Raw genomic sequence first — 55,130 nt, forward strand, 5'->3', positions numbered from 1 at the left:
GACCACCCGCACGGCGGCGCCCGGTCGCTACACCTACCAGCGCACCGGCACAGCGTCAGGATTTGGCGGCGACCGCTCCCTCGACGGCGAAGGCACCCTCACCGTCGACCCGGCGAACGGCAACGAGCAGCACAGCGTCACCGATTTCGTCGGCGACACAATCGAGCAGACGTTGCGCCATCGGCCGGGCGGTATCGACCTTCTTCACCTCCGGCAGACGACGAGCGGCGTGACCTTCGAGTTCCGCCCGTCGCCGCCTGCGCTCTTCGCACCCGACCCGGCGAATGTCGGGGCTACATGGTCGTGGCGCATGACATCGACCGACGGCGGGCTCACCATCGACGGCTCGTTCAAGGTGGTGCGCAACGAGACGGTCGCAGTCGGCAGCGAGGCCGTGCCCACCACGGTGGTCGAAGGCGACCTCCGTTTCAGCGGCACCTTCACCGGCACGTCGAAACAGACACTGTGGGGTTCCGACCGCTACCGCCTCGTGGTCCGCACTGAAGAGGCGACCGACCTTGGCTTCGCCAAGCGCCAGTCGCGGAGTGTCCTCGTTTCGACCAAGCCCGCCTAGTTTGCGCGCTTTGCGCCTCGGGAAAAGATCGCTCATCGCAATTTCCGTTTGATTGCAAGGGCTTTTGGCCCAGCAGTCACTGAGATGAAGGAGCGGTCCTGTGAGCATTAGGCCTGGCGCGTCGCGCCTGGGGGGCGTCGCAGCACTGACCATGGGGTTGGCGCTCGGACTCACCGGAGCAGTGCCAGGCGCGCTGGCCGGCCCTGACAAGGAGCCGGACCGCACGCCCAACGACCACCCGTCCGGCAAGGACAGGTCGGAGGAGAAGGGCGGCAAGACGCAAGGCAAGTCGACGTCGGACCCCGACGGCATGAGCAACGGCGGTCCCGACAAGCCCGGCGGCAGCGGCGGCTTCGATGCCGACAAGGACGGCAACAACGGCTGCGGCAACGACGACGATTTCGAAGACGACAACAACGGCAACTGCGGCGGCCGCCGGGTGCGTGGCACCGCCGCTGCCGGTGGCGCCAAGGCCGGCTCCACCGCCGTGAAGAACGTGTCGCTCACCCGCCTCAACGCCCAAGGCAGCGTGCGAGCCCTCGATTCCGTGACCGAGGTCATGGGCAGGCAGTTCGTGCGAGCCCAGGGCACCACGGCTGCCGTCGGCACCGCCGGTGCCGAGACCGCGGTGCTCGGCACCAGCACCGTGCGAGGCACGACGAGCAGTGGCCTGGCCGCCACCGGCATCCCGGCCCTCAGCCTGGTGGCTTTGGGGATGCTGCTGATCAACACCGGCGGCGTGCTCGCCGTCCGGGGTCGTCGTTCCGACGCCCTGAGCGGAGACGTGCGAGTGGGAGCGACGACGGACGCGCCCGCTCGTTCGAGTCCACACCCGAGTACATAGCTCACCGAACCGGTGAGCTATGTACTCGGGGTGCGACGTATCCTCGCTTCATGGGTAGCGACATGAAGCCGCGCAGCCGCGACGTCACCGACGGGTTCGAACGAGCGCCCGCTCGGGCCATGCTCCGGGCCATCGGGATGGGCGACGACGACTGGGGCAAGGCGCAGGTGGGCGTGGCGTCGTCGTGGAACGAAGTGACGCCCTGCAACATGCCGCTCGACCGCTTGGCCAAGAAGGCCAAGGAAGGCGTGATTGCTGCGGGTGCCTTCCCCATCGAGTTCGTGACGATCGCCGTGAGCGACGGCATCTCCATGGGCCACGAGGGCATGCGGGCTTCACTGGTCAGCCGTGAGGTCATCGCCGACTCCGTCGAGACCGTCATGCACGCCGAGCGCTTCGACGCCTTGGTCACCTTCGCCGGTTGCGACAAGTCGTTGCCCGGCATGCTCATGGCCGCCGCCCGGCTCAACCTCCCGTCGGTGTTCCTCTACGGCGGCTCCATCCTCCCCGGCCGCATCCCCGACGACCCCCAGGACCGCGCCCTCGACATCGTCAGCGTCTTCGAGGCAGTGGGCGCTCGGGCCACCGGTGCCCTGAGCGAGGAAGAGCTGTCGCTCATCGAGCGCCATGCCTGCCCCACCATCGGCAGCTGCGCAGGCATGTTCACGGCCAACACCATGGCGGCGGTCAGCGAAGCGCTCGGCATGGCGCTGCCCGGCAGCGCCTCGCCGGCGGCCGTCGACGAGCGCCGCGACGAGTTCGCCTATCGCAGCGGCGAGACCGTCGTGCGCCTGTTGGAGTTGGGCATCCGCCCCCGGCAGATCCTCACCAAGGAAGCGTTCGAGAACGCCATCGCCGTGGTCATGGCGTTGGGCGGTTCCACCAACGCCGTGCTCCACCTCTTGGCCATCGCCAACGAGGCGCAGGTCGACCTCACCCTCGACGACTTCAACCGGGTGGGCGCCCGCACCCCGCACATCGCCGACACCAAGCCGCACGGCAAGTACCACATGGTCGACATCGACCGCATCGGCGGCGTGCCCGTGGTGCTCAAGGCCCTGCTCGACGCGGGCCTGCTGCACGGCGACGTGCTCACCGTCACCGGCAAGACCATGGCCGAGAACTTGGCCGAGCTCGACCCGCCTGCCCCCGACGGCTCAGTCGTGCGCGGCCTCGACAACCCCATCCACGCCGACGGCGGCATCGCCATCCTCACCGGTTCGCTGGCCCCCAAGGGCTCGGTGGTGAAGGTGGCGGGCATCGACCACGAGCGCTTCGAGGGAACCGCCCGCGTGTTCGACGGCGAAGACGGCGCCATGGAGGCCATCCTGGCCGGCGCCATCGAGCCGGGAACCGTGGTGGTCATCCGCTACGAAGGCCCCAAGGGCGGGCCTGGCATGCGCGAGATGCTGGCCGTCACCGGTGCCATGAAGGGCGCGGGCCGCGGCGGCGACTGCGCGCTGCTCACCGATGGGCGCTTCTCCGGCGGCACCCACGGGTTCTGCATCGGCCACGTCGCCCCCGAGGCCGTCGACGGCGGCCCCATCGCCTTCGTGGCCGACGGCGACCGCATCGTCATCGACGTCACCAACCGGTCGATCGACCTGTTGGTCGACGAGGCCGAGCTGGCCCGGCGGCGCACGCAGTGGAAGCTGCCCGAGCCGCGGTACACCTCCGGCGTGCTGGCCAAGTTCGCCCGACTGGTCACCGGCGCCGAGCGCGGCGCGGTGACGGAGGCATGACGACAGTGCGCCGAGTGGGCGACGCCGTCGTCGCCAAGGGAGTGGTCGAAGAAGCCTTCCTGGTGGGCGACGTGCCCGGCCTGCTGTGGACGCCTGAGGGCAGCGAAGGCCCGCGGCCGCTGGTGCTCATGGGCCACGGCGCCACCCTCGACAAGCGGGTCGGGTACTTGGCGAGCCTGGCCCGCCGGCTGGTGCGCCACCACGGCATCTCGGCGGCGGCCATCGACCTGCCGGGCCACGGCGAGCGCATGGTCGGCGGCATGCCCGACGTGGTGAGCATGTGGACAAAGTCCGAAGTCACCGAGCAGGCGGTGGGCGAGTGGCAGGCGGTGCTCTCGGCCCTCGACGCCGAAGGGCTGGGACAAGCGGGGCTCGGCTACTGGGGCCTGTCGATGGGCACGCTGTTGGGCCTGCCGTTTGTGGCGGCCGAGCCGCGTATCCAAGTAGCGGTGCTCGGCCTGGCCGGCGTCGTCGGCCCGCCCGCGGCGCGACTCACCGCCGATGCGCCGCGCATCACGTGCCCGGTGCTGTTCCTCCAGCAGTGGGAAGACGAACTGTTCCCGCGGGAATCGGTGCTCGCCTTGTTCGACCTACTCGGCTCGCTCGACAAGCGCTTGCACGTGCACCCCGGCCTGCACAGCGCGGTGCCGCTGGAGGAGATCGACGCCTCGGAGTCGTTCCTCGCCCTTCACCTGCTGGCGACGGCGGCTGTCGCCCGGTAGGCAGCGGCGAACTCGGCGGCCGCCGCCTCGTGGCCCGCGGCGCTGGGGTGGAAGCCGTCGGGGCCGACGTAGCTCGCTTCCTTGCCTTCGGCCCGCGCCCGGAGCGACGCGCTGTGCAAGTCGACGAGCACCGCGCGTTCGGCATCGACCACCCGCTTGATCACGACGTTGTAGCGGTCGACGGTGGTGTTGACCAGCGACGCCGGCAGGCGGAAGCGGGCGAGTGCGGGCAACTTGTCGAGCGCCGGCGTGTTGGCCACGAGCACGGTCGCCTCGCCGTTGCGGCGCAGCCGGCGCACGAGGTCGCGCAGCTGTTGCTCGTAGGTCTCCACGGCGACGAAGCCGGCGATGTCGTTGACGTTGAGCCACACGGTGACCAGCGTCGGCTGCGCATCGACGGCCGGGCCGGCTTGTTGTTGCAACGCAGTGGCCACCTTGGCGCCGGACACGCCCACGCTGGTGAAGCGAGTGTCGTCGGGCAGTGTGCGCAGGAAGAGACGGGGCCACGCCTGTTCCTCGGGCTCGGCCAGGCCGTGGCCCACCGTCTCGCTGGCGCCGACGGCCACGTAGACGATCGGCTCGCGCTCGGGCGCGGTGACGTCGGGCGGGCCGTCGTCGGTACAGGCCGGAAGCAGGACAAGCGTCATGGCGATCAGGAGGGCGCGCCGCACCCCGTCATCTTGCGTCGCGCAGCAGTTCTGTAACCGTCACGACCTCGAAACCCTTCCCCTGCAGGCCCCGAAGGAGGGCGGGGAGTGCTTCGACGGTGCGCTCCCGGTCGGGGATGCCACCGTCGTGGGCCAACACGATGGAGCCCGGCTTCACCCGGGCCAAGGTGGCGGCCACCGCCGTGTCGTTGTCGTCGTGGCGGGCCAGGTACTTCTCCAGGCAGACGTCCCACCCGACGGTGAGGTGCCCCGTGGAGCGCACGGCGTCGGCGGCCTCGCGGTCGAACATGCCGCGAGGCGGGCGGAACAGCGGCACTTCGCTCACGCCCGCGGCACGAATGGCATCCGACGCCCGCTCGACCTCGTCCACCACCTGGTCGTAGTCGAGGGGTGGGAGGTCGGGGTGGCTAAAGGTGTGGTTGGCCACCTCGTGGCCTTCTTCCACCATGCGGCGCACCAGGTCGGGACGGCCGAGGGCGGCGTCGCCTTCCACGAAGAAGGTGGCCTTGGCCCCGGTGGCGCGCAGCAGGTCGAGCACGCGGGGCGTGTCCTCGGGGCCGGGACCGTCGTCGAACGACAGCGCCACCACGGGGCGAGTGGTGCGCACCGAACGGATGAAGTCGGGGCGCGTGCGGCTCCAACGGACCTTGTGGGGGTCGACGGTGGTGCGGGCGGCGTCGGCCGGAGGCGGCGTGTCGGCGGCGACGAAGGAGACGACGACGACTGCCGCGGCGAGCAGCGCTCGCGTCCGCCTCCTCGTCGTCGTCTGCATGCCCGCCCCCGGGGTGTGTGCCGATGTGTGCCTCTCATCGGCGCGTGCGTGCGTCCCCGAGAGCGTTGTGCGAGGAAATCCTGTCGCCCGCGCATCGGCCTTGCCAACTTCGCCCGACGATGCGAGGATGGACGGCGATGTCCTGCCGCCGCACCCTCCTCGTAGTTATCACCTAGACGCACGCCCACCCCGCGCGTGCGTCCTCACGACCTCCCAGACGGGAGGTCGTTTCTTTTCCCGGGAGAAAGCCGACCAATGAAACTGACTGGGGCGCAAGCCCTCATCAAGAGCCTGGAGATGGAGGCCGTGGAGGTCATGTTCGGCCTCCCGGGCGGGGCCATCCTGCCCGTCTACGACCCCATCATCGACTCCACCATCCGCCACATCCTCGTGCGCCACGAGCAAGGCGCGGGCCACATGGCCGAGGGCTACGCGCACGCCACCGGGCGGCCCGGCGTCGCCATGGTCACCAGCGGCCCGGCGGCCACCAACATCGTCACGCCGTTGTGCGACGCCTACATGGACTCCGTGCCCATGGTCTGCATCACCGGCCAGGTGCCCTACAGCGCCATCGGCACCGATGCCTTCCAGGAGTGCGACACCACCGGCATCACCATGTCGGTGACGAAGCACAACTGGCTCGTCACCAACGCGCAGGACATTCCCCGCATCGTGCGCGAGGCGTTCCACATCGCCACCACGGGCCGGCCCGGCCCCGTGCTCATCGACGTGCCCAAGGACATCAGCAACCAGATGATGGACTGGTACTGGCCGTCCGACGCCGACGTGTCGACCGGCCTTCCCGGCTACAAGCCGACCACCAAGGGCCACCCCCGCATGATCAAGGAGGCCGCCCGGCTCATCAGCGAGTCGCGGCGCCCGGTCATCTATGCGGGCGGCGGCATCCTCAAGGCCCGTGCGGCTGAGGCGCTGCGGGAGCTGGCCGAGCTCACCGGCATCCCCGTCGTCACCACCTTGATGGCGCGAGGCGCGTTCCCCGACTCGCACGAACTGTGCCTCGGCATGCCCGGCATGCACGGCAACTACACGGCCATCACGTCGCTGCAGAAGGCCGACCTGTTGATCGCATTGGGCTCGCGCTTCGACGACCGGGTCACCGGCAAGGTCTCCGCGTTCGCACCCGACGCCAAGATCATCCACGTCGACATCGACCCCGCAGAGTTGGGCAAGGTCCGTCGTCCCGACGTGCCCATCGTTGGCGACTGCCGGCTGGTCATCGAGGAGATGGTCGCCGCCGTGCGGGCGCTCGACGGCGGTGCGCAGCCCGACCGGTCCGACTGGCTGGGTGAGATCCGGCGGTGGCAGAAGGAGTTCCCGCTGGCCTACGAGCAGTCGTGGGAGGTCGACGGGCCGCTCAAGCCGCAGTACGTGTTGGAGCAGTTGCGTGACTCCACGCCCGACGACTGCATCCTCGCCTCGGGCGTGGGGCAGCATCAGATGTGGGCGTCGCAGTACTGGGAGTTCAACCACCCCTACACGTGGATCAACTCGGGCGGCTTGGGCACCATGGGCTTTTCCGTGCCCGCCGCCATCGGCGCCAAGGTGGGCCGGCCCGACCGCATGGTGTGGGCTGTCGACGGCGACGGCTGCTTCCAGATGACGGCCCAGGAGCTCGTCACCGCGTCGGCCGAGCGGGTGCCCGTCAAGGTCGCCATCCTCAACAACGCCTACCTGGGCATGGTGCGGCAGTGGCAGGAGCTGTTCTACGAGGAGCGGTACTCCGAGGTGTACCTGTCGCCCGACCTGCCCGACTACGTGAAGTGGGCCGAGGCCATGGGCTGCGTGGGCCTGCGGGTCGAGTCGCCCGAGGAGGTGCAGCCCGCCATCGACAAGGCCAACGAGATCGACGACCGTCCCGTCGTCATCGACTTCCGCACCGACTCGCGGGAGAAGGTGTACCCGATGGTGGCGGCAGGCACGTCGAACGACGAGGTCATCATGGGGCCGGCACAAGGGGAGGGCGGTCGATGAGCGCCGACCCGATCAAGCACCATCTGCTGACCGTGCTGGTGGAGAACCGGCCGGGCGTGTTGTCCCGGGTCACCAACCTGTTCTCGCGGCGGGGCTACAACATCTACTCGTTGGCGGTGGCGCCCACCGACGACGAGCGCTTCTCGCGCATCTCGATCGTCGTCGACGTGGAGTCGTCGCCCCTCGAGCAGATCACCAAGCAGCTCTTCAAGTTGGTCAACGTGGTGAAGATCAACGAGCTGCACCCGTCCGACTCGGTGGAGCGCGAGCTCGTGCTGCTGACAGTGCGGGCCGAGGGGCCGACGCGGGGGCAGGTCATCGAGTTGGTGCAGGTGTTCGAAGGCAAGATCGTCGACGTCGGGCACGACTCGCTGACGGTGGCCCTCATGGGCGCGCCGCAGAAGATCGACGACTTCGAAGAGCTCATGCGTCCCTATGGGATCGTGGAAGTGCAGCGAACCGGGCGGGTTGCGCTGCCCAAGTTGGAGCGGCAGGCACCTCGCCTCCGCACCGTTACCGGAAAGGTGGGTTAGGCCAGTGGCCGCCAAGATTTCGTACGAGAAGGACGCAGACCCGGGGATCATCGCGGGCCGCAAGGTGGCCGTGGTCGGGTACGGCTCGCAGGGGCATGCGCACGCGCTGAACCTGCGCGACTCCGGCGTCGACGTGCGGGTCGGGCTGCGGTCCGGTTCGGGCTCGTGGGCCAAGGCCGAGGAGGCGGGGCTGGCGGTGCGCACGGTCGCCGAGGCGGCGGCGGAAGCCGACGTCATCATGATCCTGCTGCCCGACACCGAGCAGGCGTCGGTGTACGAGGCCGAGATCGCGCCGGGCCTGTCGTCGGGCGACGCGTTGTTCTTCGCCCACGGGTTCAACATCCGCTTCGGGCTGATCACGCCGCCCGAGGGCGTCGACTGCGCCATGGTGGCGCCCAAGGGGCCGGGCCACCTGGTGCGCCGCACCTACACCGAGGGCGGCGGCGTGCCTGCGCTCATCGCCGTGTCGCAGGACGCGTCGGGCAAGGCGCGTGACCTGGCGCTGTCGTACGCGCACGCCGTCGGGGCGACCCGGGCCGGTGTCTTGGACACGACGTTCGAGGAAGAGACCGAGACCGACCTGTTCGGCGAGCAGGTCGTGCTGTGCGGCGGGCTCACCGCGCTGGTGATGGCGGGCTACGAGACGCTGATCGAGGCGGGCTACCAGCCGGAGTCGGCGTACTTCGAGTGCCTGCACGAACTGAAGCTGATCGTCGACCTGATGTACGAGCAGGGCGTGGCGGGCATGCGCTTCTCGATTTCGACCACCGCCGAGTACGGCGACCTGACCCGGGGCCCGCGGATCGTCACTGACGAGACCCGGGCCGAGATGCGGCGCATCCTCGACGAGATCAAGTCCGGCAAGTTCGCCGAGGAGTGGATCGCCGAGCACCGGGCGGGTGGGCCGCGGTACAAGGCGCTGCAGGAGGCCGGCAAGGACCACCCGATCGAACACGTCGGTGCGGAGCTGCGGGAGATGATGCCGTTCATCAACGCCGGCAAGTCCCGCCCCCAAGACGTCTCCGGCGGCTAGCGCGCTGCGTCCCGAGTACATAGCGCTTCATTCTGAAGCGCTATGTACTCGGGAGTTGTTGTCTCACCCTCTCGTTTAGATGGTGGGCGTGACCGATGCCCCCATTGCCGACCTCGCAGCCCGACAGCACGGCCTGTTCTCGCGTTCGCAGGCTGCTGACCGTGGTGCCACCAACGTCGTCGTGTACCGACGCCTGCAGGCGGCACGCTGGCTCGCCGTGGCGCCGGGGGTGTACTCGCTGCCGGGGTGGCCGGACTCGTGGCATCGGCGGCTGTGGCTGGCCCACCTCGATGTGGGGCTCCATTCGGTGGTGTCCCACGAGGCGGCGGCTGCCCTCCACCGGCTGACCACCTACGCACCTGGCCCGGTCACAGTCACGGTGCCGCACGGCGACCACGAGCGCCCCGCGCCGTACGAGGTGCGCCAGTCGACCGACCTGCGGCCCCACCACCTCACGACAGTCGACGGGCTGCCCACGACGACCCCGGCCCGCACGCTGGTCGACCTGGCCGCCCGCCGCCGCCCTGACCGCCTCACCCGGGCGCTCGATGACGCCCACCTGACCCGGATGTGCCGGGTCGAGGACGTCCTAGCCGTCTACGACGAGCTCAAGCGCCCCGGCAAGCGAGGCATGCGCCTGCTCGGCCGCCTCCTCGCCGCACGGGGCCCCGGCTACGTGCCGCCCGAGAGCGTGCTCGAACGGCGCCTGCTCAAGGTGCTCGCCGCGGGCGGCCTGCCCGCCCCCGTGCGCCAGGCGCCACTGCCGTGGCGCCCGCAGCAGCCCTCGCGGGTCGACCTGCTGTACCCCGCCCAGCGGGTGATCATCGAAGCCGACGGCAGGCGCTGGCACAGCCGCACCGACCAGATGGCCGCCGACCGCCGCCGCGACCGTGAGGCACAGATCCACGGCTACGGCGTCTACCGCTTCGTCTGGGAGGAGATCACCAAGCAGCCCGAGATGGTGTGCGACACCGTTCGCACGGCGCTGGCCCGCAGCGAGGCTGCCTAAATGGGCCAGGCCGTCGTTGCCGCAGTGCGGCTCGTCTTGCGCCTCCTGATGAGGATCGCCACCGCGGGCGCGCTCCCGGCCAGGAGCACGAGCAGGTCGGTCGGCACCGACGGTGCCCTGCTCCCGGCCGCCACCGCGACGGGCGTCGAGACGGGACGAGGCGCCGGCGCCTCGCCGGTGACGGGCTCGAGGGCGTCCCCGAGCGCTACCGGGGGCAGGTGGTCGAGATCGGCTTGGGCGCTCACGGGAGTGGCGAAGCCGCGGTCGAGGAGGCGGATCACCGACCCGTACGGGTCGGCGGCGCCCAGCACTACGGCCACCATGCGCCGCCCGTCGCGCTCGGCGGCGCCGATCAGCGTGTGGCCTGCCCGCTTGGTGTACCCCGTCTTCAGCCCGAGGGCCCCGGGATACATCGTGAGGAGCCGGTTGTGGCTGCGTAGCCGGTGGGGCTCGTTGTCGCCGCCCGTGAAGCGGTACTCCGGCAGGCGGGTGATCGACACCAGTTCCTCGTACGCCAGGAACGCCCGGGCGGCGATGGCGAGGTCGCGGGCGCTGATGCGGCTGCCGCCGTCGACGGAGAACTCGTCGTCCAATCCGGCCGGGTCCTTCAGGACCGGCGCATCGGCCAAATGCAGGCGCTCGGCCGTGCGATCGAGCATGCCCCCGAACGCCTCCAGCGACCCCGCCGTGCGCTCGGCCAAGGCCACGGCAGCGTCGTTGGCCGACGCCAACAACAGGGCGTGGAGCAGGTCGGAGGCCTTCCACACCTCGCCGTTCTTGAGCTGCATCCGACGGGCGGGCATGCCCTCGGCGCGGGCCGATATGGGCACGTCGGCGTCGAGGGGCAGGTTCTCGATCGTGACCAGGGCGGTGAGGATCTTGAAGACGCTCGCCACCAGCATCGCCTCGCGGTGGCGCCCACCGTCGAGGACGGCGCCGGTGTCGGCGTCCACCAGCACCCAGGCGCGAGGCGGAGGCGGGGCCGCGGGCGCCGGTTGCTGTGCCCCGGCAGCCGGCGCCGCGAGCGCGCCGAGCAACAGCGACACAAGCGCGACAACGACAGCAACGCCCCGGGACACGCCGATCAGGGTACGGCTACGCCAGCGCGGCGGCGACGTGGTCGATGCACGCGGTGAGGGCGGCCACGTCGTCGGGCTCGACGGCCGGGAACATGGCAATGCGCAGTTGGTTCCGACCGAGCTTGCGGTACGAGTCGGTGTCGACGATCCCGTTGGCCCGCAGCACCTTGCTCAGGACCGTGGCGTCGATTGCGGGGTCGAAGTCGATGGTGCCCACGACGTGGCTGCGCTCGTCGGGCTTGGCCACGAACGGGGAGGCGAAGGGCGACGACTCGGCCCAGCCGTAGAGGATCTCGGCCGAACGGTCGCAGCGCGCCGCCGCCCACTCCAGGCCGCCGCCCGCCAGCATCCACTCGGTCTGGTCGACGGTCAGGTAGATCGTGGCCAGCGCGGGCGTGTTGTAGGTCTGGTCGAGGCGCGAGTTGTCGAGGGCGATCTTCAAGTCGAGCGAAGCCGGGGACCACCGCCCTGAGGCCGATAGCTGCTCGATGCGTTCGATCGCCGCGGGCGAGCAGAGCGCCAGCCACAGCCCGCCGTCGGCGCCGAAGCACTTCTGCGGGGCGAAGTAGTACACGTCGAACTCGTGGGGGTCGACGCGCAGCCCGCCCGCCGCCGAGGTGGCGTCGACAGCGACCAAGCCGTCGGCGCCCGCCGGGCGTCGGACCTCCATAGCCACGCCCGTCGACGTCTCGTTGTGGGTGAGGGCGTACAGGTCGATGCCTTGGCGCGCCTCGATTTCTGGGTGCGTCCCCGGTGCCGACTCGAACACGACGGGTTCTTCCAGATGGGGCGCGGCGGCCACGGCGGCGGCGAACTTGGAGGAGAACTCGCCGAACGACAGGTGGAGGCTGCGCGCCTCGACGAGGCCGAAGGTTGCCGCGTCCCAGAACGAGGTGGTGCCGCCGTTGCCGAGCAAGACCTCGTAGCCGTCGGGCAGCGAGAACAAGTCGCTCAGCCCGGACCGCAGCCGCCCGACCACCGACCGGACGGTCGGCTGGCGATGGCTGGTGCCCAGGTACGAGCGGCTCAACCCGTCCAAGGCGGCGACGGCTTCGGGCCGCACCTTCGAGGGCCCGGAGCCGAAGCGGCCGTCGGCGGGAAGCAGGTCAGTCGGGATGCGGATTTCAGGCGCAGCGGCATCAGGCACGTGTGACAGCATGGCAGGCATGGGTCGCATCTCCACACGTATCGGGGCCGTCGCCGAGTCGGCCACCCTGGCCATCGACGCCAAGGCCAAGGCGCTCAAAGCGGCGGGCGAGAACGTCGTCGGCTTCGGCGCGGGCGAGCCCGACTTCCCCACGCCTGCCCACATCGTCGAGGCCGCCGCCGCCGCCTGCGGCGACCCCAAGGCCCACAAGTACACGCCCACGCCCGGCTTGCCCGAGCTCCGGGCCGCCATCGCCGCCAAGACCGCCCGCGACTCCGGCTTCGCCGTCGAGGCCGCCCAGGTGCTGGTGACCAACGGGGGCAAGCAGGCCATCTACAACGCCTTCGCCACCCTGCTCGACCCCGGCGACGAGGTCATCGTCCCCGCTCCCTACTGGACCACCTACCCCGAGGCCATCGCCTTGGCGGGCGGCGTCCCGGTCTACGTCGAGACCGACGAGACCACCGGCTTCCGGGCCACGGTGGACCAGTTGGAAGCGGCGCTGACGCCCCGCACCAAGGTGTTGCTGTTCGTGTCGCCGTCGAACCCCACCGGCGCCGTCTACCCCCGTGACGAGATCGAGGCCATCGGTCGCTGGGCCGACGAACGGGGCATCTGGGTACTCACCGACGAGATCTACGAGCACCTGGTGTACGGCGACGCCGCCCACCACTCGATGCCCGTCGTCGTGCCCGAGATTGCCGACCGGTGTGTCGTCGTCAACGGCGTGGCCAAGACCTACGCCATGACCGGCTGGCGGGTGGGGTGGATGATCGGCCCCGCCGACGTCGTGAAGGCGGCCGCCAACCTGCAGTCGCACGCCACCTCCAACGTCGGCAACGTCTCGCAGTACGCGGCGCTGGCCGCGGTGTCGGGCGACCTGTCGGCCGTGGCCGAGATGCGCGCCACCTACGACCGCCGCCGCCAGACCATTCACGCCATGCTCAACGACATCCCCGGCGTCACGTGCATCGAGCCGGAGGGCGCCTTCTACGCCTTCCCGTCGTTCAAGGGCCTGCTCGGCCGCGACCTCGGGGGACGCACACCGCAGACCACCCTCGACGTGGCCGAGATTGTGCTCGACGAGGTGCGGGTGGCCGTCGTGCCCGGGGAGGCGTTCGGCGCTCCCGGCTACGCCCGCCTGTCGTATGCCTTGGGCGACGACGACCTGGTGGAAGGCGTCACCCGAATCGGCAAACTCGTCGCGGGCTGATGCGCCGACGGGGGGCAGCAGCGCTGGCGGCCTTCACGCTCTTGGCGGGCGCCTGCGGTGGCGGGAGTGACGGCGACGACAACGACAACGTCGGCCCGCCTGACGACGGCATGACAGGCGGATGTGTCGCCGACAGCAACATGGACGTCTACAGCGCCCCCGGCATCGTCCACACCGACGCTCCCGGCTACGCCGGCCCGTTGGGGGCAGGCCCGGCCCCCACGTACACAGTGAACCCGCCGAGTGGTGGCGACCACCTGGCGCAAGCGGCCCGCCCCGGGGTCTACGCGGGCCTCAACATCGTGCCCGACGGCAACCTCGTCCACGCCCTCGAACACGGCTACGTCATCCTCTGGTACCGCTCCGACGTCCCGGTGGCCGAAGTGACAACCGTCCGCGCCGTTCGCGACACGTACCCCCGCGACACGCTCGTCGTCGAGCGCAAGGACATGCCCGTCCCCATCGCCGCCACGGCGTGGCAGCAGCGCCTGCTCTGCCAGCGCGCCGATGCCGACGACCTCGGCGACTTCGTGGAAAAGGCCCGTAGCAAGGCGCCGGAAAAGGTCCCGCACTGACGCCACGCTTGGCAGCGGGCACAACCGGTTCGCGAGGATGGGCCACATGGCCCGCATCCTCGTCTCCGAGCAACTCGCCGAACGCGGCCTGAGCGCCTTGCGGGCGGCGGGCCACGACGTCGACGAGCAGCTGGGCCTGTCGCCCTCCGACCTGCTCGACGCCGTCAAGGGCGCCCACGCCCTCATCATCCGCTCGGCCACCCAGGTCACCGCCGAGGTGTTGGAAGCGGGACCCGACCTCGTCGTCGTCGGTCGCGCCGGCATCGGCCTCGACAACGTCGACGTGGCCGCCGCCACCCGGCGCGGCGTGATGGTCGTCAACGCCCCGCAGTCGAACATCCTCTCGGCCGCCGAGCACACCATGGCCCTGCTTCTCTCCCAGGCCCGCAACGTCCCCCAGGCCCACGCCGCCCTCAAAGCAGGCAAATGGGAGCGCTCCAAGTGGGAAGGCGTCGAGCTCCACGGCAAGACGCTCGGCGTCATCGGCCTCGGCCGCATCGGCGCCCTCGTCGCCCAACGCGCCCTGGCCTTCGGCATGCGCCTCATGGCCTACGACCCCTTCGTCTCGCCCGACCGCGCCCGCCAACTCGGCATCGAGCTGGTGGCCACCATCGACGACCTCGTGGCCACAGCCGACTTCCTCACCATCCACGTCTCCAAGACGCCCGAGACCATGGGCCTGATCAACAAGGACCTGCTGGCCAAGGCCAAGCCCGGCATCCGCATCGTCAACGCCGCCCGCGGCGGCATCATCGACGAGGACGCGCTGGCCGAGGCCGTGCGCAGCGGCCAGGTGGCGGGCGCAGGCCTCGACGTGTTCGCCGCCGAGCCGACCACCACATCGCCGTTGTTCGAGCTCGATCCCGTCGTCGTCACCCCCCACCTCGGCGCCAGCACGGCCGAGGCCCAGGACAAGGCCGGCATCACCATCGCCGAGCAGGTGCTGCTCGCCCTCGCCGGCGACTTCGTCCCCTACGCCGTCAACGTCAGCGCGGGCGAGGCGTCGGAGACCGTTCGCCCCTTCCTCCCGCTGGCCGAACGCCTGGGCCGCCTGCTCGCCGCCGTCAACAACGGCATGCCCGCCGTCCTCGACATCGAGTACCAGGGCGCCATCGCCGACTACGACACCCGCATCCTCACCCTGTCGGTCCTCAAGGGCCTGTTCTCAGGCACCGACCAGGTCTCGTACGTCAACGCGCCGCAACTGGCTGAGGAGCGTGGCCTCGAAGTCCGCGAGACCAAGACCTCCACGGCCCACGACTACGTGAACCTGGTCACCCTTCGGGGCGACACCCACGCGGTGGCGGGCACCCTCTCCGCAGGCCGAGGCGAGCCCCGCCTCGTCATGGTCGACGACCACGACATCGACGTCCCCTTCGCCCGCCACATGCTGCTGGTCCGCAACGACGACCGCCCTGGCGTGGTCGGCCTCGTCGGCACCGTGCTCGGCGAAGCGGGCGTCAACATCGCCGACATGGCTCTCGGCCGCACCCGCGACAGCGCCACCGCCACCGCGCTCATGGCCATCGCCGTGGACCAACCGCTGCCCGACGAGGTCCGCGACCGCCTGGAGTCGTCTGCCGGGATCCTCGACGTCCACTCCGTCGTCGAGCTGTAGCCCCGCGCGTGGCGCTTTAGCGCTTGGCCTTCACCAGGCCGTCGCCCTCGGCCGCTTCGGCCGTGGTGTAGCACCGGTCGGGGACGGTGCGGGCATAGGCGAACATGCCCGGCAGGTGGAACAGCCGGCTCGACAGCTTGGCCTTGACCGGGTGCGACGGCGGGCACACCGAGCCTGTGGGCTCGATCCACGCGGTGGCCACCGCAGGCGCCGCTGCCTTGCGTGTGCGGGGCGCCGCCTTCTTCTTGGCAGGCGCCTTCTTGGCAGGCGCCTTGCGCACCGGCGCCGCCGTCTCCTGCTCGGCCTGCACGGTCGGCACCTCGGCCTCGACCTCGGTCGGGGGCGCCTGGATGGGCGGCCACTCGGTCTCGGGAGCGACCTCTGTCGACGGCGGCGGGGACTCCACCACCGGCGACGGCGATCGCCGTGACTGCACGATCTTCGCCACCCCGGCGGCGATGCCGCCGAGCAACCCCACGCGCAGCCCGATGCGGAACGACCGTCGAATCATGCAACCCAACGTACCTTGACGCCCCACCCCTGTCCTGCAACGATGAACAGGTCATGCGAGCGGCCCCCGCCTTCGTCCTCCTTCTTACCTAGCGGCGAGCTCCCGTCCGGGAACTCGCCTTCGCCTCCTGTGCCCTCGGGCCAGGAGGTTTTTTGTTTCTCCCGCAACCAACAAAAGGAACGCCAGATGTCCGAGCGACTGATCATTTTCGACACCACCTTGCGAGACGGCGAGCAGTCGCCGGGCATCTCCCTCGACGTGGCCGAGAAGCTCGAGATCGCCGAACAGCTGGCGCGGCTGGGCGTCGACTACATCGAGGCGGGCTTCCCCGTGGCCAGCCAGGGCGACTTCGAATCCGTGCAGGCCATCGCCCGTTCGGTGCGCGGCCCCGTCATCGCCGGGCTGTCCCGCACCCATCTGGCCGACGTCGACCGGTGCTGGGAAGCGCTGAAGGATGCCGACCGCGGGCGCATCCACGTGTTCATCTCCACCAGCCCGCAGCACATGGAGCACATGCTGAAGATGACCGAGCCCCAGGTGCTGGAACAGACCAAGGCCGGCGTCTCTCGCGCCCGTGAGCACACCGACGACGTCGAGTTCAGCCCGCAGGACGCCACCCGCACCCCGCTCGAATTCATGATGGAAGTCCTGCAGACCGCAGTCGACGCAGGCGCCACCACGCTGAACATCCCCGACACCGTCGGCTACGGCATCCCCTGGGACTTCGGCGCGCTGATCCAGTACATCCGTCGCAACATCAAGGGCGACTACATCACCTCGACCCACTGCCACAACGACCTGGGGCTGGCCACGGCCAACTCGCTCGCCGGCGTGCAGGCGGGCGCCCGCCAGGTCGAGGTGTGCGTGAACGGCCTGGGCGAGCGGGCGGGCAACGCCGCTCTGGAAGAGGTCGTCATGGCCATCAAGATCCGGGGCGACCAGTTCCCCGGCATCGAGGTCGGCGTGCACACCGAAGAACTGGCCCGCACCAGCCGGTTGGTGGCCCGCCTCACCGGCTACCCGGTCCAGTACAACAAGGCGGTGGTGGGGCGGAATGCTTTCGCCCACGAGTCCGGCATCCACCAGCACGGGGTGCTGGCCCACAGCAGCACCTACGAGATCATCGACGCCGAGTCGGTGGGCCAGGAAGGCCGCCAGATCATCTTGGGCAAGCACTCGGGCCGCCACGCCTTCGCCGACACGTTGAAGCAGATGGGCCTGCACGTCCAGGGCGACGCCTTGAACGCGGCGTTCACCCGCTTCAAGGAACTGGCCGACCGCAAGGTGCAGATCACCGAAGCCGACCTTGAGGCCATCGTGGCCGAGGAGATCGGCGGTGTAGCCGACGCACCTGCTTTCGCCTTCGAGTCGCTCGAGGTCAACGGCGGCACGGTGGGCGTGCCCCGCGCCCGGGTGGTGCTCCTCCGCACGGGCGAGAAGGTGGAGGCCACGGCCGAGGGCGACGGCATGATCGACGCCGCCTGCCAGGCCATCAAGGCGGCCACCGGCGTCGACGCCAAGCTCACCGACTTCAACGTGTCGTCGGTCACCGGCGGCATCGACGCCCTCGGCGACGTCGTCGTGCAGATCGAAGCGGACGGCTTCCGCGTTTCCGGCCGGGGCGTGTCGACCGACGTGGTCGAGGCGTCGGCCCGGGCCTACCTCGGCGCCGTCAACCGGCTCGTCCGGGTGCGCGCCCGCAACGAGGTGAAGACGCCCGAAGCCACGCCGTAGTCGAGGTCACCTGCCGACTGCTTCGCACGTGAACGTGCGGCGGTACGCGGCAGGGGAGGTGCCCACGATGCGGGCGAAGTGCTGCCGCAGGTTGGCGGCAGTGCCGAACCCGCATCGGTCGGCGATCAACTCGATGGGCTCGTTGCTCGTCTCCAGCAGGCGCTGGGCCAGCAATACTCGCTGGCTCAGCAGCCACTGGTGGGGCGTCGTACCCGTTACCGCCCGGAAGCGGCGGGCGAAGTGACGGGGCGACATGGCGGCTCGGGAGGCGAGGTCCTCGACCGACAGTTGTTCGTCGAGGTGCTCGACCATCCACGCCAGCAGGTCGCCCAACAGGTCGTCGCCCGGCCCCACGGGTATGGGCTGGTCGACGTACTGGGCCTGGCCGCCGTCGCGATGCGGCGGCACCACCATGCGCCGGGCCACGGCGTTGGCCACCTCGGCCCCGTGGTCGAGGCGGACCACATGCAGGCACAGGTCGATGCCGGCAGCGGTACCCGCCGAGGTGAGGATGTCGCCGTCGTCGACGTAGAGCACCTTGGGGTCGACCTTCACGTCGGGGTAGCGCTCGGCCAGCTCGTCGGCATGCGCCCAGTGGGTGGTGGCCCGGCGCCCGTCGAGCAGCCCCGCCTCGGCCAGGACGAAGGCGCCGCTGCACACCGACAGGATTCGTGCGCCCCGGCTGTGCGCCGTTCGCAGCGCGTCCAGCAGCGGCTCCGGAGCGCCGCGGTGCACGCCGACACCGGCCGGGACGATGACGGTGTCGGCCCGCTCGAGATCCTTCACGCCGTAGGGCGTGTCGATGCTGAAGCCGATCGAGGTGCGCACCGGCGTCGGTCCCACGGCGCAGACCTTGAACCGGTACCAGGGCGATACCAGCTCGGAGCGGTCGATCCCGAACACCTCGCAGGGGACAGCCAGTTCGAACGGCGCCACGCCGTCGAACACGGGGACGGCGACCGTGTGCCGCTTGCGAGCCATGGCAGGATTATAACGCACGAGGGCGTTTCTGCCACTAGGCAATTTCCTTGCGAAGGTAGAGAATCGTGCCATGGACGCTACCGAAGCAATCGAACCCCGGCGGTCGCTCCTGCGCACGTGGTCACGACGCAGCCGGCCTCCCACCGACGAACAGCTGGCCGCCGTGAACCGCCAGACATGGCAGCTCCCCGTGTTGCTCTCGGGCCGGTGGTCGACGGCGATGTCGCTCGGCAACGCCGATGCCGCCATCCGACTCCAAGCCGCCCTCTGGGAACTGGCCGCCTCCAAGCATGTGCCGGTCGGCCCGCAGGCCACGGTGGCCGAGGTGGCGACCTCACTGGCCGAGCGCGGCGCCCTCGCCCCAGCCGCGGCCTCCGCCGCTGCCGTGCTCGCCGACGCCCTCGCCGACGACGGGTTCGACGAGACGGCCTCCCGGTTGGTGGGGCGCTTGATCGGCCACCTCGAACTGCGGGCCCGCTACGGCTGAGCGGGCACGCGCTCGCCCTCGACGAGGCTGACGGGGATGACCCCGGCCCACACGTCGAGGGCCAGGTCGGCCTCGTCGTCGTGCGGGCCGCCGCTGCGGACTTTGGCCGACGCCTCATTGAGGGGGACGGCGATCACGAGCGTGGCGTCGAGTTCGCGCTGCGTGGGCGGACGGGCCTCGGCGCTGCGCCCGGGCACGATGTGGTCGACGAAGGCGTCGAGGACGGCCCGCTTCTCGTCGCCTTCCACCACTCGGCCCCGCCCGAAAGCCACCACCGAGCGGTAGTTCATCGAGTGGTTGAAGGCGCTCTTGGCCAGCACCAAGCCGTCGAGCAGTGTGACCGTCACGCACACCGGCCTGCCGTCGCCCACCAGTCGCAGCAGGTGGTTGCCCGCGGCGCCGTGGAGGAGCACCTCGTCGCCGATGCGGACGTAGCCCGTCGGCAACACCACGGGCCCGTCGTCGTCGGCCACGGCCACGTGGCAGACCTTGCCCTCGTCGAGGATGGCGTCGATGGTGGCCCGGTCGTAGGCACCCCGAGCGCCCCGGCGGCGGACGGTTGTACGAGGCGTCGGCATGCGCCGACCGTATCGAGCAGCCGTCGCGACGCGGCGGGAATTTACGCGCTGGTGGTGGGCAGGAGGTCGGACCGCTGCGCTTCGAAGCGGTCGACGGCGGCTTCGTTACGCAGGGTGAGGCCGATGTCGTCGAGCCCTTCGAGCAGCCGGTAGTGGGTGAAGTCGTCCATGGGGAACGGCGACTCGATGCCCAGTGACGGCACGTAGACCACGCGGGATTCGACGTCGACGGTGACCTCCACCGTGGGGTCGGCTTCCACCGCGGCCATGAGCGCCTCGACGACCTCCTCGCCGACCTGCACCGGCACCAGGCCGGCCTTGGTGCAGTTGTTGCGGAAGATGTCGGCGAACCGCGGGGAGACGACGGCGCGGAAGCCGTAGTCGGTCAGCGCCCACACGGCGTGCTCCCGTGACGAGCCGGTGCCGAAGTTGGCGCCCGCCAGGAGGATCGAGGCGCCCTGGAACTCGGGGCGGTTCAGCGGGAACGACGGCCCCTCCTTCTGGCGCCAGGCCGAGAACAGGCCCTCGCCGAAGCCGGTGCGCTCTACCCGCTTGAGCCACTCGGCCGGGATGATCTGGTCGGTGTCGACGTCGCTGCGCCGCAGGGGGACGGCGGTGCCGGTGATGACGCGGATGGGCTCCATCAGTCGAGCTCCTCGGGGGTGGCGAAGCGGCCGGCCACGGCGGTGGCGGCGGCGACGGGCGGGGAAACCAGGTGGGTGCGGCCGCCCGGGCCCTGGCGGCCCTCGAAGTTGCGGTTCGACGTCGATGCCGCCCGCTCGCCCGGTGCCAGCTTGTCGGGGTTCATGGCCAGGCACATCGAACAGCCCGCCTCCCGCCATTCGAAGCCCGCGGCCTTGAACACCTCATGTAGCCCCTCGGCTTCGGCTTCGGCCTTCACCAACATGGAACCGGGCACCACCATGGCCCGCATGCCCGGCTTGACCCGACGGCCGTCGAGCACTGCGGCCGCTGCCCGCAGGTCCTCGATGCGGGAGTTGGTGCACGACCCGATGAACACGGTGTCGACGGGGATCTCCTGCACCGGCGTGCCCGCCTCCAGGCCCATGTACTCCAACGCCCGAGCTGCGGCGTCGCGTTCGGCCGGGTCGAGGAAGGCGTCGGGCGAGGGGACGGCGCCGTCGATGCGCACCACTTGCGCCGGGTTGGTGCCCCACGAGACGTGCGGACGAAGTTCGGCGGCATCGAGGGTCACCGACTTGTCGAAGGTGGCGTCGGCATCGGTTGCCAACGAGCGCCACTCGTCGAGCGCCCGCTCCCACGCCGCGCCCTTGGGGGCGTGCCTGCGGCCCTCCAGGTAGGCGAAGGTCACGTCGTCGGGGGCGACCATGCCCGCCCGGGCGCCGCCTTCGATGCTCATGTTGCAGACGGTCATGCGCCCTTCCATCGACAGCGCCCGGATGGCCGAGCCCCGGTACTCGATGACCGAGCCGATGCCGCCGCCGGTGCCGATGCGGCCGATGACGGCGAGGATGACGTCCTTGGCCGTTACCCCGGCGGGAAGGTCGCCCTCGACCTCGACGGCCATGGTGCCGGGACGGCGCTGGGGGAGCGTCTGGGTGGCCAGCACGTGCTCGACCTCGCTGGTGCCGATGCCGAACGCCAACGCCCCGAAGGCGCCGTGGGTGGCCGTGTGGCTGTCGCCGCACACGATCGTCATGCCCGGCTGGGTCAGGCCCAGCTCCGGGCCGATCACGTGGACGATGCCCTGGTTGCGGTGGCCCATGGGGTAGAGGGGGACGCCGAACTCGGCGCAGTTGGCCGCCAGCACCTCCATCTGCTTGCGGGAGATGGGGTCGGCCACGGGCTGGTCGATGTTCATCGTCGGGACGTTGTGGTCCATGGTCGCCAGCGTTAGGTCGGGACGACGCACCCGCCGGTTCGCCAGGCGCAGCCCGTCGAAGGCCTGGGGCGAGGTCACCTCGTGCACGAGGTGGAGGTCGATGTAGAGCAGGTCGGGCTCGCCCTCGGCGTGGTGGACCACATGCCGATCCCAGACCTTCTCACTCAGCGTTTTTCCCATTGGCTGTCCCACTCGACTTCTCACTTGACTGTCTCACATAGTGAGATGAGAATCTCATCTCATGGCGAGTGTAAGCGGGATCGGGGTCATCGACAAGGCCGTCTCCATCCTCGATGCCTTGGAGGGCGGGCCGCGCACGCTCGTCGAGCTGGTCGAGGCCACGGGGCTCAACCGGGCGACCGCGCACCGGTTGGCCGTGGCCCTGGAGTGCCACCGCCTGGTCGGGCGTGACGACGACGGGCGCTTCGTCATGGGGCCGCGGCTCATCGGCTCCACGCTCGAGCGCGTGACCCGGCCGATCCTCGAAGACCTGCGCGACCAGACCGGGGAAAGCGTGCAGCTCTACGTGCCCCGCAACGGCGGCCGGGTGTGCGTGGTGTCGATCGAGTCGCCGCACGGCTTGCGCACGATCGTCCCGGTGGGAGCCGTCCTGCCCATGGACAAGGGCTCCGCCGGCAAGGTCCTGCGGGAAGACCCGGCCGTGTTCAAGCGGGGTTACGCCGAGAGCGTGGAGGAGCGGGAAAAAGGCGTGGCGTCGGTGAGCGCCCCCGTCTTGCAGGGCGACGAGGTGGTGGCTGCCGTCTCGGTGTCGGGGCCGGTCGAGCGCACCACGCGGGCGCCGGGCAAGAAGTACGCACTGGCCGTCATCGAAGCGGCCCATCGCATCGAGCGGGCCATGGACTGGCTTTGACCTCGCGGCTCGACACACGCGACAGGCGCATCATCGCCCTCGCCGTCCCGGCGCTGGGGACCCTCGCCATCGAGCCCTTGTACGTGCTCGTCGACACGGCCATCGTCGGTCGGCTGGGCACCGTGCCCCTGGGCGGGCTGGCCGTGGCGTCCGTGGTGTTGGCGGGCCTCCTGCCCGTGTTCAACTTCCTGTCGTACGGCACCACCGCCCGGGTGGCCTTCCTCACCGGGCGGGGCGACCACCGAGGTGCCGGGGCCGTGGCCGCCCAAGGCCTGTGGCTGTGCGCCCTCATCGGCATCCCGCTGGCGGCCGTGCTGGCGGGGGCGAGCGGGCCGCTCGTGTCCGCCGTGGGCGGCGAGGGCGAGATCGCAGCGGCCGCCCGCACCTACCTACGCATCAGCACCGTCGGCATCCCCTTCGTCCTCGTGGCCTTCGTGGCCCACGGCTACCTGCGGGGCGTGGCCGACACCCGCACGCCGCTGGTCGTCACCTTGGCGGCCAACGTCGTCAACACCGTCTTGGAGTTCGCCCTGGTCTACGGGCTCGACCTCGGCGTGGCGGGCTCGGCCTGGGGCACCGTGGTGGCCCAGGTGGGCGCCGCCGCCTGGTTCCTCGCCCTGCTGGCGCCCCGTCTCCTGGCGGCCGAGGCAGGGCGCCGTCCCGTGGCCGCCGAGATCCGCCGCCTCTTGGTGGCGGGCCGCCATTTGTTCCTGCGCACCGCCGCCCTGTTCTCGGCCCTGGCCCTGGCCACGGCGGTGGCGGCCCGGGTGAGCCCGGCCACCTTGGGAGGGCACCAGATCACCGTCCAGGTCCACTTCTTCCTGGCCTTGGTGCTCGACTCGCTCGCCATCCCCGGCCAGATCCTCGTGGGCACGGCACTGGGTGCGGGCGACACCGTCGAAGCCCGGGCGGTGTCGGAGCGGCTCTTGCGGGTGGGCGCCCTCGCCGGAGTCGTCGTCGGGCTGGCGCTGGCGGCCGCGTCGCCCGTCCTGCCGCAGCTGTTCAGCGAAGATCCTTCGGTCGTGGAACGGGCGCGGGTGGCGATGCTCATTGCCGCCGTGGTGCAAGTGCCGGCGGCTATCGCCTTCGTGCTCGACGGCGTGTTGATCGGCGCATCCGACTTCCGGTTCCTGCAATGGAGCACGGTCATCGGGCTCGTGGTGTTCAGCCCGTTTGCTATTGCTGTGCTTCTGCACAAGTCGTTGGGCATCGTCGGGCTGTGGGTCGGATTGCTGGCCTGGATGACGGGCCGGGCGCTGGCGAACTGGTTCCGTTACCGCCACGATCGGTGGCTCTCGGCGGCCACCGCTTAGCTGTCGAGATGGCGTCGTCGACGGAACTCCTGCCATGCCGCGTCGAGCAGGCGTAAAAGGTCTCGCTCCGACAGCAGTTCCAGCGCCAGGCTCGACACCGCCGGGAAACTCCCTGCTCGCAGCGACGATGCGCCTGCCGACCCCGCGGCGCGGTGTAGAAGTGCAGGGTCCAGTTCCAACAAGGAGGCCAACGCAGCGATGCGCGAGGCGCGCGGAACCGTCACACCGGTCTCCCATTTGGAGACCGTCTGTTGGGTTACTCCGAGCTGGCGCGCCACGTCGCCCTGCTCGAGCCCCTGCTCTTCTCGGCGAGCCCGAAGAATCTCACCGAATCTCCCCATGGCCTGCGTTGTAGATGACTCGACACAATTTGTGAAGTCGGAGTGGTCATATTCCGCAAAATTAGGCCGGTTTACTCTACGCTTTTACAGTGTGACACACGTCCATACACCTCTCGTTGTCAAACGGAGTCGGCATGGTTGACGACAATGAACGACGACAACGGCTCCAAGAGGCGGGCGAGGCGGCCGGCCCCGAGGCCGTTGAACAGCTCACCCGGGTGCTGGTGCACGAGCTCGCCAACCCGCTGACGGTCATCCTCGCCGCCTTCGAGGCGCTGCAGACCCCCGACGTCGACGCCGCCTTCGTGGCCGACATCGCCGTGCGAGGACAGCGGCAGGCCGAGCACATGGCCGAGCTCCTGCGAGACCTGCGCGAAGGCGGCGGCCTCCGCGGGTCGCTGGTAGCCGACACCCGTCGTCAGCACATCAACTTGGCGGAGCTCGTCCGCGATACCTGCGAGGCCGTCGGGCCGGTGGCCGCGGGCCGGATCGTGAACGGGGTCCCCGACGACCTCATGGTGTGGACGGTGCCGTCGCGCCTGCGCCAGATCATGATCAATCTGCTGGCCAATGCGGCCAAGTACGCCACCATCGGACCCATCACCGTGGAGGCCACACTGGAGGAGACCGCCTTCACCGTCGACGTGCTCGACCGTGGCCCCGGGGTCCCGCCGGGCGACCCCGAGCAGCTCTTCGAGCTCTTCCGCCAAGGCAACGACCCGGCGCCGGGCGGCATGGGGGTGGGCCTGCATGTGGTGCGGGAGTTGGCGGCCTCGCTCGGTGGCACGGTGACGTTGCTGCCTCGGCCCGGTGGTGGCACCGTCGCCCGCGTCGTGCTGGCCCAGCGGCGCGACCGCAGCGGCGGCGCCGCCCCCGCCTGAGGCCGGCGGGCTTCAGCGAGGGCCGACGCCCAGCGCCACGGCGGCGTCGACCACGTCGAGCTGGCTGCCCACGTCGGGCGGCGGGGCGGTGGCGAAGCCCAGCGACGACAGCGACCCCAGCATGATGTCCATCTGCCCGTGGGCGTCCTCCCAGCGATGCTGGTCCGCCAGCTCCACCACGCCGGGCTCGTCGTCGTCGACGACTTCCCGTTCGATCTCGATGGCCTCGGCCCGCCACGCGGCCGCCGCCAGGTCGAGCGGGTTCCGGGCGAACGCCGCCTGGGCCACCAACCGGAGCGCCCGGGCGATGTGCAGCCGCTGCCGGGGACGCTCGGCCTCTCGCCACTCGTCGGCCCAGCAGTCGACCACCTCGGGCGCCACGTCGCCGTCGAGGGCGCGGGCCACGTCGAGGGCGGCCAGGAGAAGCTCGGGCAACTCCGCCTCGGCCAGCAGGGCCCGCAGCCGAGAACGCCCCGCGTCGGCGTCCTCGTCGAGCCCCAACGCCGCGTACGTGCGCGTGGCCCGTGCCGTCGCTCCTACGCCGCCGACGGGCTGGGCCTTGACCGCCAGCAACGACCGTTCCACCACTGCCCTCCATGCACCGTCGTACGACATGGGCGCCAACCACGACCGCCAGGCCCGTTCGGTGCGGTCGAGCAGGTCCATGGCCCCGTCGAGCGACAGCCCCTCGTCATCGGGGCCGACCGTCACCACCGTGTGTTCGCCCGCGTCGACAGTGCGCACCACGGTGTCGTCGAAGGCGACACCGGCGGAAAAGCGGACAACCCGTGCACCGGGGTTCACCGGCTCCACGTCGAGGTCGAACGGCCCGCTGACGACGCGCATCACGCGTCCGTCGGGACGCAGGCTGTCGCCCAGCCACGGCAGGAAGTCGACGACCTCGGCCGCTGGCATGCGGGTGCGCAACACGTTGGTGGCGGGCTCGTACGACTGCGCCCCCTCGACCGGCCCGAGCCGGACCACGACGTCGCCCCAGGAGAGGCGGCCGTCGGCGGCCACCACGGCGGTGGCCCGCGTGTCGCCGACGAACCCGCTCAGGCGCCGACCTTGACGAGCTCGACCTTGAGGCGCGCCCCGCTGGGCACGTCGTACTCCACGACTTCGCCCGCCTTGCGGCCCACGAGGGCCTGCCCCAACGGCGAGCTGGGGGAGATGACGTCGTAGGCCTCGTTCTTCTCCTCGATCGACCCGATCAGGTACTGCTCGGTGTCGTCGTCGCCGTCGTAGCGGATGGTGACGACCGACCCGGCGCCCACGACGCCCTTAGGCGTGGCCGACTCGTCGACGATGGCGGCGTTGGCCAGCATGTGCTCGAGCTGGCGGATGCGGGCCTCCATTTTCCCCTGGGAGTCCTTGGCCGCGTGGTAGTCGCCGTTCTCGGAAAGGTCGCCGAGTGTGCGGGCCGCTTCGATGGCTCGGGCGATCTCGACGCGGCCACGCGTTGTCAGGTCTTCGAGCTCGGCCTGCAGGCGTTCGAAGGCGGCGCGGGAGAGTTGCGTCTCGCTCATCCCGTCGAGGCTATCGGTTGACGAAGGGCGCCTCGACGGGAGACACTGGCGGGACCATGTCGCTGTCCAGCACCTTCGTAGTCATTACCACGTAGCGCTCGCCGGCCCTCCGGTGTGCGCTGTCGACCGTCCACAGAAGTGGGCGGTTTTTCATTTCTCAGGAGCTTTTCGTTGGCAACCCACAGAGTCGCAGTCATCGCCGGGGACGGGATCGGTACGGAGGTCATGGCCGAGGCCCGCAAGGTCGTGCGCGCCGCGGGCGTGACCCTCGACGAGGTCGAGTACGACCTCGGCGGCGCCCGGTACCTCCGCACCGGTGAGGTGCTGCCCGACACCGTGCTCGACGAGCTGCGGGGCTTCGACGCCGTCCTGCTCGGGGCCGTGGGCACGCCCGACGTGCCCCCTGGGGTGCTCGAGCGCGGGCTGCTCCTGCGCATGCGCTTCGAGCTCGACCTGTACGTGAACCTGCGGCCCTTCGAGTCCGACCGCCTCAACTGCCAGGTCGTCCGTGAGAACACCGAAGGCACCTACGCAGGCGAAGGCGGCTTCTTGCGCAAGGGCACGCCGCACGAGATCGCCACCCAGGGATCGGTCAACACCCGCAGGGGCGTGGAGCGTTGCATCCGTTACGCCTTCGGGCTGGCCGACGCCGGCGAGCGGCGCCACCTCACGCTGGTGCACAAAACCAACGTCCTCACCTTCGCAGGCGACCTGTGGCAGCGCACCTTCGACGAGGTGAGCGCCGAGTTCCCCGACGTGCAGACCGCCTACCACCACATCGACGCCGCCTGCATCTACTTCGTGGAGTCGCCCGAGCGCTACGACGTGGTGGTCACCGACAACCTCTTCGGCGACATCCTCACCGACCTCGGTGGGGCGGTGGCGGGGGGCATCGGCCTGGCCGCCTCTGCCAACCTCAACCCCGATCGCACCGGCCCGTCGTTGTTCGAGCCGGTGCACGGGTCCGCCCCCGACATCGTGGGGACGGGCAAGGCCAACCCGCTGGCCGCCATCCGGTCGGCGGCCATGATGCTGGACTTCCTGGGCGAGGGGGACGCCGCCGCCCGGATCACCAAGGCGGTGTCGGAGGCCAAGGGCCTACCCGGCACCACTTCCGAGCTGGGCGACGCGGTCGCCGGAAGGGTGTAACCATGCCGATCACCAAGTCGGAGAAGATCTGGATGGACGGGCATCTCGTCGACTGGGACGACGCCAAGATCCACATCCTCACCCACTCGCTGCACTACGGCTGCGGCGTGTTCGAGGGCATCCGGGCCTACGCCACGGCGCGAGGCCCCGCCGTCTTCCGGCTGACCGATCACATCAACCGCCTGTTCGAGAGCGCCCAGATCTTCATGCTCGACGTCCCGTTCTCGCGGGAGGACCTGATCGAGGCTTGCAAGGAGACGGTGCGGGTCAACGGCCTGGACTCGTGCTACGTCCGCCCCATCGTCTACCTGGGCTACGGCGAGATGGGGCTCAACACCTTGCCGTGCCCGGTCAACGTCTCCATCGCCGTGTGGCCGTGGGGCGCCTACCTGGGCGAGGAGGGGCTGCAGCACGGTGTGCGCATGAAGATCAGCTCGTGGCAGCGCCACGACCCCAACGCCATGCCGCCCGCGGCCAAGGGCACGGGCATGTACATCAACTCCTCGATGGCCAAGATCGAGGCGCTCAAGGCGGGCTACGACGAGGCCATCCTGCTGTCGCCGCAGGGCTATGTGAGCGAGTGCACCGGTGAGAACATCTTCGTGGTGCGCCACGGCCGCCTCATCACCCCGCCCCTGTCGGCCGGTGCCCTCGAGGGCATCACCCAGAACTCGGTGATGAAGATCGCCCGAGACATGGGCCTCGAGTGCGAGGTGGGCAACATCTTGCGCTCCGACCTCTACGTGGCCGAGGAGGCCTTCCTGACGGGCACGGCGGCCGAGGTCGTGCCCATCCGCTCGGTCGACGACCGCGAGCTCGGCGAGCCCGGCCCCATCACCAAGCAGATCCAAGAGACCTACTTCGCCACCGTCCGGGGCGAGGTCGACCGCTACAAGGATTGGCTCGAACATGTCCAGTGACGGCCCGGTACGCCGGGCGCTCCCGCAGTCCGTCGAAGTCTTCGACACGACGCTTCGCGACGGCAGCCAGCTCGAAGGCATCTCGCTCACGGTCGACGACAAGCTGCGCATCGCCGAGCAGCTCGACCAGCTCGGCCTCCACTACATCGAGGGCGGCTGGCCCGGCGCCAACCCCAAGGACGAGGAGTTCTTCCGCCGGGCAAAGACCGAGCTGACACTGCAGACCTCGACACTGGTCGCCTTCGGCTCCACCCGGCGCAAGCTGGGCAAGGTCGACTCCGACGACACCCTGCGCCACTTGGTGGAGGCCGACACCTCGGTCGTGTGCATCGTCGGCAAGTGCTGGGACTACCACGTCACCGAAGCGTTGGAGACGACGCTCGACGAGGGCGTCGCCATGGTGGCTGACTCGGTGGAGTTCCTGCGCGGCACCGGACGGCGCGTGCTCTTCGACGCCGAGCACTTCTTCGACGGCTACAAGCGCAACGCCGAGTTCTCCCTGCGGGTGCTCGAAGCGGCAGCCGAGCGAGGGGCCGACACGTTGGTCCTCTGCGACACCAACGGCGGGTCGCTGCCCCACGAGGTCGAGCGCATCGTGTCGGAAGTGGTCGAGTACCTCGGCAACGACGTGACCGTGGGCATCCACACCCACGACGACACCGGCTGCGGCGTGGCCAACGCGGTGGCTGCTGTCTTGGGCGGCGCCCGCCACGTGCAGGGCACCATCAACGGCTACGGCGAGCGCACCGGCAACTGCAACCTCACCACCACGATCGCCAACCTGTCGCTCAAGCTCGGCGTGGCCACCATCCCCGCCGACCGGCTGGAGCGGCTCACCGCGGTGTCGCACCACATCTCCGAGCTGGTGAACATCACGCTCAACCCCCAGGCGGCCTATGTGGGCACCTCGGCCTTCGCCCACAAGGCGGGGCTGCACGTGAGTGCCATCGCCAAGCGGCCCGACGCCTACGAGCACATCAACCCCGACCTGGTGGGCAACGGCACCCGGTTCCTCGTCAGCGAGCTGGCGGGCAAGTCGGCCTTGCAGATCAAGGCGCAGGAGCTCGGTATCGAGGCCGACGGCCCCACACTCAACGAGGTGGTCGACACCCTCAAGCGCTTGGAGCACGAGGGCTTCCACTTCGAGGCGGCCGACGGTTCGCTGGAGCTGCTCATGCGCCGGGCCGCCGGTTGGGAGCAGCCCTACTTCCGGCTGGAGTCGTTCCGGGTCATCACCGACGAGCGGGAGGGCGAGCTCACCACTGAAGCCACCATCAAGGTGCACGTCGGCGAGGAGCGCATCGTCACCACGGCGGAAGGCAACGGCCCGGTCAACGCCCTCGACGCCGCCCTGCGCCTGGCCATCGGGTCGAAGTACCCGGCGCTGGCCCAGGTGCACCTCACCGACTACAAGGTGCGGGTGCTCGACACGGCCAAGGGCACCGGCGCGGTGACCCGCGTGCTGCTCGACTCCACCGACGGGGAGCGGTCGTGGACCACCATCGGCGTGTCGGAGAACATCATCGAAGCCTCGTGGCAGGCCCTCTCCGACTCCGTCGTCTACGGCTTGTTGCACAATGCCTGAGCAGGTTTGCCGCGGGTAGCCGTGCGTAGGGGATGATGGGGGCATGGCGCAGCCCGACTACGTCCCCCTCTCGACCGCGGACAAGGTGCGCGCACCGGAACGGCTGCCCGTCCCCGAGGCGTGGCGGCCCGACCGGCCCGCTGAGCTGAAGGGCAACAGCCGTCCCACCGGCTCCAAGATCGGCACACCCGGCCCCGACCAGGGCTACGCCCTCAAGCTGGCCCGCCACTTCGAGGGCAAGCTCACGCTGGCGCCGGACGAGCACGAGGCCGATGCCAGCGCCGGGTGCGTCTGCGTGGCCATGAAACGCGCTGCGCTGTTCGGGCGGGCACCCGTCGTCTACGACTTGGAGCTGGCCTTCACCCTGTGGGGCTACCTCGGGGACGCCCCGGCCGACCTGGTGGCGTTCCGCACGCCGTTGTTCCAGGCGGCCTCGCACCACTACTGGGACCAGCGGGGCATCGTCGACCGCGTGCCGGAAGAGACGCTGCGACTGACGCCCGCCCAGGTGCGCGAGCGCATGTCGTCGTGGCGTGAGCTCGTGAAGGTCGACTGAGTGCAGCCGATCACGTTGACCGACGAGCAGCGCGACTTCCGTCGCGTGCTGCGGCAGTTCTGCGACGACAAGATCGCGCCGCGTGCCGCCGAGGTCGACGAGAAAGCCGAGTTCCCGTGGGACAGTTACCAGGCCTGCGTGGAGATGGAACTGCCGGCGCTGGGCATCTCTGCCGACTACGGCGGCCACGGGGCCGACCACGTCACCCAGGCCATCATGGTGGAGGAGGTGTCGCGGGCGTGCGCATCGACCAGCCTGTCGATGCTCATCTCCAAGCTCGGCATGATCCCGGTCATGAACTGGGGGAGCGACGCCCTCAAGGCCAAGTACCTGCCCCGCATCGCGTCAGGTGAGTGGCAGGGCAGCTACTGCCTGTCGGAGGCCGACGCCGGCTCTGACGTGGCGTCGATGAAGACGCGGGCGGTGCGCGACGGCGACTCCTACGTGCTCAACGGCTCGAAGTACTGGATCACCAACGCGGGCATCTCCACCACCTACACGGTGTTCGCCAAGACCGATCCCGACGCGGGCCACCGCGGCGTGTCGTGCTTCGTGGTCGAGAAGGACATGGGGGTCAAGATCGGCAAGCTCGAGAACAAGATGGGCGTGCGGGGCAGCCCCACGGGCGAGGTGATCTTCGAGGACGTGCGGGTGCCCGCCGAGAACCTGGTGGGCGAGGAGGGGCAGGGCTTCTACATCGCCATGGGCACGCTCGACCGGTCTCGTCCGACGATCGGCGCGCAAGCCGTAGGCATCGCCCAGGCCGCCCTCGACTACGCGGTGGGCTACATGAAGGAGCGCAAGCAGTTCGGGCGCCCCATCGCCGACTTCCAGGGGCTGCAGTTCATGGTGGCCGACATGGGCATGAAGCTCGAAGCCGCCCGCGCGCTGGTATTCCGGGCGTGCGCCATGGTCGACGAGGGCGACCCACGTGGTGAGCTGACCCTGGCCGGGGCCATGGCCAAGTGCTTCGCCTCCGACGTGGCCATGGAGGTCACCACCAACGCCGTGCAGTTGCTGGGCGGCTACGGCTACACCAAGGAGTTCCCGGTCGAGCGCTTCATGCGCGACGCCAAGATCACCCAGATCTACGAAGGCACCAACCAGGTGCAGCGCGTGGTCATGGCCAAGCGACTGCTGGCCTAGTGGGTTCTCCCGTTCGCGTTCGTTTCGCGCCGTCGCCCACCGGCTTCTTCCACGTGGGCAGCGCCCGCGCTGCGCTGTACAACTGGCTGTTCGCCCGTCAGGTCGGGGGCACGTTCGTCCTGCGCATCGAGGACACCGACGCCGAACGCAACCGGCCCGAGTGGGTCGAGATGATCCAGACGTCGATGCGCTGGCTCGGCCTCGACTGGGACGAGGGGCCGTACTTCCAGTCGCAGCGGTCCGACCTGTACCGGGCGGCGGTCGACCGGTTGGTGTCGACCGGCCACGCCTACTACTGCACGTGCACCCGTGAGGACGTCGACGCCCGCACCAAGGGCAGCGCCACACCGGGCTACGACTCGTTCTGCCGCGACCGAGGGTTGAGCGAGGGCGCGCTGCGCTTCGCCACCCCCGACGAGGGCACGACCGTGGTGCGCGACCTCGTCCGCGGCGAGCCCGCCTTCGAGAACGTGACCATCGAGGACTTCGTGGTGGCGCGCACGAACGGCACGCCGACGTTCATCCTCGCCAACGTGGTCGACGACCTCGACATGAAGATGACGCACGTGGTGCGGGGCGAGGACCACCTGCCCAACACGCCCAAGTACCTCTTGCTGTGGTCGGCGTTGGCCGACGATGCCGAGGTGCCGGTGTTCGCCCACCTGCCGTTGCTGGTCAACGAGAAGCGCCAGAAGCTCTCGAAGCGGCGCGACAAGGTGGCGCTGGAGGACTACCGGGAGCAGGGCTACCTGCCGCAGGCCATGGTCAACTACCTGGCGTTGCTGGGGTGGGCGCCGGGTGGCGACCGCGAGTTCCTGTCGATCGACGAACTGGTGGCGGAGTTCCGGCTGGAGGAGGTCAACAACTCGCCCGCCTTCTTCGACGAGAAGAAGCTGGCGCACTTCAACCAGCAGTACATCGCGGCGATGTCGGTGGACGAGTTCGTGGCCGCGGCGCTGCCGTTCGTGCCGCCGTCAGGGGAGGAGGCGTTGCGCTCGCTGGCCCCGTTGGTGCAGGAGCGCATCAAGGTGCTGGGTGAGGTGCCCGGCATGATCGACTTCCTGTTGGTCGACGAGGTGGTGTTCGTCGACGCCACATGGGACAAGCGGGTGGTGCGGGGGGCGCACGCGGCGGAGCTGTTGGCCGCCGCTGCGTCGGAGTACGCGACGTGCGAGTGGGAAGTCCAGGCGTTGCACGACCTGACCGCGGCCATCGGCGAGCGCTTCGAGCTCGGGCTCGGCAAGGCGCAGTTCCCCATCCGGGTGGCGGTCATGGGGCGCGACGTAGGGCCGCCGCTGTTCGAATCGTTGGTGGTGTTGGGGCGCGAGCGCACGTTGGCACGGTTGCAGCGGGCGCAGGAGAAGCTGGCGGAGGCGCAGTAGTTGCTGCGCGTGGCGGTGCGGGTGGTCGCAGTGGCGCTCGTCGCCGTGCTGCTGTTCCTGGGGGTGACGTTCGTGCAGGTGTGGCAAGCGTCGCGCCGCGACGGCGCCCGCGAGGCCGATGCCATCGTCGTGTTCGGGGCCGCCCAGTACAACGGGCGGCCGTCTGCGGTGTTGCGGGCCCGGCTCGACCACGCCGTCGACCTGTACGAGCGCAAGCTGGCGCGGGTGGTGGTCGTCACCGGCGGGCGGCAGGCGGGGGATTCGCAGACGGAGGCGGGGGCGTCGGCTGCCTACCTGCAGGAGAAGGGCGTGCCCGGCTCGGCCATCCTGTGGGAGCCCTACGGGCGCAACTCGTGGCAGCAGTTGGCCTCGGTGGCGGGGATCCTGCGGCAGCGGAACCTGCCGCGGGTGGTGCTGGTGACGGACCCGTTCCACGCCGAGCGGGTACACGAGATGGCCGGGGAGCTCGGCCTCGACGCCACGGTGTCGCCCACCCGCACGTCGCCGATCTCGGGGGCGACGGAGTTACGGCACCTGGTGAAGGAGACCGCCGCGGTGGCCGTCGGCCGGGTCGTGGGGTTCCGCCGGGCCGTGGGCCTGCGCGACACCGTGGCGGAGCGGCGGACGTGATTCTCGATGCGCGACCCCGAGGCGGGAGCGGCTAATCTGCACCTGCCCGTTCGGGGGTGGTGTAATCGGCAACACAACAGGTTCTGGCCCTGTCATTGGGGGTTCGAGTCCTCCCCCCCGAGCTCGCCGCCGGCTCCGGCCGGCGCAAGCCCCCATCGTCTAGTGGCCTAGGACACCACCCTCTCAAGGTGGCGGCACGGGTTCGAATCCCGTTGGGGGTGCAGCAGCGAAGCCGCAGGCCACAAGGCCTGCGGTTTTGTCGTTTTGCGGCGAAGCGGAGGTGCTGAGCCGGCCGTAGTTTGGGGCAGTGGGCTTTCGCGCCATCGGTCATCCGAGCTACCCCAGTCGCAACTTCTACCCGCCAGCCGAAGCGGTCGCCCTCGCGCCACCGGGCTACATGGAGGCCGACGGCGCCAGTACCTCAGAGATGCTTCCCAGGCGAAAAGCGGTTGGGTGGTGCCGACTCTGCGGGGAGACACGAACACTCTCGCGAGAGCACATCCCGCCACGAGGCGCGGGAAACAAGGGGGAGCCGACCGGATACACAATCGACGACTGGCTGAAACGAGAGACGCTCGAACACCTGCCGGGAGGCCGTCGCTCCGGCGGCGGCATCTGGGGCTACACCCTCTGCCGCGACTGCAACAACGCCACTGGCGGCGATTACGGCAAAGAGTACGGACGTTGGGCCACGCTCGGTGGCGAGGTACTGGCGCAACTCCCGCTGGCGGAGTTCGCCAGCGGCACTGTCCCGATGGGGGTCGAGGCGGGCTTCCCTGACGTGGACCCGCCTGCACTCGTTCGGCAGGTGCTTTCGATGATGGCCTCGCTCGCGGGCGACTGGCGACTGACCGAACGCGAGCCGGTGCTCCGGTCGATCATCCTCGGCCGAAGCGAGGAACCGCTGCCGACCGGGTGGGAACTCGTGATGAACCTCTACGCCGGCCCGCGGTCGCGGCTTGCCGGGCCGGCTCTCGTGGTCGACGGTGCTGACGGGGGCTGGGCATGGCTACTTGAGGCCGCGTTCCCTCCGCTGGCGTTCCTCCTCAAGATCGCGGGGCCGCAGCCGATTGGCCCAGGGGTCGACCTTGCGTCGGCCACGGCCGCATCCCCGGGCAAACCCCGAGATGTGCGCTTCACGTGCCAGGTCGGGTTCGGCTACTCGCCCTATCCGGGCGACTATCGGTCGCGTGGCGAGATCGAAGCGGCTCGTTAGAGCGGACGTTCGCAGGCAGCATCGCCCCAAGCGAGTCAGCCGCGTTGGGCGATCAGGTGGTCGATGAAAGCCGCCACGGCTCGTTCCTCGGTCTCGGTGAGGTTGCTACGGGCGAACCGTGTCACGAGAGGGCCTGCACTACGGCCCACTCGCGCGACTTCGTAACCCGCGAGTTCCATCAGCCGCGCATATTCGAGACCTAGCGCGTCAGCGAGGCGCCTCAGGATCTTCGGGGAGGGTTCGTCAACCTGTGCCCGCTCAAGCTTCTGGAGGTACGCCGCCGAGATGGCGGCCGCCGCCGCCACTTCGCGGAGAGAACGCTTGGCCGCGAGCCGTGCTGAGGAGAGCTCCCGCCCGAGGCTCGCCGTGTCCCGCGGCACGTTCGTCATGGCAGACACTGTACACCGCAGTTGACAAAGAGCCAAGACGGTCGTACACTCTGGAGTACAGAAACTACCAAAGGAGACAACCATGGCAGGAACGAGGAAGACCGGTTCGGCGGCGGCCAAGGCTGCGTCGAAGGTGCTTCGTGACGGGCGCACGAGCAAGGCGTCGAAGACAGCCGCTGCGAGCGCCCTCTCGCAGCGCGCGCCCAAGCGCGGTGGGAAGCGGTGACGACGAGACGTACCATCCGGGTACCTGTGTGAAAATCCGTACCCGTGTGACGGTGAGCACGCTGAGGTGCTCTGCGTGCGGTTTCGAAGACCTGCCCGTCGCTTTCGTTTCGCCTTCGTCACCTACGGGAGTGCGGTGCCCTCGATGCGGAAGGAGTCTCCGCCGGTAGCGACTGCCCGATCCGATTCCGCGAGCTGCTTGAACAAAGGAGGTACGTTGTGAAAGTGGCGAAGCGCTCGGCATCGACGGGTAAGGCCGTATCTCCGAAAGTGAGCACGAAGGCCGTGAAGGCCGTCCGTGGGGCGTCCGGGAGCGTGTTGCCAAAGGCCAGCAGCAAGGCCGGGGGCAAGACGATCCGTTCTGTGGACCAGCTCCTGACGCCGAGACAACGCAAGGTCTTGCACAGCGACCTTTCGGACATGGCCCAGCGCCGCCGACAGGCCGAGGCGTCATCAAGCACCCTGAGACTCAGCTAGGACGACGTGGCCTGGGACGACCCGGACCCCGCCGACGTCGTTCAACTTGTCGCGCCGGGCGACTGGGACCACCTTCGCAGTAGGTACGAACCAAACCTCGTTGGACGGCCACTCGCACGGTGTTTGGAGGTCGCCCGGTCCGGAGGCGCCCGTACGGTCGTGATCGAGACCCGGTATCTCGACGTTGATTACCGAAGCGAATACTCGGCGTTCTTCTCGAAGACCTTTTCCGAGATCCCCGATACCACGCACCGGCTGCACTTCTTTCAAGGCGACATCGCCGTCGAAGATCTCGTCTCTCTCTCGGCCGAGGCGACCCGTGGTTACCTCGGGTACATGATCCTCCGACCGAGCCCTCTGGGCCGCGTTGGACGGACGGTACTTGCCCCTCCTCCGGAGTTGCGCGACGCGGTACACGCAGCGGTCACAGACACGGTCAGTCTTTTCGGTCAGCCCCTGCAGGTGACGGGTGTGCCATTCGCCCAGCAGGACACGCAGTTCGGCCGCTGCGCTCACGTAGCCGCATGGATCTGCCACTACACCGGCCATCTTCGAGGCGATGTCATGAGGCGTCCAATGGCCGACTTCAGCCTGCTTGCCGATGCGAGCGTCGCCGAAGGCCGCCCCCTTCCGTCTCAAGGTTTGACGGGTCTGCAACTGAGCAACCTGATGCGCGACTTCGACCTTCCCCCGATTCACTACAGGATGGGGTACCTGCCCGAGTCCGGCCAAGAGCCGCCCGTGCCCCCGCACGGGCTCAATGACGACCCCGGGACATGGGACACGAGGGCGGTGGCCGTCTTGTGCCGCTTCCTAAACAGCTCCTACCCCGTCCTCGTGGGCACGCACGAGCACGCGTTTGTCATCGTCGGCTACCAGAGGACGGATCGCGCCGGCGAGCAGTGGATCAAGTTCGTTCGCCACGACGACCAACGGGGCCCATATCTCGAAGTCGATGACATCCTCAACGACACAGACACGGCCACCGGCGATGCCTACTCGCCGTGGCAGCTTTTGCTTGCTCCTGTGCCGGACAAGCTGTGGCTTCTTCCCGAGGCCGCCGAGCGTTTCGGGCGGGAGCTGTTGCTCCGGTACGACGCTCTTGAAGGAACCGGAACGTTCGCACCTCTTCGGCAGGCCCACTCACTGACCTTCCGCACGACTGCCATGAACGCGTCGCACTTCAAAGAGCGCGCAATAGCCCGCGGGCTGGACGCCGAGTCGATCCGCGAGCTGCGGCTTGCGAGGCTCTCCCGCCTGGTCTGGGTCGTCGAGGCCGTTGATCGCCAGGCTCGAGATGCCGGGAAACCGTGTGTCGTCGGCGAAGTCGTTTTCGACTCGACGTCGAGCGATGCGTCCCCCAACGTGCTGGCGTTGCGAGTGCCGGGCGCGCTCCTGATACATCAGACGGACGGAACGATTCGGTCCCCCCTGCCAGCTACCGCTAACGCGGTGACGTCTGCCGCGAAGTTCCAGCCCTACTAGAGCCAACAAGACACTCTTGGCCGAGAGGGAAGCCGCAGCACGGCAGCACAGGCCACCTGGTGTCTCGGCGTGACAGGCCGGTAGAGCGATTCGGTCGTGCTCGTTTGTGGTTGCTGTCGGTCCTCAGCTCACTAGGAATTGTTGTCGAATCCTGTTGAGGGTGCAGGTACGCGCCCGCACGCCACAGGGCCTGCGGGCGGGTGGTTCCCGGGGCGACCCTGATCGCTACGGGCGGCGGCCGGTGAACGCGATCAGGCGGGTCTGGTCGTCCGCTCCCGGCGGTATCTCGACCTTGGCGCCGTAGTGGCCACTGGTTCGCAGGACGTCGTCGATCGGCTCAATCCCGCTGAGCATGCGCCTGACTTCGTCGGGGTCGAGCCGTTCGTCGAGGCCCGTCGCCCGCGCCAGGTCCCACGTGTGCACGAGGACGTCACCCGTGAAGAACATGTCGACGGCGTTGCCGAGCGCGTGGCTGCCGGCTCGGGGATGGTTGACCTCACGAGCGATCGCCGCAGGATCGTCGAGCAGAGCCTGGATCCCGTCGCTCATGGTCGTCCACGCGCCTACGGGGTCGTCGTCGACCGACGGTCCCTCCGGAAGGGCGGGTCCGCCTGCGGCCGCGAGGAACGCGGGCATCCACTCGACCATGTGGCGCACGACATCGCGCGCCACCCAGCCTTCGCACGGCGCTGGTGAGCCCCATGCGTCGTGGGGAACCTCTCTGGCCCGCTGCGTGAAGGTGGCGGCGATGCGTCGGTAGCGGTCTGCGATCTCGTTGGCGATGGTTTGCACGCTAGTTGTGCAACGCTTCATTTGTGGCAGGCATGGCAGGTGCCGGGGACGTCGTGGCTCGGTTCTTCGGAGCGCTCGGGGAGCGCGACTTCGGTGCGGCCCGGCCGTACTGGGCGGATTCAGCGGTGTGGCACGTCGTCGGTACCCACGACCTGGCCGGTGACTATGCACCCGACGCGTACCTGGCGATGTTGGCCACGTGGTTCGCCGACCACCCCGACTACGCCGTGGAGTTCACCGACTTCCGTGCCCACGGTGACGAGGGCGTCGTCGTGCACCTCGAGTCGCGCCACGGCCGAGCAGAAGGACCGGCATCGGGCCTCATGGTCTACCGGGTGGTCGACGGCCTGATCGTGGAGGGGTGGGGCATCCCCACCTTCGACGACGCGAGACTGCCGTTCTGATGGACGTTCGCACCGATCGCCTGGGGTTGCTGCTCGACCAGTTCGACACCTCCGCGGAGATGGGGCGTGACCGGCTGCACGGGCTCACCGACGAGGAGTTCCTGTGGGAGCCTGCGCCTGGCGCGTGGTCGATCCGCCAAGGCGCCGCCGGGCGCTGGGAGCTCCAGGTGGAGCGCCCGCCGCCCGACCCGACCCCGTTGACGACGATCGCTTGGCGGCTGGCCCACTTGCAGCAGGGCTTCGCCGAACGGTGGGAGTGGACCTTCGGTGCGTACCGCGACCCCGTGGTCGAACTGGCCCCCACGGCGGCCGAAGGCGTCGAACGGCTGTGGGCCGAGCTGGCTCGTTGGCGCCAGAGCCTGGGTGGGCTGACCGAGGAGCAGATGGACACGGTCGGCTTCGGCCGCTTCCCCCATGGCTTCGACCCGACACTGCCGTTCATCGCCATCGTGTGGTGGACGAACCGCGAGCTCATCCACCATCTGGCCGAGGCAGCGCTGCTGCGTGACCTGTGGCCGAGTACACCTAGCCGGAGCGGCTGACGGCCGACTCGGCGGCAGCCGCAGCGGCCTCGGCTCGCGCCGCGGCGTCACGGGCCTGCGCCGCTTCTTGGCGTGCCACCGTGAGCGCCTGCTCCAACCGGGCCACCTCGCGTTCGGCCGTCTCCCACGCCTCGGCGGCCCGCGCCGCCCGGGCTCGGGCCTTGCGCACCTCGGCGGCGTCGAGCACGTGCACACGAGGGGTGCGGCCTCCGCCCGCCCGCGGCTTGGCGGACGGCGTGCGCTTGGTCGTGTCGTCGCCCATCGACACGACCACGCCTTCCGAGGCACCGAAGCCGATGGGCGCTTCGAGGGCGCGCGTCAGCCGGCCCGCCAGGACCTTGGTGGCCGCATCGGGGTCGGCGGCCACGGCCTCGAAGGTGGCGGCGATGTCGTCGCGGTGGCTTTCGGAGGCGACGCCGCGGTCGCGCAGGACGTCGAAGGCGGCGTCGGCCAGCTCGCCGACCAGGCTGCGGCGCTGCGCGCCGAGGTCGCGAAGCCGACTGGATCGCTCGCCCCGGGCCACGGCCTCGTCTTGTGCCTTCCGCAGCTGATCACCCAGTGCGGCCAGGCGGGCGACGTCGTCGCGCCGCCGTCGGGCGACGTGGTTCACCGCCCACGCGGCCACGCTGGGGCGCCGGATGGACTTGACCCGCGCGGCGTCCTCCCGTCGCCCGTCGGCTCGCAACTCCTTGGCCAACGCGTCGCGACGGGCGATGAAGTCGTCGACGACGCCCTCGAACAAGGCATCGAGGGCGTCGTCGAACGCGACGGACTGGCGAGGGGCGGGCCGCCGTGGCATGCACTCTGCTTACCCGCCACCTCGCCGATGCAACGCAGAGTCGTCAGGAACCTGGCCCGGCGCGGGAGATGACGACGCCGTCGTCGTCGACCTGCCAGCCGACGACGGGCCGGCCGTCGGCGTCGCCGAGGTGGAAGTAGGGGCCGCTGCGGACGACTTCGCCGACGCCGTCGTCGACGCCGAGTTCCAGCACGGCGTTGCCGTTGCGGTCGAGCCCGAGGACGGGGCCGTGGTGGTCGAGGGCCAGCCAGGCGCGTTGGTGGCCGTCGTCGTCGAGCAGGGCGACGCCGAAGACCTCGCCGGGGCGTTCGGGGTTGCCGATGTCGCCGAGGACGAGCCGGACACGGCCGCCCGCATCGACGATCTCGATTCGGTTGACGGAGACGGACCGGGTTTCGTGGTTGGTGGTCATGCCCGGCCTCCGGGGACGGAGGCGGGTCGGGGGTGCATCGCGGTGGGGGTCATTGCCGCTCCTTGGGGGAAAACGAAGACGCTCTCTCAGATCGGTTTGGCGCCCGAGAAGCGGGCACGGACCGACGATCCAGGGGCGGGGGCACTCCCCGCGAGCCGCTCGGCGGGCCGGGCCGAGGGCGAATGACACCATTGTAATTAGGGGGTGTGTCAGCAAAGGAGGGGGAGGTGGTGGCGGGCGTGGCCGCGGCGATACAGGCGCTGTTCCCCCTCCGTTGCATCCTATAAGTCTACAGAGGAAGTGCCGGGGTTGGCGGCCTCAGGCGCTGACGGTGTCGACCACCTTGTCGAGGCGGCGGCGGGCGGTGTCGAGCAGGCGCTCCACCGCGAAGATCTCCGCCCCGATGTCCTCCCGGCGGGCGCGCATGAAGCCGTCGGCGAGCCCGGTGAGGCGGGAAGTGAGTTCCTCGAGGGCGGTGGCGAGGGAGGAGAGCTCGGCGGCGGCGGGGTCCATCCCCCGATCATCGCTCGCCCCGGGGCGTCTTCACACCCGGCCTGTAGCATCGAGGGCTCGATGTTGAAGCGTCTCGACCTCCGCGGCATCCCCGCAGGCGACCTGCGCGCGTCGTTGCCGCGCCCCGAGGCGGCCAAGGAGCCGCCGGTGGCAGCGGTGCAGGCCATCCTCGCCGACGTGCGGGCCCGGGGCGACGCCGCCCTGCGCGAGTACACCGAGCGCTTCGACGGGGTGACGCCGGCATCGTTCCGCGTCCCCCAGGCCGACCTGGAAGAGGCGCTCGCCGCCATCCCGCCCCTCCTGCGCGAGGCGCTCGAGGCGGCCCGCGCCTCGATCCTCGCCTACCACCGCGAGCAGCTTCACGAGCCGGTGGCCCATGAGCGCGAGGGCGTCACCGTGCGCGAGATCCGGGTGCCGGTGGAGCGGGCGGGCCTTTATGTGCCGGGCGGGCGGGCGCTCTATCCGTCGACCGTGCTGATGACCGCCATCCCGGCCCGGGTGGCGGGCGTCGGGGAAGTCGTCCTGTGCGTGCCGCCGGGCCCCGACGGCACCGTGCCCGCCGCCACCCTGGCCGCTGCCGCCCTGGCGGGCGTCGACGAGGTGTACAGCGTGGGCGGCGCCCAGGCCGTGGCCGCCATGGCTTACGGCACCGAGACCATCCGCCCTGTCGACGTCATCGTCGGCCCGGGCAACATCTACGTGTCGGTGGCCAAGCGGGAGGTCGCCAACGAAGGGCTCGTCGGCGTGCCGTCCGCCTTCGCCGGGCCGTCGGAGGTCGTGGTGGTGGCCGACGAGACCACGCCGGTCGATTTCGCCGCCGTCGACGTGATCGTGCAGGCCGAGCACGGCCCTGACGGCCTGGCATGGTTGGTGACGTGGTCGGAGGACGTGGCCGACCGCGTGAGCGAGGCCGTGGCCCGCATGGTGGCTGCGTCGCCCCGGCGCCAGGAGATCGAATCGACCTTGTCGGACGGCGGCTACGCGGTAATCGTCGACAGCCCCGAGCAGGCCATCGCCGTCTCTAATGCAGTGGCGCCCGAGCACCTCGAACTGCTCGTGGCCGACCCCGAGGCCCTGGTGCCGCTGGTGCGCCACGCAGGCGCGGTGTTCCTCGGGCACTACGCGCCCGCCAGCGTGGGCGACTACATCGCCGGGCCGAGCCACGTGCTGCCCACCTACGGCTCGGCCCGCTTCGGCGGTGCCCTGCGGGTCGACGACTTCTGCAAGTACGTACACGTGGTGTCGCTCGACGAACAGACGCTCGCGCGCCTGGCGCCCCACGTCGCGGCCATCGCCGAGGCCGAAGGACTGGCCGCCCATGCCGAATCGGTGCGCATCCGATGGGCGCCCTGATCCCCCTGCGCGACGACCTCGGCCTCGGTGAGGGCTACCACTCCCCGCAAGTCGCCGTCGACGTCCGCCTCAACACCAACGAATCGCCCTACCCGCCGCCCGCCGCCTGGCGCGACGACTTGCGCGAGATGGTGGCGACCATCCCGTTCCACCGCTACCCCGACCGCTCCGCCCGTGCCTTGCGGGAGGGCCTGGCCGAGCTGCACGACGTACGGCCCGAGCAGGTCTTCGTGGGCAACGGGTCCAACGAGGTGCTGCAGGCGCTGTTCCTCGCCTTCGGCGGACCTGGCCGGCGCGCTGCGGTGTTCGAGCCCACCTACGCGCTGCACTCCCACATCGCCCGGGTCACCGCCACCGAGGTGGTCGAGGGCGAGCGCAACCACGACTTCACCCTCGACCTCGACGCCGTGGGTCGCCTGCTCGACGACGCCGCGCCCGAGCTGACGTTCCTGTGCTCGCCCAACAACCCCACGGGCCGGGTCGAACCCGAAGCGGTGGTGCGTGAAGTCGTCGAGCGTGCCCCCGGGCTGACCGTGGTCGACGAGGCCTACGGGCAGTTCGCCAGCTGGTCGGCCCTCGACCTGGTGGCCGACGACTCGCCCGTCGTCGTCGTGCGCACCTTCTCCAAGACGTGGTCGATGGCCGCCGCCCGCCTCGGCTATGTCGTGGCCCCGGCATCGGTGGTCGAAGGCTTGGAGCGCGTGATCCTGCCCTACCACCTCGACGCCGTGAAGCAAGCGGCAGGCCGCCTCGCCCTGCGCTACCGCAGCGAGATGGAGGCGCGCGTGAAGGCACTGGTCGACGAGCGCCAACGGGTGGCCGCCGCCTTGGCCGGCCTGCCTGTCGAGACGTGGCCGTCGGAGGCCAACTTCATCTTGTTCCGCCCCACGACGCGGGCGGGCGGCGACGTGTGGCAAGCGTTGGTCGAGCGCTCCGTGCTCGTACGCAACTGTTCGACGTGGCCCCGCCTCGACGGCTGCCTCCGCGTCACCATCGGCACCCCCGAGGAAGACGACGCCTTCCTCGCAGCCCTGAGCGAGGTCCTGTGACGAGCCCCCGAGTTGCCAGCCGGTCGCGTGCGACCAAAGAGACCACGATCGACGTCAGCCTCGACCTCGACGGCACCGGCCAAGCGGTGGTCGACACCGGGCTGCCGTTCTTCGACCACATGCTCTCGCAGCTCGGTCGGCACGGCGGCTTCGACCTCACGGTGGTCGCCAAGGGCGACCTCGAAGTCGACCAGCACCACACGGTGGAAGACGTCGCCATCGCCCTGGGCGAGGTGCTGCGCGAAGCGCTGGGCGACAAGGCGGGCATCCGCCGCTTCGCCTCGGTGTCGCTGCCGCTCGACGAAGCCCTCGTCGACGTGGCCCTCGACCTGTCGGGGCGGCCCTTCATCCACTACGAGGTGGAGCTGCCCGCCGACTCGCGCGACCTGGGCACACCGCCGTTCGACCCGCAGATGGCCGAGCACTTCTGGCAGTCGTTCGCCACGGCGTCGTCGATGACGTTGCACCTGCGCTTGCGCAGCGGGCGCAACACCCACCACATCCTCGAAGCCTCGTTCAAGGGCGTGGCTCGGGCGCTGCGCGATGCCGTGCGGGTGGAGGGCACCGACATACCGTCGACCAAGGGCACGTTGTGATCGCCGTCCTCGACTACGGCATCGGCAACCTGCGCTCGGCCGAGAAGGCGCTGCAGAAAGCAGGCGGCGACGCCCGCCTGGTCACCACGGCCGCCGAAGCCGACGGGGCGAGCGCGGTGGTGCTGCCCGGCGTGGGCGCGTTCGGCCGCTGCATGGAGGCGCTGCGGGCTTCGGGCCTCGACTGCGTGGCCCTCGATGCCGTCGCTGCGGGCACCCCGTTCCTCGGCATCTGCGTGGGCATGCAGATGCTCTACGAGGCCTCGGAGGAGAACCCCGAGGTGCGCGGCCTGGCCGTGATCCCGGCCATGGTGCGGCGCCTGCCCGACGGGGTGAAGCGACCGCAGATGCAGTGGAACGTGCTGCAGCCGGTGGGCGGCGGCTCCAAGCTGATCGACGGGCTCGGTGCCGAGCCGTGGGCCTACTTCGTCCACTCCTATGCGGCCGACGCCACCGACGACGTGGTGGCCACCTGCGACTACGGCGGCTCGGTGGTGGCCGCGGTGGAACGCGGCAACGTCATGGCCACGCAGTTCCACCCCGAGAAGTCGGGCGACACCGGCCTGGCCATCCTGCAGAACTTCGTGAAGCTGGCGGCGTAGGTGGACCTGTTCCCGGCCATCGACCTGCGCGACGGCAAGTGCGTGCGCCTGCTGCAGGGCGACTACGCCCGCGAGACCGTCTACGGCGGCGACCCTGTGGCCATGGCCAAGGAGTTCGAGGCGGCAGGGGCGCCGTGGGTGCACGTCGTCGACCTCGACGCGGCGCGCACGGGCAAGCCCGAGAACCGCGACGTGGTGGCCGCTATCGCTGCCGCCGTGTCGGTGCCGGTGCAGACGGGCGGCGGCGTGCGCGACGAGTTCTCGGCCGAGGCGTTGCTCGACACCGGCGTGCGGCGAGTGGTGATCGGCACCGCCGCCCTCGAACAGCCCGCCCTCGTCCGCCGCTTGGCCGGGCGCCACCCGGGTTGCGTCGTGGTGGGGCTCGACGGCCGCGCCGGCGAGGCCGCACTGCGGGGGTGGACCGAGGGGTCGGGCGTGACGATCCTCGACGCCGTGGCCCAGTTCGAAGACGCAGGCGTGGCCGCCTTCGTGGTCACCGACATCGCCCGCGACGGCATGTTGAGCGGCCCCGACGTGCGTGGCCTCACCGAGGTGCTGGCGCGCACGACGGTCGACGTGGTGGCCTCCGGTGGCGTGGGCTCGCTCGACGACCTGCGGACGCTGGCGGCCGTCTCGGTCGAGGGCCGCCGGCTGGCGGGCGCCATCGTCGGCAAGGCCATCTACGAAGGCGTGTTCGCCGTGGAGGAGGGGGTGGCCGCGTGCGCTCCGTCCGAGTGATCCCGTGCCTCGACGTCGACGCCGGCCGCGTGGTGAAGGGCGTGAACTTCCTCAACCTGCGCGACGCGGGCGACACCGTGGAGTTGGCATCCCGGTACAACGACGAAGGTGCAGACGAGATCGTCTTCTACGACATCACGGCATCGTCGAGCGCCCGGGGCACGATGGTCGACGTCGTGCGCCGCACCGCTGAAGAGGTGTTCATCCCCCTGACGGTGGGCGGCGGCGTGCGCACCCTCGACGACGCCCGGGAACTGTTGCGGGTGGGCGCCGACAAGGTGAGCGTCAACACCGCGGCGGTGTCGCGGCCCGAGTTGGTGGCCGAGCTGTCGGCGGAGTTCGGGGCCCAGTGCGTGGTCGTCGGCATCGACGTGCGCCGCTCGCCGGGCGGCTTCGAAGTCTTCACCCACGGCGGGCGCAAGCCGACCGGGCTCGACGCCGTGTCGTGGGCGGTGGAGTGCGAGCAGTTGGGCGCGGGGGAGATCGTCCTCAACTCGATGGACCGTGACGGCACCCGTGACGGCTTCGACATCGAGTTGACCCGCACGGTGGCCGAGGCGTGCAACCTGCCGATCGTGGCCAGCGGCGGCGTCGGCACCCTCGACCACTTGGTCGAGGGTGCCGAAGCAGGCAAAGCGGATGCGGTGCTGGCGGCGTCGATCTTCCACTTCGCCGAGTTCACCGTGCGCCAGGCCAAGGAGCACCTGGCGGCCCACGGCGTTACCGTCCGCCCGGCCTAGTCGTCGCCGATTGTGTAGGGGCGGTTGGCGTAGGCCGAGTCGGATGCCCCGACCGACAGCACCATGGATCGGTCTTCGTATGTCGTCGCCGCGCTGATCTCGGTGAGCGTGCTACCGCGCTGCAACTCGCGGCACTCGGGGCACACATGGGTTACCGATTCGTTGAGGCGAGTCAACGGCACCGTCCAACTGACGGTGTTCGTCGTGTTGTCGAACACGGCAGTAGCCGGCGTGGTGACCGTCCGGAAGGTCGATCGGTTCGATACCTCGAGGGTGGCGTACGGCGGTTCCTGCCGGAACGTGCGGCTGGCATTCACCTTGATCGAGACGTTGCCGGTGACCGCGGTCATCGAGAACGACGTGGCCGAGTCGGGGTGAGCACTGGGGTCGTCGAGGTCGACCACTGTCGTGTCGAACACCAGGGACGTGCTCTGCAGTGTGATGTCACCCTGCACGATGTCGGCCGACGGCGCCGACGACGTGGGGATCTCGCGGCCACAGCGAGCCTGCAGGCCGAAGATGGTGACATTGCTCGGGCAGAAGTAGCCGGTGTCGCCTACCGGGTCGGTGATGAGTGGCGTGTGCGGGGGCGGCGGTGCGCTCGACGCCGCCGCGGGGAGCAGCATTGCGGCGCCGAGGGCCAAGGCGGCGACCACCTTCGCTATCGGATGTCTCGTGCGGTTCAGGACCATTCGTTGCCTCCGGGGATAGACGCGCCCGAGGTGGCCGCGTCGAGGGGTCAACGGGGCGGGAACCCACTGGGGTTGCGCGTTGCCCGCGGGGGAGCGTCGTTAGGCTCGCCCGATGGACTGGCTCGACCGCATGGCGCAACGGACGCCCACTGTCCCGTTGGCCGACGACGAGACCGGCTGCACGTTGTGGCTGAAGCTGGAGTACACGCTGCCCAGCGGCTCGACCAAGGACCGGGTGGCCGCGGCCGTTTTGCGTGACGGGTTGGCACGTGGGGCCATCGGCGAGCAGACGACGGTGGTCGAAGCTTCGAGCGGGTCGACGTCGATCGCGCTGGCCATGGCCTGTGCCGTGCTCGGGCTGCGGTTCGTGGCGGTCATGCCCGACGCGGTGAGCAACGAACGGGTGCTGTTGATCCGCCGCTACGGCGCCGAGGTCGTGCTGGCCGACGGCATGCTCGGCGCCCTCGACCGCGCCGCCGGCATGGCCAAGGACGACCCCGCCGTGTTCCTGTGCCGGCAGTTCGAGAACCCGTTGAACGCCGAGGCCCATCGCCTGGGTACCGCCCCCGAGCTCATGTCCCAAGTCGACGGTCCGATCCACGGCTTCGTGGCCGGCGTCGGCACCGGCGGCACGTTGATGGGCGTCGGCGCCGCGCTGCGGGAGGCCGGACTCGACACCCGCATCGCCCAGGTGCTGCCCGGCCCCGGCGCGCCGTTCGCGGGCCAACCCGAGGTCTGCGGCGGCATCCCGGGGATCGTCGAAGGGTTCAGCAGCCTGCTCGACACCGAGAGCATCGGTGCCGACGACGACATCGAGGTAGCCGACGCCGACTCGGTGGCCACGGCGCGGGAACTGTGCGCCCGCGGCCTCGGCGTCGGCCCGTCGAGCGGGCTCAACGTGGCCGGTGCCCGGGCTATGGCCCGACGGCTGGGGCCGGGGCACAACGTCGCCACCGTCTTGTGCGACCGCGTGGAGCGGTACTTCTCGACCTCGCTGTTCGACGACCTGCGCGCCGACTGAAGTTGCGTAGGGATCGCGCTGGAAAACGGCGCGATTTCTACGCAACTTCGAGATTGGCGGGGCGCTGCCGCTACCGTGCCAGGGGTGGCACCTGACGACCTCAAGCAGCCGATCATCATGCTGGCCGACCGGGTGCTGGTGCAGATCCCGCAAACCGAAGGCGAGCGGCGGTCGCGTGCCGGCATCCTGATCCCCGCCACCGCCCAGGTGTCGAAGCGCCTGGCGTGGGCCGAGGTGGTGGCCGTGGGGCCGCATGTCCGCAACATCAAGACGGGGGACCGCGTGCTGTTCAATCCCGAAGACCGTTACGAGGTCGAGGTGCGAGGCGAGGAGTACCTCATCCTGCGCGAACGCGACATCCACGCGGTGGCCTCGGAACGCATCGAATCAGGCACGGGGCTCTACCTATGACAGCGATCAAGTACAACGAACAGGGGCTGGTCCCCGCCATCGCCCAGGACAAGGCCACCGGCCAGGTGCTCATGCTGGCGTGGATGAACGAGGCCACCCTGCAGGAGACCCTCGACACCGGCCGCATGGTCTATTGGAGCCGGTCGCGCCAGGAGCGCTGGGCCAAGGGCGACACCAGCGGCGACATCCAAAAGGTTGTCGAAGCCCGCTACGACTGCGACAGCGACGCCCTCCTCTTCCTCGTCGAGCAGGTGGGCGGCGGGGCCTGCCACACCGGCGAGTTCACGTGCTTCTACCGCGCCTTCGGTGACGAGCCCCAGTAGGGAGGAGTTCCGGGCGCTGGCGCGCGACCACACGGTGGTGCCCCTGTGGCGCCACGTGGTGGGCGACCTGACGACGCCCGTGTCCGCCTTCCTGCGCACGGTGGGCGACGAGCCCGGCTTCCTGCTGGAGTCGGTGGAGCGCGAACGCTGGAGCCGGTGGTCGTTCGTCGGCCGCCGCCCGGCGGTGACGTTCACGGCGCGGGGCAACCAGGTGACCGTCGATGCCACGGTCCACCCGTCGATCCCCCTCGACCGCGGCATCCTCGCCACCCTCGAAGGCGTGCTGGCCCGCTACCGGGCGCCGCAGTTGCCCGAGCTGCCGCCGCTGCACAGCGGCGTGGTCGGCTACCTCGGCTACGACGTGGTGCGCGAGGTGGAGCGGCTGCCCAACGTGCCGCCCGACGACCGCAACTACCCCGACGCCGTGCTGTCGGTGATCAGCGAGTTGGCGGCCTACGACCACTGGCAACAGCGGGTGGTGCTGGTGGCCAACGCCTGGATCCCCGACGACGCCACCGAGGCCGACCTCGACCGCGCCTACGACGAGGCCGCGGCCCGGCTCGACGGCTTGGCCCGCGACGGCGCCCGTCCGCTCGACGAGCCGGTGTTGGAGCCCCCCACCCGGGAGGAGGGGCTGGCCGACGTGCACCGCTGTACCTCGCCCGACGACTACGCCCGTGCCGTCGAAGCGGCCCGCGAGTACATCCTGGCGGGCGACATCTTCCAGGTGGTGCTGTCGCAGCGCTTCGACCTGCAACTCGACGCCTTGCCGTTCGACTTCTACCGGGCGCTGCGCCAGGTCAACCCGTCGCCCTACATGTACTTCATGCGCCATCCCGAGCTGTCGGTCATCGGCTCGTCGCCCGAGCCCATGGTGAAGCTGGTCGACGGCACGGTGATCTCCCGGCCCATCGCGGGCACCCGCCGCCGGGGTCGCACCGAGGAAGACGACCGTCGCATGGCGGCCGAGTTGCGCGAGCACCCCAAGGAGATCGCCGAGCACGTCATGCTCGTCGACCTGGCCCGCAACGACGTGGGCCGGGTGGTCGAGTTCGGCACCGAGCAGGTCGACGAGCTCATGACGCTGGAGCACTACAGCCACGTCATGCACATGACCTCGCAGGTGACAGGGCGGTTGCGCCAGGGCCTTGGCCCCATCGACGTCTTGCGGGCCACCCTCCCGGCGGGCACCGTCTCGGGTGCGCCCAAGGTGCGGGCCATGGAGATCATCGACGAGCTCGAACCGATGAAACGGGGGCCGTACGCGGGCGTCGTCGGCTACATCGACTTCTCCGGCAACGTCGACACCGCCATCGCCATCCGCACCATGTTCGTGCGCCCCGACGGCCTGGCCTCGGTGCAGGCGGGCGCCGGAATCGTGGTCGACAGCGACCCTGCGGCGGAAGACCTGGAGTGCCGCAACAAGGCCGCCGCGTTGCTCGCTGCCGTGCCCGCGGCCCGGCGCATGACCGCAGCGCGCCACAATCGTTGACCTGATGGGCGATTACGAGACGCTCCGGGACGGCACCGGCGCGGTGTGGCTGCCTCGCGACGTGCTGCGGGCCGTCGGACCCGACGCCGTGTCGTTCCTCCAGGGCCAGTTGAGCCAGGACGTGGCGGCGTTGCCGGTGGGGGGCTCGGCGTGGTCGTTCCTGTTGCAGCCCCAAGGCAAGGTCGACGCCCTGCTCCGGGTGACCCGCACGGCCGAAGACGAACTGGTCCTCGACGTCGAGGCCGGGCACGGCGAGGCCGTGCTGGCCCGGCTCAACCGGTTCAAGCTGCGGGTGAAGGCGGAGTTGGAGATGGTGGGCGACTGGCGCTGCCTGGCCGTGCGCGGCACCGAGCCCGAGGGTGCCGTGGTGGCGGTCCCCGCCTTCGGCACGGGCGGCGACCTCCTGGGGGTCGATATCGCCGTCCCCGACGGCGTGCCGCTGTGCGACCTCGGGGCCTACGAGCGCCTGCGCATCGAGCACGGCTGGCCCGCCATGGGCGCCGAGCTCACGGAGAAGACGATCCCTGCCGAGGCGGGCATCGTCGACCGCACCGTGAGCTTCACCAAGGGCTGTTACACCGGCCAGGAGCTGGTGGCCCGCATCGACTCGCGGGGCGGCAACGTGCCGCGTCGCCTGCGCGGCGTGGTCCTCCAAGGACCGGCTGAGCCGGGCGCCACCGTCGAGGTCGACGGCACCGAAGCCGGCGTGCTCACCAGCGTCGTGGGCACGGTGGCGTTGGCCTACGTCCGTCGCGATGTGGAGCCGCCTGTGGCGGCAACCGTGGCCGGCAGTCCCGCCGAGGTGCGACCGCTGCCCCTGGTGCCGTGAAGCGCGCTGCGTTGCTGCTGGCCGTCGCACTGGCGGGCTGCTCGACGGGCGGCGTCAAGCCCTTGCCTGCCCCGCCCACCACCAAGCCGCGACCGTCGACCACGGCGGTGCCCGACTACAGCGGCGTCATGCTCAAGGAGGTGCCGGGGCGTGTCACCAGCACCATCCCGCTCACGCCAGGGCGAGCCACCATCAACGGCGTGGTGGCTGCTCCCGACGGTGCCGTGCCCGGCGCCATCGTGCACTTCGAGCGGCTGGTCGACGACGGAGTTGCTTTCTTCGACTTGCCCACCGCGCCTGACGGCACATTTGCCTTGCCCAACATCAAGGGCGGCCGCTGGCGGGTCCGCGCTTTCCGGGCGCCCGACCTGGCCCTGGTGAAACCGGAGCTGTTCTTCCTGGAGGAGACAGAGACGAAGACGCTCACCTTGCGGGTTGAGCGCTACCAAGGCGTGAACGTGGGTTCCGCGCTGGCACCTGACCCGCCGGTGACGGGGGAGCCCGCCAACCTGCTCGTGCAGGTGACGCTGCAATCCGTCGACGCCAAGGGCATCGTGCGAGCGGTGCCGGTGCCGGGCGTGCGGGTCGAGCTGGTGGGGCAAGGCGACTGGCGCATCGACGGCAACGCCGTGCAGCTCACCGACTCGGCGGGGCGGGCGTTGTGGCGGGTGCGCTGCCAACGGGGCGGGCAGCAGCCGTTGTCGGTGTTCGTGGGCGACGACGGCACGTTCCCGTTGAAGCTGCCCGACTGCGTTGTCCCGCCCCCGACGACCACCTCGTCGTCGACCACGACCACCAAGCCGACCGGCACCACGCGGCCGACCTCGTCGACCAGCTCGTCGTCGCCCACCACCGAGCCGGAGGACTGACCGGCGCGGCCGGTAGGCTGCATCTCCCGTGTCGACCTACCTCGATCGCATCGTCGCCGCTCACCGCGAGGCTGCCGGGGCCGACACGCGCCCCTTGGAGCGACTGATCGACGAGGCCCGGGCCACCGGAGCCGACGTGCGGCCGTTCCGGGGCGCGCTGGCCGGCGAGGGCTTGTCGGTGGTGGCCGAGGTCAAGCGCCGTTCCCCGTCGAAGGGCGACCTGGCGGTCGACCTGGTGCCGTCGCTGCTGGCCAAGTCGTACGCCGAGGGCGGGGCGGCATGCCTGTCGGTGCTCACCGATGTCGACTTCTTCGGCGGCTCGCCGGCCGACTTGGGCGAAGCCCGCAGCGCTGTCGACCTGCCGGTGTTGCGCAAGGACTTCACCGTCTCCGAACGCGATGTCTGCGACGCCCGCCTCATGGGTGGCGACGCCGTGCTCCTGATCGTGGCCGCCCTCGACGACGCCGAACTGCGAGCGTTCTCCGAGCTGGCCGCCGAACTGCACCTGAGCGTCTTGGTGGAGACCCACGACGAGCGTGAGGTGGAGCGGGCCTTGGCCACCGGCGCCTCGATCGTGGGCGTGAACCAGCGCGACCTGGTCACCTTCGAGGTCGACACCGACCGCGCCGTGCGGGTGGCGAAGGCCATCCCCGACAGCGTGGTCAAGGTGGCCGAGTCGGGCATCCGCGACGGGGCCGACGCGGCGCGATTGCGCGATGCGGGCTACGACGCCGTGTTGGTGGGCGAGACGCTGGTGCGCAGCGACGACCCGGCCGCCGCCGTGCGGAGGTTGCAGTCGTGTTCGTGAAGGTCTGCGGCACGACCAGCGAAGAGGACGCCCTGTTGGCGGTGGCCATGGGGGCCGACGCCGTGGGCTTCGTCTTCGCCCCGTCCACGCGCCAGATCGCCCCGTCGGTGGCCGCCGACATCGTCAAGCGGCTGCCCCCTGAGGTGGTGACCGTGGGCGTGTTCCGCGACCACGCTCCCGAGCGGGTGGTGGAGATCGTCAATGCCGCCGGGTTGAAGGGCGCCCAGTTGCACGGGCGTGAGACCGCCGAGCAGTCGAAGTGGATCCGCCGCCGCGTGCCCATGGTCATCAAGGTGTTCGCAGCGGGAGACGCCGCCGTGCGCGACGCCCTCGACTACGGGGCCGACATCGTGATGCTCGATGCGCCGTCGCCCGGTTCGGGCCAGGTGTTCGACTGGCGGCTCGCCGAAGGCGTGCCCGACGGCTGCCGCCTGATGCTGGCGGGCGGCCTCACCCCCGACAACGTGGCCGAGGCCATCGTGCGCGTACACCCGTGGGGTGTCGACGCCGCGTCGGGGCTCGAGGCCTCGCCGGGGCACAAGGACCCCCGCAAGGTGCGGGCTTTCGTGGCCAATGCCAAGGCGGCCGAAGCGCCGGCCTACGAAGGCGCGGGCGACGGTCCCTACGACTGGCAGGAGGACTCGCTGTGACGCTCATGGGCACGCCTGCGGCCGACGGGCGCTTCGGCGAGTTCGGCGGGCGCTTCATGCCCGAGTCGCTGGTGCCCGCCTGCCTGGAGCTGGAGGCCGCCTTCACCGAGGCGTGGGCCGACGATGCCTTTCGCGACGAGTACGCCCGCCTCTTGCGCGACTACGGCGGCCGGCCGACGCCGGTTACCGAGTGCACGCGGTTGTCGGAACGCTTGGGCGTGCGGGTGCTGCTCAAGCGCGAGGACCTGACCCACACGGGGTCGCACACGATCAACAACGTCATCGGCCAAGCGCTGCTGACCAAGCGCATGGGCAAGACCCGCGTGGTGGCCGAGACCGGTGCGGGCCAGCACGGCGTGGCCACCGCCACCGCGTGCGCCATGTTCGGGCTCGAATGCGTCGTCTACATGGGTGAAGTCGACATCGAGCGCCAAGCCCTCAACGTCTTCCGCATGAACTTGCTGGGTGCCGAGGTACGGCCCGCGTCGTCGGGCAGCCGCACCTTGAAGGACGCCATCAACGAGGCGCTGCGCGACTGGGTGGCGACGGTGGAGACAACCCACTACTGCCTTGGTTCCGTCATGGGGCCGCACCCCTACCCGTGGATGGTGCGCGAGCTCCAGCGGGTGGTGGGGGAGGAGGCCCGCGAGCAGTGCCGGGCCGTGCTCGACGGCGCCGACCCCGACTACGTGGTGGCGTGCGTGGGCGGCGGGTCGAATGCCGCGGGCACCTTTGCCGGCTTCGTCGACACCAACGCCAAGCTCATCGGCGTGGAGCCCGAGGGCGGCGCCGCCATCGGCCACGGCGTGCCCGGCGTGGTGCACGGCTCCAAGTCGTTCCTGTTGCAGGACGAGCACGGCCAGGTCTTGGAGGCGCACTCGATCTCCGCGGGCCTCGACTACCCGGGCGTCGGCCCCGAGCATGCCCACCTGTCGTCGATCGGGCGGGCCCGCTACGTGGCCGCGGGCGACGCCGAAGTGCTCGACGCCTTGCAGTTGCTGGCCCGCACCGAAGGCATCATCCCCGCACTGGAATCGGCGCACGCGGTGGCCTGGGTCATCCGGGCCGCGGGCACCGACGAACTGCCCGCGGGCTCGACGGTCATGGTCACCCTGTCGGGCCGGGGCGACAAGGACGCCGAGCAGGTCATGAAGGTGCTGGACGCCCGCACATGAAGCTCGAAGCCCACCTGCGGGAGCGGCGTGACGCCGGGCGCAAGCTGTTGGTCCCCTACGTGACCGGCGGCCTCGGCGACCAGTGGACCGAGGTACTGCGGGCCATGGCCGACGCCGGTGCCGACGCCATCGAAGTAGGCATCCCCTTCTCCGACCCGGTCATGGACGGCCCCACCATCCAAGAGGCGTCGCAGCGGGCGCTGGAACTGGGCGCCACCCCGGCGGGCATCCTCGGTGAACTGCGGGGCGTCGACGTCGGCGTCCCCTTGGTGGCCATGACGTACTACAACATCGTCTTCCGTACCGGCCACCGGCGCTTCGCCCGTTCGCTGGCCGACAATGGCGTGTGCGGGGCGATCGTGCCCGACGTGGCGCTGGAGGAGCTCGACGACTGGGGCCGGGCGGCCGCCGACGCCTCCGTGGAAACGGTGCTGCTGGCCGCCCCGGTCACGCCCGACGACCGGCTGGCCGAGCTGTGCCGCCGCTCGCAGGGCTTCGTCTACGCGGTGTCGGTCATGGGCATCACCGGCGAGCGCCAGTCGGTGGCCCAGT

At 70.1% G+C, this 55,130-nt stretch carries 61 protein-coding genes, 2 tRNA genes and 1 pseudogene (2 of these 64 cut by a window edge); 46 read left to right on the forward strand and 18 right to left on the reverse strand.

Annotated elements, in window-relative coordinates; translation table 11 throughout:
* The 4 genes from VM938_14520 to VM938_14535 all read left to right on the forward strand — a co-directional run.
* Positions 1-574 carry the 3' portion of a hypothetical protein gene (locus VM938_14520; protein HVF76249.1) on the forward strand. 269 nt of this gene lie to the left of the window's left edge, so the window shows 574 of its 843 coding nt (coding positions 270-843); the start codon falls outside the window, past its left edge; its stop codon occupies positions 572-574.
* Positions 575-674: 100 nt separating this feature from the next.
* Positions 675-1,418, forward strand: a complete 744-nt coding sequence (locus tag VM938_14525; GenBank protein HVF76250.1) for a hypothetical protein — start codon at positions 675-677, stop codon at positions 1,416-1,418.
* A gap of 50 nt (positions 1,419-1,468) precedes the next feature.
* Entirely contained in the window at positions 1,469-3,160 is a 1,692-nt protein-coding gene (gene ilvD / locus VM938_14530) for a dihydroxy-acid dehydratase (GenBank protein HVF76251.1), read from the forward strand.
* Positions 3,157-3,882 carry a hypothetical protein gene (locus tag VM938_14535; protein HVF76252.1) on the forward strand — a complete coding sequence of 242 codons (726 nt, stop codon included), beginning with the start codon at positions 3,157-3,159 and terminating at the stop codon, positions 3,880-3,882. Before ilvD ends, VM938_14535 begins: the two co-directional genes overlap by 4 nt.
* Here the strand turns inward: VM938_14535 and VM938_14540 are convergent.
* Complete coding sequence (locus tag VM938_14540; GenBank protein HVF76253.1) at positions 3,849-4,553, reverse strand: SGNH/GDSL hydrolase family protein; 705 nt, start codon at positions 4,551-4,553, stop codon at positions 3,849-3,851. The two genes, VM938_14535 and VM938_14540, sit on opposite strands and share 34 nt — an antisense overlap.
* A gap of 4 nt (positions 4,554-4,557) precedes the next feature.
* A complete protein-coding gene (locus VM938_14545; GenBank protein ID HVF76254.1) occupies positions 4,558-5,322 on the reverse strand; it encodes a polysaccharide deacetylase family protein in 765 nt (254 codons plus the stop codon).
* Between the two features lie 255 nt (positions 5,323-5,577).
* Here VM938_14545 and VM938_14550 point away from each other — a divergent pair.
* The 4 genes and pseudogenes from VM938_14550 (at position 5,578) to VM938_14565 (ending at position 9,889) form a co-directional block, all read left to right on the forward strand.
* Positions 5,578-7,278, forward strand: a pseudogene (locus VM938_14550) (acetolactate synthase large subunit).
* Positions 7,279-7,310: 32 nt separating this feature from the next.
* The gene (ilvN, locus tag VM938_14555) at positions 7,311-7,847 is read left to right on the forward strand and encodes an acetolactate synthase small subunit (protein HVF76255.1); all 537 of its coding nucleotides are present in this window, start codon (positions 7,311-7,313) and stop codon (positions 7,845-7,847) included.
* A gap of 4 nt (positions 7,848-7,851) precedes the next feature.
* Positions 7,852-8,880: a ketol-acid reductoisomerase gene (gene ilvC, locus VM938_14560; protein HVF76256.1), complete on the forward strand. Its 1,029-nt coding sequence runs from the start codon at positions 7,852-7,854 to the stop codon at positions 8,878-8,880.
* An 88-nt stretch (positions 8,881-8,968) separates the two neighbouring features.
* Positions 8,969-9,889 (forward strand): DUF559 domain-containing protein, encoded by a 921-nt coding sequence (locus tag VM938_14565; protein ID HVF76257.1) that lies wholly within the window; start codon positions 8,969-8,971, stop codon positions 9,887-9,889.
* Here VM938_14565 and VM938_14570 read toward each other — a convergent pair.
* A complete protein-coding gene (locus tag VM938_14570; protein HVF76258.1) occupies positions 9,886-10,968 on the reverse strand; it encodes a hypothetical protein in 1,083 nt (360 codons plus the stop codon). The genes VM938_14565 and VM938_14570 overlap by 4 nt on opposite strands.
* Before the next feature lie 16 nt (positions 10,969-10,984).
* Positions 10,985-12,127, reverse strand: coding sequence for a phosphoserine transaminase (gene serC, locus VM938_14575; protein HVF76259.1), 1,143 nt, complete (start codon positions 12,125-12,127; stop codon positions 10,985-10,987).
* Between serC and VM938_14580 the strand changes: the two genes are divergently transcribed.
* The 3 genes from VM938_14580 to serA are packed head-to-tail and all read left to right on the forward strand — an operon-like array spanning position 12,126 to position 15,521.
* The gene (locus VM938_14580; protein HVF76260.1) at positions 12,126-13,328 is read left to right on the forward strand and encodes a pyridoxal phosphate-dependent aminotransferase; all 1,203 of its coding nucleotides are present in this window, start codon (positions 12,126-12,128) and stop codon (positions 13,326-13,328) included. The genes serC and VM938_14580 overlap by 2 nt on opposite strands.
* Positions 13,328-13,903: a DUF3105 domain-containing protein gene (locus tag VM938_14585; protein HVF76261.1), complete on the forward strand. Its 576-nt coding sequence runs from the start codon at positions 13,328-13,330 to the stop codon at positions 13,901-13,903. The genes VM938_14580 and VM938_14585 overlap by 1 nt, the downstream gene beginning before the upstream one ends.
* Before the next feature lie 46 nt (positions 13,904-13,949).
* Entirely contained in the window at positions 13,950-15,521 is a 1,572-nt protein-coding gene (gene serA, locus VM938_14590; GenBank protein HVF76262.1) for a phosphoglycerate dehydrogenase, read from the forward strand.
* A 16-nt stretch (positions 15,522-15,537) separates the two neighbouring features.
* On the opposite strand, the gene VM938_14595 is transcribed toward serA, so the two are convergent.
* Positions 15,538-16,032, reverse strand: coding sequence for a hypothetical protein (locus VM938_14595; protein ID HVF76263.1), 495 nt, complete (start codon positions 16,030-16,032; stop codon positions 15,538-15,540).
* Between the two features lie 186 nt (positions 16,033-16,218).
* Here VM938_14595 and VM938_14600 point away from each other — a divergent pair, with 186 nt between their 5' ends.
* Positions 16,219-17,766, forward strand: a complete 1,548-nt coding sequence (locus VM938_14600) for a 2-isopropylmalate synthase (protein HVF76264.1) — start codon at positions 16,219-16,221, stop codon at positions 17,764-17,766.
* A 6-nt stretch (positions 17,767-17,772) separates the two neighbouring features.
* Here VM938_14600 and ftrA read toward each other — a convergent pair whose 3' ends face one another.
* Positions 17,773-18,747, reverse strand: a complete 975-nt coding sequence (ftrA, locus tag VM938_14605; GenBank protein ID HVF76265.1) for a transcriptional regulator FtrA — start codon at positions 18,745-18,747, stop codon at positions 17,773-17,775.
* 70 nt (positions 18,748-18,817) lie between these two features.
* Here ftrA and VM938_14610 point away from each other — a divergent pair, with 70 nt between their 5' ends.
* Positions 18,818-19,234, forward strand: a complete 417-nt coding sequence (locus tag VM938_14610) for a hypothetical protein (protein ID HVF76266.1) — start codon at positions 18,818-18,820, stop codon at positions 19,232-19,234.
* Here the strand turns inward: VM938_14610 and VM938_14615 are convergent.
* Genes VM938_14615 through leuC form a run of 3 tightly spaced genes read right to left on the reverse strand, consistent with a single transcriptional unit; the run spans position 19,225 to position 21,856 of the window.
* The gene (locus VM938_14615; protein HVF76267.1) at positions 19,225-19,812 is read right to left on the reverse strand and encodes a pyridoxamine 5'-phosphate oxidase family protein; all 588 of its coding nucleotides are present in this window, start codon (positions 19,810-19,812) and stop codon (positions 19,225-19,227) included. The genes VM938_14610 and VM938_14615 overlap by 10 nt on opposite strands.
* A 41-nt stretch (positions 19,813-19,853) precedes the next feature.
* Entirely contained in the window at positions 19,854-20,456 is a 603-nt protein-coding gene (gene leuD, locus VM938_14620) for a 3-isopropylmalate dehydratase small subunit (protein HVF76268.1), read from the reverse strand.
* Positions 20,456-21,856 (reverse strand): 3-isopropylmalate dehydratase large subunit, encoded by a 1,401-nt coding sequence (leuC, locus tag VM938_14625; protein HVF76269.1) that lies wholly within the window; start codon positions 21,854-21,856, stop codon positions 20,456-20,458. Before leuC ends, leuD begins: the two co-directional genes overlap by 1 nt.
* A gap of 61 nt (positions 21,857-21,917) precedes the next feature.
* On the opposite strand from leuC, the gene VM938_14630 reads away from it, so the two are divergent.
* Together VM938_14630 and VM938_14635 are read left to right on the forward strand one after the other, a co-directional pair.
* A complete protein-coding gene (locus VM938_14630; protein HVF76270.1) occupies positions 21,918-22,547 on the forward strand; it encodes an IclR family transcriptional regulator in 630 nt (209 codons plus the stop codon).
* Complete coding sequence (locus VM938_14635; protein HVF76271.1) at positions 22,544-23,860, forward strand: MATE family efflux transporter; 1,317 nt, start codon at positions 22,544-22,546, stop codon at positions 23,858-23,860. The genes VM938_14630 and VM938_14635 overlap by 4 nt, the downstream gene beginning before the upstream one ends.
* On the opposite strand, the gene VM938_14640 is transcribed toward VM938_14635, so the two are convergent.
* The gene (locus tag VM938_14640; protein ID HVF76272.1) at positions 23,857-24,201 is read right to left on the reverse strand and encodes a helix-turn-helix transcriptional regulator; all 345 of its coding nucleotides are present in this window, start codon (positions 24,199-24,201) and stop codon (positions 23,857-23,859) included. The two genes, VM938_14635 and VM938_14640, sit on opposite strands and share 4 nt — an antisense overlap.
* 134 nt (positions 24,202-24,335) lie before the next feature.
* On the opposite strand from VM938_14640, the gene VM938_14645 reads away from it, so the two are divergent.
* A complete protein-coding gene (locus VM938_14645; GenBank protein HVF76273.1) occupies positions 24,336-25,082 on the forward strand; it encodes a HAMP domain-containing sensor histidine kinase in 747 nt (248 codons plus the stop codon).
* A 12-nt stretch (positions 25,083-25,094) separates the two neighbouring features.
* Here the strand turns inward: VM938_14645 and VM938_14650 are convergent, their stop codons facing one another.
* Together VM938_14650 and greA are read right to left on the reverse strand one after the other, a co-directional pair.
* Positions 25,095-26,105, reverse strand: a complete 1,011-nt coding sequence (locus tag VM938_14650) for a hypothetical protein (protein ID HVF76274.1) — start codon at positions 26,103-26,105, stop codon at positions 25,095-25,097.
* A gap of 32 nt (positions 26,106-26,137) precedes the next feature.
* Entirely contained in the window at positions 26,138-26,611 is a 474-nt protein-coding gene (greA, locus tag VM938_14655) for a transcription elongation factor GreA (protein ID HVF76275.1), read from the reverse strand.
* A gap of 171 nt (positions 26,612-26,782) precedes the next feature.
* Here greA and VM938_14660 point away from each other — a divergent pair, with 171 nt between their 5' ends.
* The 10 genes from VM938_14660 (at position 26,783) to VM938_14705 (ending at position 35,195) form a co-directional block, all read left to right on the forward strand.
* A complete protein-coding gene (locus tag VM938_14660; protein HVF76276.1) occupies positions 26,783-27,760 on the forward strand; it encodes a 3-isopropylmalate dehydrogenase in 978 nt (325 codons plus the stop codon).
* A gap of 2 nt (positions 27,761-27,762) precedes the next feature.
* Entirely contained in the window at positions 27,763-28,680 is a 918-nt protein-coding gene (locus VM938_14665; GenBank protein HVF76277.1) for a branched-chain amino acid transaminase, read from the forward strand.
* A complete protein-coding gene (gene cimA, locus VM938_14670) occupies positions 28,670-30,265 on the forward strand; it encodes a citramalate synthase (GenBank protein ID HVF76278.1) in 1,596 nt (531 codons plus the stop codon). Before VM938_14665 ends, cimA begins: the two co-directional genes overlap by 11 nt.
* A 43-nt stretch (positions 30,266-30,308) precedes the next feature.
* Positions 30,309-30,821 (forward strand): hypothetical protein, encoded by a 513-nt coding sequence (locus VM938_14675; protein HVF76279.1) that lies wholly within the window; start codon positions 30,309-30,311, stop codon positions 30,819-30,821.
* Complete coding sequence (locus VM938_14680) at positions 30,822-31,967, forward strand: acyl-CoA dehydrogenase family protein (protein HVF76280.1); 1,146 nt, start codon at positions 30,822-30,824, stop codon at positions 31,965-31,967.
* Entirely contained in the window at positions 31,967-33,349 is a 1,383-nt protein-coding gene (gene gltX / locus VM938_14685) for a glutamate--tRNA ligase (protein ID HVF76281.1), read from the forward strand. Before VM938_14680 ends, gltX begins: the two co-directional genes overlap by 1 nt.
* A gap of 9 nt (positions 33,350-33,358) precedes the next feature.
* A complete protein-coding gene (locus tag VM938_14690) occupies positions 33,359-33,979 on the forward strand; it encodes a YdcF family protein (protein ID HVF76282.1) in 621 nt (206 codons plus the stop codon).
* 50 nt (positions 33,980-34,029) lie between these two features.
* Positions 34,030-34,101, forward strand: a tRNA-Gln gene (locus tag VM938_14695).
* Between the two features lie 26 nt (positions 34,102-34,127).
* Positions 34,128-34,200, forward strand: a tRNA-Glu gene (locus VM938_14700).
* A gap of 86 nt (positions 34,201-34,286) precedes the next feature.
* Entirely contained in the window at positions 34,287-35,195 is a 909-nt protein-coding gene (locus VM938_14705; protein HVF76283.1) for a hypothetical protein, read from the forward strand.
* A 35-nt stretch (positions 35,196-35,230) separates the two neighbouring features.
* Here VM938_14705 and VM938_14710 read toward each other — a convergent pair whose 3' ends face one another.
* On the reverse strand, positions 35,231-35,584 hold the full coding sequence (locus VM938_14710) for a helix-turn-helix domain-containing protein (GenBank protein ID HVF76284.1): 354 nt from the start codon (positions 35,582-35,584) through the stop codon (positions 35,231-35,233).
* A gap of 82 nt (positions 35,585-35,666) precedes the next feature.
* Between VM938_14710 and VM938_14715 the strand changes: the two genes are divergently transcribed.
* Positions 35,667-35,810: a hypothetical protein gene (locus VM938_14715; GenBank protein ID HVF76285.1), complete on the forward strand. Its 144-nt coding sequence runs from the start codon at positions 35,667-35,669 to the stop codon at positions 35,808-35,810.
* A gap of 635 nt (positions 35,811-36,445) precedes the next feature.
* The gene (locus VM938_14720; GenBank protein HVF76286.1) at positions 36,446-37,771 is read left to right on the forward strand and encodes a hypothetical protein; all 1,326 of its coding nucleotides are present in this window, start codon (positions 36,446-36,448) and stop codon (positions 37,769-37,771) included.
* Between the two features lie 225 nt (positions 37,772-37,996).
* Here VM938_14720 and VM938_14725 read toward each other — a convergent pair whose 3' ends face one another.
* Positions 37,997-38,563, reverse strand: a complete 567-nt coding sequence (locus VM938_14725; protein HVF76287.1) for a TIGR03086 family metal-binding protein — start codon at positions 38,561-38,563, stop codon at positions 37,997-37,999.
* 32 nt (positions 38,564-38,595) lie between these two features.
* On the opposite strand from VM938_14725, the gene VM938_14730 reads away from it, so the two are divergent.
* Entirely contained in the window at positions 38,596-38,967 is a 372-nt protein-coding gene (locus tag VM938_14730) for a nuclear transport factor 2 family protein (protein HVF76288.1), read from the forward strand.
* The gene (locus tag VM938_14735; protein ID HVF76289.1) at positions 38,967-39,509 is read left to right on the forward strand and encodes a DinB family protein; all 543 of its coding nucleotides are present in this window, start codon (positions 38,967-38,969) and stop codon (positions 39,507-39,509) included. Before VM938_14730 ends, VM938_14735 begins: the two co-directional genes overlap by 1 nt.
* Here VM938_14735 and VM938_14740 read toward each other — a convergent pair.
* The 3 genes from VM938_14740 to VM938_14750 form a co-directional block, all read right to left on the reverse strand.
* Entirely contained in the window at positions 39,493-40,308 is an 816-nt protein-coding gene (locus tag VM938_14740) for a hypothetical protein (GenBank protein ID HVF76290.1), read from the reverse strand. The two genes, VM938_14735 and VM938_14740, sit on opposite strands and share 17 nt — an antisense overlap.
* 43 nt (positions 40,309-40,351) lie before the next feature.
* Entirely contained in the window at positions 40,352-40,720 is a 369-nt protein-coding gene (locus tag VM938_14745; protein HVF76291.1) for a hypothetical protein, read from the reverse strand.
* A gap of 318 nt (positions 40,721-41,038) precedes the next feature.
* Positions 41,039-41,233 carry a hypothetical protein gene (locus VM938_14750; GenBank protein ID HVF76292.1) on the reverse strand — a complete coding sequence of 65 codons (195 nt, stop codon included), beginning with the start codon at positions 41,231-41,233 and terminating at the stop codon, positions 41,039-41,041.
* A gap of 60 nt (positions 41,234-41,293) precedes the next feature.
* Here VM938_14750 and hisD point away from each other — a divergent pair, with 60 nt between their 5' ends.
* The 6 genes from hisD to hisF are packed head-to-tail and all read left to right on the forward strand — an operon-like array spanning position 41,294 to position 46,308.
* A complete protein-coding gene (gene hisD / locus VM938_14755; GenBank protein ID HVF76293.1) occupies positions 41,294-42,586 on the forward strand; it encodes a histidinol dehydrogenase in 1,293 nt (430 codons plus the stop codon).
* Positions 42,574-43,635: a histidinol-phosphate transaminase gene (gene hisC / locus VM938_14760; GenBank protein ID HVF76294.1), complete on the forward strand. Its 1,062-nt coding sequence runs from the start codon at positions 42,574-42,576 to the stop codon at positions 43,633-43,635. The genes hisD and hisC overlap by 13 nt, the downstream gene beginning before the upstream one ends.
* On the forward strand, positions 43,632-44,231 hold the full coding sequence (gene hisB / locus VM938_14765; protein HVF76295.1) for an imidazoleglycerol-phosphate dehydratase HisB: 600 nt from the start codon (positions 43,632-43,634) through the stop codon (positions 44,229-44,231). Before hisC ends, hisB begins: the two co-directional genes overlap by 4 nt.
* The gene (gene hisH / locus VM938_14770; GenBank protein HVF76296.1) at positions 44,228-44,830 is read left to right on the forward strand and encodes an imidazole glycerol phosphate synthase subunit HisH; all 603 of its coding nucleotides are present in this window, start codon (positions 44,228-44,230) and stop codon (positions 44,828-44,830) included. Before hisB ends, hisH begins: the two co-directional genes overlap by 4 nt.
* On the forward strand, positions 44,831-45,568 hold the full coding sequence (gene hisA, locus VM938_14775; GenBank protein ID HVF76297.1) for a 1-(5-phosphoribosyl)-5-[(5-phosphoribosylamino)methylideneamino]imidazole-4-carboxamide isomerase: 738 nt from the start codon (positions 44,831-44,833) through the stop codon (positions 45,566-45,568).
* Positions 45,550-46,308, forward strand: coding sequence for an imidazole glycerol phosphate synthase subunit HisF (hisF, locus tag VM938_14780; GenBank protein HVF76298.1), 759 nt, complete (start codon positions 45,550-45,552; stop codon positions 46,306-46,308). The genes hisA and hisF overlap by 19 nt, the downstream gene beginning before the upstream one ends.
* On the opposite strand, the gene VM938_14785 is transcribed toward hisF, so the two are convergent.
* Entirely contained in the window at positions 46,305-47,000 is a 696-nt protein-coding gene (locus VM938_14785) for a hypothetical protein (protein HVF76299.1), read from the reverse strand. The two genes, hisF and VM938_14785, sit on opposite strands and share 4 nt — an antisense overlap.
* Before the next feature lie 112 nt (positions 47,001-47,112).
* On the opposite strand from VM938_14785, the gene VM938_14790 reads away from it, so the two are divergent.
* The 10 genes from VM938_14790 to trpA form a co-directional block, all read left to right on the forward strand.
* Positions 47,113-48,021 (forward strand): cysteine synthase family protein, encoded by a 909-nt coding sequence (locus VM938_14790; GenBank protein HVF76300.1) that lies wholly within the window; start codon positions 47,113-47,115, stop codon positions 48,019-48,021.
* Between the two features lie 84 nt (positions 48,022-48,105).
* On the forward strand, positions 48,106-48,432 hold the full coding sequence (locus VM938_14795; protein HVF76301.1) for a co-chaperone GroES: 327 nt from the start codon (positions 48,106-48,108) through the stop codon (positions 48,430-48,432).
* Positions 48,429-48,755 carry a phosphoribosyl-AMP cyclohydrolase gene (gene hisI / locus VM938_14800; protein ID HVF76302.1) on the forward strand — a complete coding sequence of 109 codons (327 nt, stop codon included), beginning with the start codon at positions 48,429-48,431 and terminating at the stop codon, positions 48,753-48,755. The genes VM938_14795 and hisI overlap by 4 nt, the downstream gene beginning before the upstream one ends.
* Positions 48,739-50,247, forward strand: a complete 1,509-nt coding sequence (gene trpE, locus VM938_14805) for an anthranilate synthase component I (protein ID HVF76303.1) — start codon at positions 48,739-48,741, stop codon at positions 50,245-50,247. Before hisI ends, trpE begins: the two co-directional genes overlap by 17 nt.
* Positions 50,248-50,251: 4 nt before the next feature.
* The gene (locus tag VM938_14810; protein HVF76304.1) at positions 50,252-51,076 is read left to right on the forward strand and encodes a hypothetical protein; all 825 of its coding nucleotides are present in this window, start codon (positions 50,252-50,254) and stop codon (positions 51,074-51,076) included.
* Positions 51,073-51,945, forward strand: a complete 873-nt coding sequence (locus tag VM938_14815; GenBank protein ID HVF76305.1) for a hypothetical protein — start codon at positions 51,073-51,075, stop codon at positions 51,943-51,945. Before VM938_14810 ends, VM938_14815 begins: the two co-directional genes overlap by 4 nt.
* Positions 51,946-51,973: 28 nt before the next feature.
* Positions 51,974-52,753, forward strand: coding sequence for an indole-3-glycerol phosphate synthase TrpC (trpC, locus tag VM938_14820; GenBank protein HVF76306.1), 780 nt, complete (start codon positions 51,974-51,976; stop codon positions 52,751-52,753).
* The gene (locus tag VM938_14825) at positions 52,744-53,403 is read left to right on the forward strand and encodes a phosphoribosylanthranilate isomerase (protein ID HVF76307.1); all 660 of its coding nucleotides are present in this window, start codon (positions 52,744-52,746) and stop codon (positions 53,401-53,403) included. Before trpC ends, VM938_14825 begins: the two co-directional genes overlap by 10 nt.
* A 5-nt stretch (positions 53,404-53,408) precedes the next feature.
* Positions 53,409-54,578, forward strand: a complete 1,170-nt coding sequence (gene trpB / locus VM938_14830) for a tryptophan synthase subunit beta (GenBank protein HVF76308.1) — start codon at positions 53,409-53,411, stop codon at positions 54,576-54,578.
* Positions 54,575-55,130 carry the 5' portion of a tryptophan synthase subunit alpha gene (gene trpA, locus VM938_14835; GenBank protein HVF76309.1) on the forward strand. 218 nt of this gene lie beyond the right edge of the window, so the window shows 556 of its 774 coding nt (coding positions 1-556); the start codon lies at positions 54,575-54,577; its stop codon lies off the right edge, out of view. The genes trpB and trpA overlap by 4 nt, the downstream gene beginning before the upstream one ends.

The organism is Acidimicrobiales bacterium (assembly GCA_035536915.1).
Lineage (GTDB): Bacteria > Actinomycetota > Acidimicrobiia > Acidimicrobiales > JAHWLA01 > JAHWLA01.

What these genes read in the sequence shown, in the direction of transcription:
- serC (HVF76259.1), bottom strand. Translation starts at nt 12,127, where the DNA reads ATGCTGTCACACGTGCCTGATGCCGCTGCGCCTGAAATCCGCATCCCG.
- VM938_14645 (HVF76273.1), top strand. Translation starts at nt 24,336, where the DNA reads ATGGTTGACGACAATGAACGACGACAACGGCTCCAAGAGGCGGGCGAG.
- VM938_14595 (HVF76263.1), bottom strand. Translation starts at nt 16,032, where the DNA reads ATGATTCGACGGTCGTTCCGCATCGGGCTGCGCGTGGGGTTGCTCGGC.
- ilvN (HVF76255.1), top strand. Translation starts at nt 7,311, where the DNA reads ATGAGCGCCGACCCGATCAAGCACCATCTGCTGACCGTGCTGGTGGAG.
- greA (HVF76275.1), bottom strand. Translation starts at nt 26,611, where the DNA reads ATGAGCGAGACGCAACTCTCCCGCGCCGCCTTCGAACGCCTGCAGGCC.
- leuC (HVF76269.1), bottom strand. Translation starts at nt 21,856, where the DNA reads ATGGGAAAAACGCTGAGTGAGAAGGTCTGGGATCGGCATGTGGTCCAC.
- VM938_14810 (HVF76304.1), top strand. Translation starts at nt 50,252, where the DNA reads ATGGGCGATTACGAGACGCTCCGGGACGGCACCGGCGCGGTGTGGCTG.
- VM938_14580 (HVF76260.1), top strand. Translation starts at nt 12,126, where the DNA reads ATGGCAGGCATGGGTCGCATCTCCACACGTATCGGGGCCGTCGCCGAG.
- VM938_14745 (HVF76291.1), bottom strand. Translation starts at nt 40,720, where the DNA reads ATGACCACCAACCACGAAACCCGGTCCGTCTCCGTCAACCGAATCGAG.
- ftrA (HVF76265.1), bottom strand. Translation starts at nt 18,747, where the DNA reads ATGGCTCGCAAGCGGCACACGGTCGCCGTCCCCGTGTTCGACGGCGTG.
- VM938_14665 (HVF76277.1), top strand. Translation starts at nt 27,763, where the DNA reads ATGCCGATCACCAAGTCGGAGAAGATCTGGATGGACGGGCATCTCGTC.
- VM938_14785 (HVF76299.1), bottom strand. Translation starts at nt 47,000, where the DNA reads ATGGTCCTGAACCGCACGAGACATCCGATAGCGAAGGTGGTCGCCGCC.
- VM938_14735 (HVF76289.1), top strand. Translation starts at nt 38,967, where the DNA reads ATGGACGTTCGCACCGATCGCCTGGGGTTGCTGCTCGACCAGTTCGAC.
- VM938_14715 (HVF76285.1), top strand. Translation starts at nt 35,667, where the DNA reads ATGGCAGGAACGAGGAAGACCGGTTCGGCGGCGGCCAAGGCTGCGTCG.
- VM938_14730 (HVF76288.1), top strand. Translation starts at nt 38,596, where the DNA reads ATGGCAGGTGCCGGGGACGTCGTGGCTCGGTTCTTCGGAGCGCTCGGG.
- hisI (HVF76302.1), top strand. Translation starts at nt 48,429, where the DNA reads ATGACAGCGATCAAGTACAACGAACAGGGGCTGGTCCCCGCCATCGCC.
- VM938_14535 (HVF76252.1), top strand. Translation starts at nt 3,157, where the DNA reads ATGACGACAGTGCGCCGAGTGGGCGACGCCGTCGTCGCCAAGGGAGTG.
- leuD (HVF76268.1), bottom strand. Translation starts at nt 20,456, where the DNA reads ATGGAGCCCATCCGCGTCATCACCGGCACCGCCGTCCCCCTGCGGCGC.
- VM938_14675 (HVF76279.1), top strand. Translation starts at nt 30,309, where the DNA reads ATGGCGCAGCCCGACTACGTCCCCCTCTCGACCGCGGACAAGGTGCGC.
- VM938_14710 (HVF76284.1), bottom strand. Translation starts at nt 35,584, where the DNA reads ATGACGAACGTGCCGCGGGACACGGCGAGCCTCGGGCGGGAGCTCTCC.
- VM938_14740 (HVF76290.1), bottom strand. Translation starts at nt 40,308, where the DNA reads ATGCCACGGCGGCCCGCCCCTCGCCAGTCCGTCGCGTTCGACGACGCC.
- trpB (HVF76308.1), top strand. Translation starts at nt 53,409, where the DNA reads ATGGGCACGCCTGCGGCCGACGGGCGCTTCGGCGAGTTCGGCGGGCGC.
- VM938_14630 (HVF76270.1), top strand. Translation starts at nt 21,918, where the DNA reads ATGGCGAGTGTAAGCGGGATCGGGGTCATCGACAAGGCCGTCTCCATC.
- hisD (HVF76293.1), top strand. Translation starts at nt 41,294, where the DNA reads ATGTTGAAGCGTCTCGACCTCCGCGGCATCCCCGCAGGCGACCTGCGC.
- serA (HVF76262.1), top strand. Translation starts at nt 13,950, where the DNA reads ATGGCCCGCATCCTCGTCTCCGAGCAACTCGCCGAACGCGGCCTGAGC.
- VM938_14790 (HVF76300.1), top strand. Translation starts at nt 47,113, where the DNA reads ATGGACTGGCTCGACCGCATGGCGCAACGGACGCCCACTGTCCCGTTG.
- cimA (HVF76278.1), top strand. Translation starts at nt 28,670, where the DNA reads ATGTCCAGTGACGGCCCGGTACGCCGGGCGCTCCCGCAGTCCGTCGAA.
- VM938_14640 (HVF76272.1), bottom strand. Translation starts at nt 24,201, where the DNA reads ATGGGGAGATTCGGTGAGATTCTTCGGGCTCGCCGAGAAGAGCAGGGG.
- VM938_14750 (HVF76292.1), bottom strand. Translation starts at nt 41,233, where the DNA reads ATGGACCCCGCCGCCGCCGAGCTCTCCTCCCTCGCCACCGCCCTCGAG.
- VM938_14545 (HVF76254.1), bottom strand. Translation starts at nt 5,322, where the DNA reads ATGCAGACGACGACGAGGAGGCGGACGCGAGCGCTGCTCGCCGCGGCA.
- VM938_14610 (HVF76266.1), top strand. Translation starts at nt 18,818, where the DNA reads ATGGACGCTACCGAAGCAATCGAACCCCGGCGGTCGCTCCTGCGCACG.
- hisC (HVF76294.1), top strand. Translation starts at nt 42,574, where the DNA reads ATGGGCGCCCTGATCCCCCTGCGCGACGACCTCGGCCTCGGTGAGGGC.
- VM938_14615 (HVF76267.1), bottom strand. Translation starts at nt 19,812, where the DNA reads ATGCCGACGCCTCGTACAACCGTCCGCCGCCGGGGCGCTCGGGGTGCC.
- VM938_14600 (HVF76264.1), top strand. Translation starts at nt 16,219, where the DNA reads ATGTCCGAGCGACTGATCATTTTCGACACCACCTTGCGAGACGGCGAG.
- VM938_14585 (HVF76261.1), top strand. Translation starts at nt 13,328, where the DNA reads ATGCGCCGACGGGGGGCAGCAGCGCTGGCGGCCTTCACGCTCTTGGCG.
- ilvD (HVF76251.1), top strand. Translation starts at nt 1,469, where the DNA reads ATGGGTAGCGACATGAAGCCGCGCAGCCGCGACGTCACCGACGGGTTC.